This is a genomic window from Cupriavidus sp. CuC1 (genome assembly GCF_044627735.1).
Lineage (GTDB): Bacteria > Pseudomonadota > Gammaproteobacteria > Burkholderiales > Burkholderiaceae > Cupriavidus > Cupriavidus ulmosensis.
Genome location: NZ_JBIUHC010000013.1, coordinates 55,182 through 111,285 on the forward strand (window position 1 = coordinate 55,182; position 56,104 = coordinate 111,285).

The window sequence follows — 56,104 nt, forward strand, 5'->3', positions numbered from 1 at the left end:
TCCGGGAAGATGTCGGCGTGATCGTATTCCAGGTTGTTCAGGATGGCGGTGCGCGGACGGTAATGGACAAACTTGCTGCGCTTGTCGAAGAACGCCGTATCGTACTCATCGGCCTCGATCACGAAGAAGTCGGACTCGGTCACCCGGGCCGACACGCCGAAGTTCTGGGGCACGCCGCCCACCAGGAAGCCCGGCTGGTAGCCGGCATCTTCCAGGATCCAGGCCAGCATGGAGGTGGTCGTGGTCTTGCCGTGCGTGCCCGCCACCGCCAGCGTCCATTTGCCGCGCAGCACATGCTCGCCGAGCCACTGCGGGCCGGAGACATAAGGCAGGTTGCGGTTCAGAATGGCCTCCATCAGCGGATTGCCGCGCGAGACCACATTGCCGATGACGAACAGATCCGGCTCCAGCGCCAGCTGGCCGGGATCGAAGCCCTCGATCAGTTCAATGCCCTGCGCCTCGAGTTGCGTGCTCATCGGCGGGTAGACATTGGCATCGCATCCGGTGACGCGGTGGCCAGCCTGCTTGGCAAGCACGGCCAGGCCGCCCATGAATGTGCCGCAGATACCGAGGATGTGAATATGCATGGGATTTGGGATTAGGCGGGCCAGGGCGGCCGGGCCGGGTTGCTTCTGGATGGAAAGAATTGTACCTGAGGGGGTGACGGCGAAGCCGTGCGGGAGGCGCCGGCGCCGGCGCCGGGCACGGCAGATTTCCAGGCCGCAGCCTTCTTCCCAAGGAATCTCCCCGTCACCAACCACTCTAAAATGCAAAACCCCGCCCCAGCGCAGGCCGCGATCCCTCCGGTATCATCCCCCCATGCCCCGCCGCCCCAGCCTCGACCCCATCCGCCTGCGCGAGGAAATCGCCCAGGCCGCCGCCCGCATGATCGCGGAAGACGGCACCGACTACGCTACGGCCAAGCGCAAGGCCGCGCGGCAGCTGCTGGGCGACGTGCGCGTGGCGGGCGAGTGGCTCCCCGACAATGAGGCCGTGGAGGCGGAGGTCCGTCTCTATCAGGCGCTTTTCCACTCGGAGAGCCAGCCCCGCGTCCTGGCGCTGCTGCGCCGGCTGGCCGTGCTTGCCATGCGCGACCTCGCCGCGTTCCGCCCGTACTTGGCCGGGGCCGTGCTCAACGGCACCGCCACCGAGCATTCCGACATCTATCTACAGTGCTTCTGCGATAGCCCCAAGGATCTCACCCTGCACCTGCTCAACGCTGGCGTGGACTTCGACACCAGCGAGACCCGGCATTTTGCCGGCCGCGGCGAGGTCGAGACCCTGAGTTTCCTCTGGAAGGGACAGTGGCCGGCCGTGCGCGACGCGCGCCTGCTGGCAGGAGAGATCCGTGCGGAACTTGGCCAGCCAGTTGGCATTCATATTGCGCTGTATGATGCGGATGACGAACGCGGCGCAGTCCGGGCCGCGGCCAGCGGCCGGGTTGCCCGTGCCGATGTGGACGCGGTGCAAGCGCTGCTGGCGGCCGCCGAAGCGGCAGCCCGCGAGGTGCCCGACGCGCCCGCGGCGGCCTGAGCGCCACCTCTGACCGGGAGCGCAGGCGAGGCCGGACATAGGCCATGCGCGCTTTCCCCATGGAGCCCTCCAGGTTCTTATCTCTTCCATCAGCCGCTATCTTTCTTGCTGCCATGACATCTTCCACCAGCACTCCTGTCCGCCGCAGCCGCCTCTGGGTCTGGCTTGCCGTTGCCGTGGTGGCCGCCGCCGCCGGCGCGCTGGCCGGGCACTATGTGTTTTCGCCCAAGCCGGCATCCGATGAGGCCGTCGAGACGTTCCTGCGCACGCAACTGCCGGATCCGGACGGCACCCAGATCAACTTCGCGCAACTTCGTGGAAAAACGGTGGTTGTGAACTTCTGGGCACCTTGGTGCGGCCCCTGCGTGGAAGAAATGCCCGACCTGACCGCTTTGCATAAGGAATACGCGGGACGGAAAGTGGAATTTGTCGGCATCGGCATCGATTCCGCCAGCAACATCCAGCAGTTCATCAAGAAAGTCCCCGTCTCGTACCCGCTCGCCGTGGCCGGTTTTGCCGGCACGGAACTGTCGCGCAATTTCGGCAACGCGGCCGGCGGCCTGCCCTATACAGTGATCATTGCGCCAGATGGCACGGTCAGCTACCGCAAAATGGGCAGGGTTTCCCCTGACGAGCTGCGCGCGGCGTTGCCTCGCAGCTAGGCATAAGATTCTTGATTTGGGGCGATTTTCTCCTAACCTTGTTCGATCATCACGCAATTTGATCGAAACGCGATTCCGCACGCAAAAAGGGCGGGGTCGGGTCTGAAAACTCGCCGACTTCGAAGCTGCCTATGTCTACGCTGCTAGACAAATCACTCTAAGCTACGGTAATCTCCGCGCAATTTCGTTGAATTGGTCGAGCCGCCGTGATCGATACACCTCCCGAACGCCGCTCCGCCCGCTACCGCAAGGTGCTGGTCCTGCACGGACCGAACCTGAATTTGCTGGGCACGCGGGAGCCGGAGACTTATGGGTACACGAAACTAGCCGATATCGACCTGGCCCTCGCGCAGCGCGCCCGCCAGACCGGCATCGCCCTGGCTACGTTTCAGTCCAACCATGAGGGCGCGCTGGTGGATCGTATCCATGCCGCGCGCGACGAGGGCGTGGATTTCATCATCATCAACCCGGCCGCCTATACGCATACCAGCGTGGCGCTGCGCGATGCGCTGGCCGGGGTGGCGATTCCGTTTGTGGAAGTCCACTTGTCGAACGTGCATCGGCGCGAGAACTTCCGTCATCACTCCTACTTCTCCGATGTGGCGATCGGGGTGATCTGCGGACTTGGCTGGCAAGGGTATCTGCTGGCGCTGGACTATGCCCTCGAGCAGGAGCTGGAGCAGGCGCTTCCCAAAGCCTGATCCGCCCATTGATTTCTTAAACCATTACCGCGCCCCCGGCGCCTGCCCTGCCGCTGTTTTTCGCGGCGGACCGAGGCAGCCCGCCGGAGGCGTCAGTTTTTTCCCGGACGCAGCCACCAGAGCGGTGGCCGCCGGACAACCCGATTCAGGAGGATAGAAGATGGACCTGCGCAAGCTGAAGACGCTGATCGACCTGGTGGCCGAGTCCGGCATCTCCGAGCTGGAAGTCACCGAAGGCGAAGGCAAGGTGCGGATCGTCAAGGCGCCGCCGCAGGTCATCGCCGCGCCGATGGCCATGCAACCGATGCAGGCACTGCCCCCGGCCGCCGCGCCCGCCGCGATGCCCGCCGTCGGCGCCGAGCCGGCCGCCCCGCAGCTGCCGGTTGGCCATGTCGTGACCTCGCCGATGGTCGGCACCTTCTATCGCGCACCGTCACCGGGCGCCGCGTCGTTCGTCAATGTGGGCGATACCGTCAAGGAAGGCCAGACGGTCTGCATCATCGAAGCCATGAAGCTGCTCAACGAGATCGAGTCGGACAAGGCTGGCGTGATCAAGGAAATCCTGGTCGAGAATGGCCAGGCGGTGGAATACGGCCAGCCGCTGTTCATCATCGGCTGAAACTGACCGGCATGCCGCGCCGCCCGCAGCCTGCGCCGGAGAGTGCTCCGGCCAGCCACGGCGGCGACGGCCATCGGGCGTTCCTCGTCCCGGTGCCAGCACCCCCGCCCGCACTCCGGCTGCCCTCGCCGGGGGCGCCAGGATCTGCCGCGGTGGGACCGCCTTTCTCCTCGCAGAGAGTGACTATGTTTGAAAAAATTCTGATCGCGAATCGCGGTGAAATCGCCCTTCGCATCCAGCGCGCCTGCCGCGAACTCGGCATCAAGACTGTGGTGGTGTATTCGGAGGCCGACAAGGAAGCCAAATACGTCAAGCTGGCCGACGAAGCCGTGTGTATCGGCCCGGCGCCCTCGCCGCTGTCGTACCTCAACATGCCGGCGATCATCTCGGCCGCCGAGGTGACCGACGCGCAAGCCATCCATCCGGGCTATGGCTTCCTGTCGGAAAACGCCGACTTCGCCGAACGCGTTGAAAAGTCCGGTTTCGTCTTCATCGGCCCGACCTCGGAGAGCATTCGCCTGATGGGCGACAAGGTCTCGGCCAAGCAGGCCATGATCAAGTCCGGCGTGCCGTGCGTGCCGGGCTCCGAGGGCGCCCTGCCCGACGACCCCAAGGAAATCCTGGCCACGGCGCGTGCCGTGGGCTATCCGGTCATCATCAAGGCAGCCGGCGGCGGCGGTGGCCGCGGCATGCGCGTGGTGCACACCGAGGCAGCCCTGGTCAATGCGGTCAACATGACGCGCGAGGAAGCCGGCCGCGCCTTCGGCAACCCGGAGGTCTACATGGAGAAATTCCTGGAGAACCCCCGGCACGTCGAGATCCAGATTCTGGCCGACCAGCATCGCCAGGCCATCTGGCTGGGCGAGCGCGACTGCTCGATGCAGCGCCGCCACCAGAAGGTCATCGAAGAAGCACCTGCGCCGCACATCCCGCGCCGCCTGATCGAGCGCATCGGCGATCGCTGTGCCGAGGCTTGCAAGAAGATCGGCTACCGCGGTGCCGGCACCTTCGAGTTCCTGTACGAGAACAACGAGTTCTACTTCATCGAGATGAACACGCGCGTACAGGTGGAGCACCCGGTCACCGAGATGATCACCGGCATCGACATTGTGCAGGAGCAGATCCGCATCGCCTTTGGCGAGAAGCTGCGCTGGCGCCAGAAGGACGTGCAGCTGCGCGGGCACTCGATCGAATGCCGCATCAACGCCGAGGACCCGTTCAAGTTCACGCCGTCCCCCGGCCGGATCACTGCGTGGCACATGCCCGGCGGTCCCGGCGTGCGGGTCGACTCGCACGCGTATGATGGCTACTTCGTGCCGCCCAACTACGATTCGATGATCGGCAAGATCATCACTTACGGCGCCACCCGCGAGCAGGCCATCGCCCGCATGCGGATCGCGCTGTCGGAAATGGTGGTGGACGGCATCCAGACCAACGTACCGCTGCACCGTGAGCTGATGCTCGATGCCAACTTCGTCGAAGGCGGCACCAGCATTCACTATCTCGAGCACCGCCTGGCCCAGAAGAACGTGGCCAAGGGCGGCAAGATCTGAAGCCCCGGCGCGGCCAGTCATAACTGATCGACAAGGATCGCCTGTGGCATTTCAGGAATGTGTGATCGAAATCGCACAAGACCAGGCCGAAGCCTGGTCTGACGCGCTGTTCGACCTCGGCGCGCTGTCGGTCTCGGTGGAAGACGCCGATGCCGATACGCCCGACGAGCAGCCGCTGTTCGGCGAGCCCGGCATGGAGCCGACCCGCCTGGCATGGAACCGCTCGCGCGTGGTGGCACTGTTTGACGACAGCGCCGACCCCGTGCTGGTGGTGGCCGCCGCCGCCAATGCACTGGGTATCGACCCGGTGCCGGCGTACCAGTTGCGCCCGGTGGAAGACCAGGACTGGGTGCGCCTGACGCAATCCCAGTTCGCGCCGATCCGCATCGGCGAGCGCATCTGGGTGGTGCCGTCCTGGCACGATGCGCCGGAACCCGACGCGGTGGTGCTGGAGCTGGACCCGGGCCTCGCCTTCGGTACCGGCAGCCATCCCACCACGCGGTTGTGCATGCAGTGGCTGGAACAGAACATCAAGGCCGGCGAAACGGTGCTCGACTACGGCTGTGGCTCGGGCATCCTCGCCATCGTGGCGCGCAAGCTGGGTGCCGGCGACACGCTCGGCATCGATATCGACCCCAACGCGGTGGAAGCCTCGCGCTATAACGCCGAGCGCAATCGCGTGGAGGCCACCTTCGCGCTGCCGGAAACCGTCTCCGAGGCCAGCTACGACCTCGTCGTCGCCAATATCCTGTCCAACCCGCTGAAGCTGATGGCGGCCATGCTGAGCGCACGGGTTCGCCCCGGCGGCCGGCTGGTGCTGTCGGGCGTGCTGGAGCGGCAGGCCGACGAAGTCGCCGCGGCCTACGCGCCCTGGCTGCCCATGTCGGTCTGGCGCAGCGAGGAAGGCTGGGTCTGCCTGCACGGCACCCGCGGTGAAGGCCCCGGCACCCAAAGCTGAGCCCAGCCCATGGCCGCAGCCAAGCTCGTCACGCGTTGCCCGGCCTGTCGCACTGCCTTCCGGCTGGTGGCGGACCAGTTGCGGCTGCGCCAGGGGCTGGTCCGCTGCGGCCAGTGCGATACCGTCTTCGATGCGCGCGAGCACCTGATCGAGCTGCCGGCGCCCGAGCCGGCAGGCAGCCCTGAGACCGCCGCGCAGTCGGCGGGAAGCACTACCGCCCCTGCCCCTGCCGAGTCCCCGGCACATGAGGCGCCCGTCGAGCACGCGCACGACGAAGCGCAACACGAAGAAGCCCACGAAGAATCACACAAGGCCGCCCGCGCGCCGCGCGCCCCGCGCAAGCGCTCTCATGCCGACGCGCACCCGGACACGCAAGCGCACGCCGTCGAAGCTGCTGCTGTACCGCACGAGGCAGCACACTTCGACACGCGCCCCTCCGACGACGACGACGCCGACGAGAGCCGCCCCGCCGCTGCGCCCTTTGACCCCGGCTACGACCCTGGCTATGACGTGCCGGCGCTCGACGCGCCCACCGTCATGCTGTACCAGACGCAGGCGGAAGCAGACGAGGCCGTGCAGGCCAGCAACCGTCAGGCGGAGCCGGAAGCCGGCACTGCGGACTCAGACACCGGTGAGGACGAGGACGAGCCCTCCGCGGTATTCGTGCCCGGCATCGTCGAGGGCGAGGAAGTCGGCCTTGCCGCCGACGCCGAGGGAGCCGAGGCAGACACGCCGCGGGCAAGCGAAGCACCCGCCCCCGCGCCGGAAGCAGCACCCTGGCCGCAACTCGACCCCAGCACGCTAGGCGACGACGATGCCACGCACACCGCGGACATCGCCGATACGGAAAGTGCTGCCGACACAGCAAAAGCGGCGAACGAAGCATCCGCCACCAGCCGTGCCGCCACGAGCACTGCCCCCAACGCCGCCAACGCTGACACTGCGGCCGTCCCGAGCGCAAGCGGTTACCTGCGCGCCGAAGCGCAGGACGACCTCCCCGAGATTCCCGCAGCCATCGCACGCGAGCAGGCCGAGCGGCCGTGGATGCGCAGCGACACGCCTGCCACCCCGTCCTTCGCGCCCGACTTCCTGCGCCACGCGCGCGAGCGCGATCCTGGCCCGGCCAGGCGCAAGCGCGTGCTGCAAAGGCTGGCAATCGGGTTCCTGGTGATCGCGGGACTGCTACAAGGCACCTACCTGGCGCGCAGCCAGTTGTCCGGCCGCTTCCCCGTATTGCGCCCCGCCTTCGAGGCGGCCTGCGCGCCGCTGGGTTGCGAGGTGGCACCATGGCGCGACATCGACGCCTTGCGCATCGAGAGCTCGCTGCTGCAAAAGCAGGATGAAGAATCCGACGCCTACCTGCTCGCCGTCACGCTGCGCAACCAAGGCCGCGCCACCGTGGCGCTGCCCGCCATCGAGCTGGTCATGACGGACCTCCAGGACCAGCTCCTGCTACGCCGTGTGCTGCAACCCGCCGACTATCTCGAAACCGGGCAGCAGGCCTTTGCCACACATGGCCTGCGGGCAGGCACGGAGCTGCCGGTTCGGGTACGATTCCGGTCGCAGCAGGCGGCGGCAAACTACCGCGTGCTGATCTTCTATCCCTGAATTCCACCCGGGCTCGCCGCTCATTCCGGGCGCCCCCATTCGCGAGCCCGCATTTCACACAGGAGCACATATGAGCAACGTCACCCTCGGCGGCAACGCCATCGAAGTCGGCGGCAAGTTTCCGCAAGCCGGCGACAAGGCCCCCGCATTCTCGCTGGTCGGCAAGGACCTGAAGGACGTCACGCTGGCCGACTTTGCCGGCAAGCGCAAGGTGCTCAATATCGTCCCCAGCCTGGACACCCCGGTGTGCCAGGCTTCGGCCCGCAAGTTCAATGAAGCCGCCAGCGGCCTGGCCAACACCGTCGTGCTGACCATCTCGGCCGACCTGCCGTTCGCCATGGGCCGCTTCTGCACCGCTGAAGGCCTGGCCAACGTGGTGCCGCTGTCGCTGATGCGCGGTGCCGACTTCAAGGGCAACTACGGCGTGGATGTCAAGACCGGCCCGCTGGCCGGCGTGACCGCGCGCGCCGTGGTGGTGCTCGATGAGAACGACACCGTGAAGTACAGCGAACTGGTCTCGGAAATCAAGAACGAGCCGAACTACGACGCCGCACTGGCCGCACTGAAGTAAGCGCGCCACCTGCCAGGCGCGGCCACCCGGCAAAACGGGTGGCCGTTTTTGCATTCAGGGGCACCGGCCTGACCCGGTGGCCCCGTCAGTCCGCATTACGAGAATTGGAGAGAGCATGTCCAGCCTGATCTGTGGCTCCGTTGCCTACGACACCATCATGACGTTCGAGGGGCATTTCCGCGAACATATCCTGCCCGACCAGATCCACATGCTGAACGTGTCCTTCCTGGTCCCGTCCATGCGCCGCGAGTTCGGCGGCTGTGCCGGCAATATCGCCTACTCGCTCAAGCTGCTTGGCGGCGATCCGGTGATCATGGCCACCGTCGGCGTCGACGCCGAGCCCTACCTGCAACACCTGCGCGCGCTCGATATCGGCACCGAGCACATCCGCACCCTGCCCGACACCTTCACCGCGCAGGCAATGATCACGACCGACCTGGAGAACAACCAGATCACGGCGTTCCACCCTGGCGCGATGAACCAGTCGCAGCTCTCGCAGGTGCAGGACGCGCTCGGCGGCAGCAATGCGCCCGGCCTGGGCATCGTCGCCCCCGACAGCCGCGAAGGCATGCTGCACCACGCGCGCCAGTTCGCCGCCGCCGGCGTGCCGTTCATCTTTGACCTGGGCCAGGCCATGCCGCTGTTCAACGGCGATGATCTGCGCCAGTTCGTTGAACTTGCCAGCTACGTGACGGTCAATGACTACGAAGCCCAGGTTCTGTTGTCTCGTACCGGCTGGACCAGCGACGAAGTCGCCGCCCAGGTCAAGGCCTTCATCGTGACCCACGGCGAGAAGGGCGCCACCGTCTTCGCCGACAAGCAGAAGTACAATATCGCCTCCGTGAAAGCGGATCGTGTCGTCGATCCGACGGGCTGCGGCGATGCCTTCCGCGGCGGCCTGCTCTACGGCATCGAACGGGGCTTCGACTGGGAAACTACGGGCCGGCTTGCCAGCCTGATGGGCTCCATCAAGATCGCGCACCAGGGTCCGCAGAACCATAAGCCGTCGCGCGACGAAATCGGTGAACGCTTCCAGTCCGCTTTTGGCTATCGCTACGAGTAACACCTTTTTCGGGATTGATCCTATGCACACCCTGATCCGCACCAGCGCCATCGCGCTCGCCGCCGCCGCCACCCTGGTGGCTGGCTGCGCTTCGCAGTCGAACTCCGCCAGCATCTACACCCCGGGCCAGGCGCAGCGCGAGCAGACCTTGCGCTACGGCGTGGTCGAGACGGTTCGCGAGGTGCTGATCCAGGGCGACCAGACCGGCGCCGGCACCATCGCCGGTGGCGCCATCGGCGGCATCGCCGCGGGCAGCACCATCGGCCGCGGCGGCGGCTCGGTGGCGGCCGGCGTGCTGGGCGCCGTGCTCGGCGGCATCACCGGCAGCATGGCCGAGAACAAGATCAGCCAGCGCCGCGGCCTGGAAATCACCGTGCGCCTGGACAACGGCGACATGCGCGCCATCGTCCAGGACGCCGACGAAGCCTTCCGTCCGGGCGAGCGCGTGCGCTTGCTGTCGTCGGGCGGCACGACCCGCGTCACGCACTAAGCGCAGGACGCAGGACGGCATTTGGGCGGCCCTGGATGGCCGCGCAGCGGCAGGCGCAACCCAAGGGTGCCGCCCTGCCGCGCAACGGCTCCTGGCACGCTCTGAAGCGGTCTGCTGGGCCGCGGCAGACGCCGCAACGCAACCCTGGCAAAGCGCTGACTCCTTCACCGGAGCAGCGCTTTTTCTTTGCTGCGATCCCGGCCCGGGCTCCGGCGTCCCGCTTCCCGCTTTCCGATCGCCCATGAAAAAACCCGCCGGGCTTGCACCATCGGCGGGTTGGCAAGACTCGCGTCTTGCGGACCGGATACGCGGTATCCGGTCAGTGCGGCACGCCCTGCGTGCCTTGGCAATTCCCAGCGGTAGCCGTTACCAGCACGCTTACGGACGGGTGCCCGTGGGGAAAGGCCATGCCGCAGCCGGGTTCAGCGCGGTCTTGGCAGCTGCAGCGGGTGCAACAGCAGGTGCAGCGGCAGGCTTGGCAGGCGCGGCCTTCTTGGCAGCAGCCTTCTTGGCCGGTGCCTTCTTGGCAGCAGGCGCCTTCTTGACCGGCGCAGCCTTCTTGGCAGCAGCAGCCTTCTTGGCAGGCGCGGCCTTCTTTGCCGGAGCAGCCTTCTTGGCCGGTGCGGCCTTCTTGGCGGCGACCTTCTTGGCCGGTGCGGCCTTCTTCGCTACAACCTTCTTGGCGGCAGCTTTCTTGGCCGGTGCGGCCTTCTTGGCTACGACCTTCTTGGCTGCGGCCTTCTTGGCCGGTGCGGCTGCCTTCTTGGCCGGCGCTGCCTTCTTCGCTACGACCTTCTTGGCGGCGACCTTCTTCACTGCAGCCTTCTTGGCCGGTGCGGCCTTCTTGGCGGCGACCTTCTTCACTGCGGCTTTCTTGGCCGGGGCGGCTGCCTTCTTGGCGGCCGGCTTGGCGGCGGCCTTCTTAGCCGCCGGTTTCTTCTTTGCAGTCGTTGCCATGGATAACTCCTTCACTTGAGAGTGAATATCGAATGACCTAAGTTGGCGACCCGACCGACCCGAGGCGCGATACAGCGGTGCGACCCCAATCGAGCGAGCGATTCATCGGCGCACGGCAACGTTGTGGCCGCACGCTAATGAATTCGGTGGCAGGGGCACCGCGGCGCGCGGTGCGAATGTGGCCAAGCGGAGCCCGCAGCCGGGCTTCTGACGCTTGCCGCGCCCTGGAATATTCGATCTGCCCGCGCCATCCGCCGGATCGGCGCGCGACATGAAAAGAAGAGATATCGGCCGGCATTTCCGCGATGCGGGCTAGGCCACGCACACCACGTACGGCATTTTTTCGGGGGTAGTTCGCCCATCCCGTTGCTGGGCCAAAGGAGACTGCACGCGTTTTAGAAAACCAGTACGGCTTGGTCTGCGTCAAAGTTCTAGTGCTCCTGAGCTACCTGTTTCATTGCATCGAAGTGGGTGGCGCTCATCGTTGCGCATCACGTCCAACCTCATCGTTGCATCTTGCTGTCTTGCTTGCCTCGCAAGCCATGCAATGAAGTGAGACTCTTGTCAAGGCGAATCATAATTCGTTTGTTGGGCGATGTTAAGAAAAAAGTGCAAAAAAACTTGCGCGCGAGCATGACAACTTCATCGTCTTCGTCGTTGCGCTGCGCGGACCTCGTCTTTGCTTGCGCGCGCTGCGCTCTCACCGCGTCTCTCGTCCCCTCTCGACGCTCTCTCGCGAGCATGCTCGACGCAGCTTCGACACAGCGTCGCGCGAGCGTTACGACGTTGCCGGCACGCTCCCCTTTTTCATCGCGCGCATCGCTGCCTGCGCGCCTTCGAGGCGCTTGAACGACACGCTTGCCGACCATTCCGGAAAACCGGAAACCCGCATGCGCAAAGGCTTTTCGGGAAACTAAAAACTTCCGCGAGACAACCGCGCGCACGCCTCGCGCCGTCGTTGCCACGCGTGCTGCCCGGATGCGAGCGAGCACGGCGAGCGCATCGACAGCGCCACCGCGAAGACTCGCATCGGCAACGCGGCGCGCAGCGCGGACGCTGCGCGTCTGCGTATCCCGGCACGCGCGCTCACGCGCAGCGCGAGCAGTGATGCGCCGACGCAACGGTTTGAGAATCGTCACCGCGACACGCGCGCTCCAACGATGCGCGAACGATGCTCGGACGATGTCGAACGCCATCTCGCACTCGCATCGCGCAGGCGTCGTCGACGCGTGAGATGCCATCGCGAGCCGCGCATTGCCGGTGGTGTCGCCGGTGGTCTCACGGTGGTGTCGGCATGCGTCCGGCAGTGGATGACTCAGCGCGTCGACCAGGACGACAGATCGCCTGGCGAGGCATCGGCTTGCGCACCATCCGAATGGACTACTGCCAACGGATCAGGTCGCCGATGCGCGCAAGCAACGAGAGAGGGGATGGCCGCACGCGCCGGCGCGTCCTGCGGCAGCAAGCGCGGCATGTTGCCCCACTTGAAACGCACGGCTAGAGGATTGCTTCGAGTGGCGGCCAGGGGACAATTTGCTGCATGACAGAATCGGCCTGTTGCCAGCCGCCAGGCCGGTCTGCGGCAGGTGCCGGGGCGGCTTTGGTGCGTACGCAAAGGCGGGCTGGCGATTGCAGCGCGAGCCCATGGCCAGTAGATTGGCGTACGCGCGCCGCCGGGCTGGTCCTGCGCCGGTATCATGGCGCGCGCCAACTCGAAGAGGAGATCCCAATGCACTTTACTGCCCCCCGCTCCGTCGCACGCGCCGCCGCCGTCGCGGCTCGCACCGCCGTGCTCGCAGGTGCGCTGCTGGGTAGCGCCGTTGCGCTGGCCCAGGCCACCCCGACCGGCTCATGGAAGACCATCGACGACGCCACCGGAAAGCCGCGCGGCCTGGTGGAGATCAGCGAACAGAACGGTGTCTACAGCGGCAAGCTCGTCAAGAGCTTCGTCGAGAGCGACGGCAAGCCCAAGGTGTGCGACAAGTGCACCGACGCGCGCCGCGACCAGCCCATCATGGGGATGACCATCATCACCGGCCTGCGCAAGACCGGCGACAACGAGTGGAGCGGCGGCGAGATCCTCGACCCCGAAAGCGGCAAGCTCTACAAGACCAAGATGTCGCTGGCGGACGATGGCAAGAAGCTCAACGTGCGCGGCTTCATCGGCATCAGCCTGCTGGGCCGCACCCAGACCTGGGAGCGCGAACGCTAGCCTGCCACGACGGGCGGTGCCGGTGCCACCGACGGCACCGGCCACACTGCCTGGTTGCCTTCGCGCATCACCGCCGCGCCACCTCCGCCACACCCCCTTCCCCGCCCATCCCGCCCTTCCCACTCTTCCCGCCACTACCGCCCGCGCCCCCTTGCGCGGCATGCGGCCCGTTGCCTGCCATGCGCTGCCCGCATGACGACATGCGCAGAATTCGTTTTCGGCCCGACCTCGCTCCTCCTACCATCGGGTTACCTGCCGTGCGCCGCTTTATCCCCGACCGCACCGGGCGGCGCTGCCACGCCGGCCCGGCATCGACACGGTCCGCGCGCCGGGCCCGCCAACCCAGGAGGATGTCATGCACGCAAGCGCCCACCCAGAAGCGCCATCGAAGCCACCAAGCGTCAGCGGCGCGCAACGCCGCCGCGCCATCGTCGCCACCGTGATCGGCAACGGTCTCGAGTGGTTCGATTTCACCGTCTACAGCTTCTTCGCCGTCATCATCGCGAAGCTCTTCTTCCCCACCGGCAACGATCTGTCCTCGCTCCTGCTTGCGGTTGCCACGTTTGGCGTGGGATTCTTCATGCGGCCGGTCGGCGGCATCGTCCTCGGGGTATACGCCGACCGCGTGGGCCGCAAGGCGGCGCTGTCGCTGACCATCCTGCTGATGGCGCTGGGCACCACCATGATCGGCCTGGCGCCCACCTATGATCAGATCGGCCTGTTCGCGCCGCTGCTGATCGTGGTGGCACGGCTGCTGCAGGGCTTCTCGGCCGGTGGCGAGATGGGCGGCGCCACCGCCTTCCTGACCGAGTACGCACCGGTGGAGCGCCGCGCCTACTACTCCAGCTGGATCCAGGCGAGCATCGGCGTGGCCGTGCTGCTGGGCGCCGCGGTCGGTACCTTCGTCACCTCCGCGCTGAGCACCGAGGCGCTCAATGGCTGGGGCTGGCGCCTGCCCTTCCTGCTCGGCATCGTGATCGGGCCGGTGGGCTACTACATCCGCCATCACCTCGACGAGACGCCGGCCTTCCGCGATGCCACCGACAAGTCGGATTCGCCGCTGGCCGAAGTGCTGCGCGACTACCCGCGCCAGACCGCGGCGAGCTTTTCGATGGTGATCCTGTGGACGGTCTGCACCTATGTGCTGCTGTTCTATATGCCGACGTACTCGGTCAAAGTGCTCCATGTGTCGCAGTCGACCGGCTTTATCGCCGGCATGGTGGGCGGCCTGGCGATCATGGTGTGTTCGCCGCTGGTGGGGCTGCTGGCCGATCGCATCGGGCGCCGCGTGCTGCTGTCGAGTTCCGCGCTGCTGATCCTGGTGCTGGCTTACCCGATGTTCGTCTACATCAACCAGGCCCCGGGGCTGGCTTCGCTGGTGGTCTTCCAGCTGGTGTTCGGCGTGCTGATCGCCACCTACACCGGCCCGATCCTGGCGGCGTTCTCCGAGCTGTTCCCGGCCAAGGTGCTGTCGACCGGATTGTCGGTAGCCTACAACCTGGCGGTCACCATCTTCGGCGGCTTCGCGTCGTTCATCATCACCTGGCTGATCGCCAGCACGGGCAGCACCATGGCGCCGGCGTTCTACGTGATGTTCGCCGCCGCCATCAGCCTGGCCGGCACGCGCCTGGTGCGCGAGCCCGCCTACCTGCGCCCGGCGCAGGCTACCCGAGCCGCTCAACCCGCCTAATGACTGTCCCGCGCATGAAACAGATCCTGCTTAAGGGCGGCAACGTCCTCGACCCTGCCCACGGCAGCCTCCTGCAACGCCACGATGTGCTGATCGAGGGCGAACGCATCGCCGAAGTATCGGCCACGCCGATCCACGCCCCCGCCGCACAGGTGATCGACCTCGCCGGCAAGACCGTGATGCCCGGGCTGATCGACTGCCACGTGCACGTGCTGGCCTCGCTGGCCAACCTCGGCCTGAACGCGGTGCAGCCTAATGTACTGGTGGCGTTTCGCGCCATGCCGATCATGAAGGCCATGCTCGAGCGCGGCTTCACTACCGTGCGCGATGCGGGCGGCGCCGACTGGGGCCTGTCACAGGCAATCGAGGCCGGCCTGGTGCCGGGCCCGCGCATCTTCCCTTCCGGCAAGGCACTGTCGCAGACCGGCGGGCACGGCGACTTCCGCCCGCGCGCCGATGTGCTGGAGCCATGCTCGTGCGCCTTTCGCGCCGGCGCCATCGCCCGTGTGGCCGATGGCGTGGACGCGGTGCGCCTGGCGGTGCGCGAAGAGATCCAGAAGGGCGCCACGCAGATCAAGATCATGGCGTCCGGCGGCGTGGCTTCGCCCACCGACCCGATCGGCAACACGCAATACAGTGAAGACGAGATCCGCGCCATCGTGGCGGAGGCCGAGGCAGCCCAGACGTATGTGATGGCGCACGCCTACACCGGCCGCGCCATCGCGCGCGCGGTGCGCTGCGGCGTGCGCACCATCGAGCACGGCAACCTGGTCGACCGCGCAGCCGCGCGCGTGATGCGCGAGCATGGCGCGTTCGTGGTACCCACCCTGGTCACCTACGAAGCGCTCGCGCGCGACGGCGCACGCCTTGGCTTGCCGGCGGCATCGGTGGCCAAGATCGAAACCGTGCGCCAGGCCGGCCGCGATTCACTCGGCATCTACGCGCAAGCCGGCGTGCCGATGGGCTTTGGCTCCGACCTGTTGGGCGAGATGCACCAGGACCAGTCGGATGAGTTCCGCATCCGCGCGGAGCTGCTCGGCAACCTGGAAGCGATCCGCAGCGCCACCTCGATCGCCGCCGCGATCCTGCAGCGCGAAGGGGAGCTCGGCACCGTGCGGGCCGGCGCGCTGGCGGACCTGCTCGCGGTCGATGGCAACCCGCTGGCGGACATCAGTGTGCTGTGCGGCCAGGGCGAGCACCTGGCGTTGGTGATGCAGGCAGGACGGCTGCATCGCCAGCCCGCCTGAACGAAGCCAGCAGCGGGGCCAAAGCCCCGTGCTACGACGACGGCTGTCTCTCCCTCTCCCCTCACGGGGAGAGGGTTGGGGAGAGGGGCGGTTTGGCTAGGAGCCACTTGAAGCGAAGCCCAGTGTTTTCCAGCACGCAGGCGTAACGATCGCCCGCCCTCTCCCCCAGGCCCTCTCCCACAAGTGGGAGAGGGGAGCAAACCAGCGGCAAGATAAACCAATTGTGGTAGCCGTGATTCTCGCCCCACGGGCGGGAATCACTCAAGCGCGATGCGAAGCGAGCCGTCAAGGTTTGAATCTCCCGTTATGCGGCGCCTCGTCGGCAAGCCAAAAGAGCGGAAAAGAGGGACCCATGTCTGAGCATCGCCCTAAGGCGATGTGAGTTTGGGTCCCGGCCGCTCTTTTGGCTTGCCGACGAGGAGGCTTTCGCCGCATCCGGGTCGCCTTCTTTGCCTACTTTCTTGGCGAGACAAGAAAGTAGGTCGCCTCCCCGCAGGGGAGGTGAAACTGCCTTTGACTTTAAGCCGTTGAGCTTTTGAGCAGCAGCACGCATGGTGAACAAGTAGGCATCCGAGAGCCAACGCCACATCCAACACCCGCCCTCTCCCCCGCCCCCACTCGACACGGCTGCTCTCCCACAATTGGGAGAGGGGAGCAAACCTGGCGCTGGCGACCAGCCTCTCGCCATCACCCCGGACTATCATGGCGGATAAACCGTTGCACTCGCCGCCATGCGTATCTCCCCCCTTCCGCCCCTGCCCTGCCTGGTCGCCTTCGAGTCGGCCATGCGGCATGGCAGCTTCACCCGCGCCGCGAGCGAACTTCACCTGACGCAAAGCGCCATCAGCCGCCAGGTGGCGCAGCTCGAACACTTCCTTGGCAAGAAGCTCTTCATCCGCGAGCCGCGCGCACTGCGCCTGACCGTGAGCGGCCAGGCTTATGCCGAAGAGGTGCAGCGCCTGCTGTCGGCCTGCGCCGAAGCCACCGAGGACGTGATGAAGCGCAAGGGCCATGGCGAGCTGACCGTGGCCTGCTCCAGCGGCGTAGCCGTGCTCTGGCTCACGCCCAGGCTGGGAGCCTTCCGCGCCGCGTATCCCGACATCCACCTGCGCCTGCTCGTCAACGACAGCCTGGCCTCGCTCTCTCCCGCCGAGTTCGACGTGGGCATGTATTACCTGCGCGAGGGCCCGCCGCCGGGACTGGCATCACGCCGCCTGTACGACGAAGACGTGTTTCCCGTCTGCGCGCCGCACTACCTGGACGGCCGTCGGCTGGAGCCTACCGACCTCCCCGGCGAGACCTTGCTGATGCTGGAAGACGGGCAGCGCCAATGGATGTCGTGGCAGACCTGGCTGGCCCACAACGGGCTGGCGGACGCGCGGCCGCCGCACAAGCTGGTGGCCAACCAGTATCCGATCCTGCTGCAGCTCGCGATGGAAGGCCAGGGCATCGCCCTGGGGTGGCGCCACATGATCGACCGCTGCCTGCAGGAGGGACTGCTGGTGCGCGCCTGCGAGGCGAGCGCGAGCCTGGGGGGTGGCTACTACGCGGTGTGGCCGCAAGACCGCGCGGAGGCCGCGGCAGCGCGGACGTTCCGCAACTGGCTGGCGCAGCAGAGCGCGGAAAGCCAGTAACGGGGGAGCGAATGCGGGTTCAGCGAATTGACAGGTTCGCTGGTTATCATCCGTTGCTTGCACCCAAAACAGCCAATGGAGACAACCATGCGTATTCCCGCCACCAGCCGCGCGCTGGCCCTCGCCGTTCCCGCCCTGTTCGCCGCTGCCGGCTTCGCCATGCCCGCGCAGGCCGCCGATGCCTGGCCGACCCACGTGATCAAGTTCGTCGTGCCGTTCACCGCTGGTGGCGCCAATGACCTGGTGGCGCGCGCGGCCGCCGACGCGGTTGGCAAGCGGCTCGGCCAGACAGTGATGATCGAGAATCGCCCGGGCGCTGGCGGCGTGGTGGGCGCGGACTACGTGGCCAAGGCCAAGCCGGATGGCTACACCTTCCTGATCGGCGCCGTTGGCACTGTCACCAACAGCCTGATCCGCGCCAAGATGCCCTACGCGGCCGACGACCTGGTGCCGGTCTCCCTGGTCGCGGTGAGCCCGTCCGTGATCGTGGTCTCGCCGTCCCTGCCGGTGAACAACCTGAAGGAGCTGGTCGAGTACTCCAAGAAGCAGCCTTCGGGCGCCAACTTCGCCACCGCCGGCAGTGGCAGCACGCCGCACTTTGTCGAGGAGATGCTCAAGGAAAAAGGCGCGGTGCTGACCGTGGTGCCCTACAAGAGCGGCTCTGAGAGCATTACCGCGGTGATCGGCAACCAGGTCACGGCGACTTCCGAGGCCAGCGTGGTGGTGCTGCCCAACATCAAGGCCGGCAAGCTCAAGGCACTGGGCGCGACCTGGGACAAGCGCATGAGCGCGGCGCCGAACATCGCGACCACTGCCGAGCAAGGCATGCCGGACGTGCGCATCGGCCACTGGGCCGGCGTGTTCGCGCCCAAGGGCACGGACCCCGCCATCCTCAAGAAGATGAACGCCGAAATGAGCGCCGCCATGCAGACGCAGGAGACGCGCGACCGGTTGGTTCCCAACGGCATCGAACCCGCCGGCGGCACGCAGGAGAGCTTCATCGCCTTCATCAAGTCGGAGCGCGAACGCCTTGGCCGTATCGCAAAGAACGCCAACATGACAGCGGAATAAGAAATATTTTCGACCGTCCCCATGACTGGGACGGTGAATGTCTGTATCGGGCCCGTCATGTACGGGCTCGTTTCATTTCTGAAATGTGCTTTATGCGTATTTTTGCATAACCCATGTGCACAATTGGCTTCATTGGCGCCAAATAATGTTTTTAACCCAGGACATTAGAAGCGGTTCTGCATTGTCTGTGATGAAAAGACAACGCGAATTGCAACGCAAATCATTCGCATTTATATTCCGGCTCGCCCAACCATAACTGCCTCCCGCCGTTGGCCGAACCGATCCAGACGCGCACCTTCTCGCCGCTTCCGGCCGGCTCGTGCCCACGGCCGCACCGGAACCGAGATACGACATGAATCGCCGCACGCCGATCGCAACTGCCCTGCTCGCGCTGTTCGCCACGCCCGTTGTCACCCTGGCCCAGACGGTCGCCACTGCCCCCGCCAGGCAGCCCGCGACAACGCTGCAGGAAGTGGTGGTGCAAGGCGGCCGTGCCAACGACGACTACAACGCGGTGAAGAATTCAGTCAGCAAGCTGCCCGAGGAACTGCGCGACATCCCGCAATCGGTGACGGTGGTCAACAAAGCGCTGATCGACGCGCAGGGCGGCACCTCGCTGGCGGATGCGCTGCGTAATGTGCCGGGCATCACCATCGGCGCAGCCGAGGGCGGCCAGATCGGCAACAACATCAACCTCAACGGGTTCTCCGCGCGCACCGACATCTATCTGGATGGGTTCCGCGACCGCGGCCAGTACTATCGCGACGTCTTCGCGCTGGAATCGGTGGAAGTGCTGATGGGGCCCTCGTCGATGCTGTTCGGGCGTGGATCCACCGGCGGCGTGATCAACCAGGTCACCAAGAAGCCGTCGCTGAAGGCCGCCACGGAAGTCACCGGCTCGGTAACCACCAACGGCCTGGTGCGCGCCACCGCCGACTACAACACGCCTACGGGTGAGACCTCGGCCTTCCGCATCGCGGCGATGGCGCAGGACGGCAAGGCAAGCACGCGCGACCAGACGACGGTGAAGGATTTCGGCCTTGCGCCGTCCTGGCGCCTGGGCATCGGCACCCCCACCGAGATCACGCTGTCGGCGCTGGTGCAGCATAACGAAGACATGGCCGACTATGGCTTCCCGGCGATCAACGGGCATCCGGTCAACGTCGACCGCAAGACGGCCTACGGCTTCAATGACGACCGCACCATCCAGGATGTCGCCGCGCTCAACGCCACCGTCGACCACAAGTTCTCGCCCAACCTGCGGCTGCGCAACCAGACCCAGTTCAACTACGTCAACACCAATGCGCGCGAGACCGCGCCGAACGCCGTCGGCACGGTCGGCGCCAAGGGCTTCACCGCCCTCACCACCACCAGCCTGCCGCTGGATGCGCTGTCGGTACGCCTGCAAAGCCACGACCGGCATATCCGCGACTACTCGATCTTCAACCAGACCGAGCTGGCCGCCAAGTTCGACACCGGCCCGGTCAAGCACACCGTGCTGGTTGGCGCCGAGATTGGCCACGATGGCTATGACAACCAGAACTACTACCGCAACGGCGCTTGCAACGGCGTGGCGCTGAACGCCGCCGCGACCGCCACCGCGGCAGCCGGCACCAGCGGCTACGCAGCCTGCGAGCCGCTCGTGAACCCGACCTATGGCAACTCGCCGGCAAACGCGCCGAGCGCGGTCGGCAACCGGCAGGGCGCCTCGGCCAATACGCTGGCGGCCTACATCAATGACTCGGTCGAGTTCAGCAAGCAGTGGAAGATGGTGGCCGGCCTGCGTTACGACCGGTACCTCGCCAGCATCTCCAATTCGGTCAACTCGACCAACACGCGGGGCAGCACCGTGCTGTCCAGCGCCGACCAGACCGTCAACTTCACCAGCGTGCGGCTGGGTGGCATCTGGCAGCCGACCGAGGCCCAGTCCTACTACGTGTCGTATGGCACATCGTTCAATCCGTCACTGGAGCAGTTGGTGGGCACCGTGGGCCAGCAGAACCTGGACCCGGAGAAGAACAAGTCCTATGAAGTGGGCGGCAAATGGGACCTGATGGGCGGTGACCTGTCGCTGACCTCGGCCGCGTTCCAGATCACCAAGGACAACGCGCGCAGCCAGATCGACGCCACCACCTATTCGCTGGCCGGCAAGATCCGCGTGCGCGGATTCCGTGCCGGCGCCACCGGGCGCATCACCAGCAAGTGGCAAGTGTTCGCCGGCTACACCTTCCTGGACGCCGACATCGTCAACGGTATTGCCGCCGGCACCCAGGGCATGACGCCGGCCAACACGCCCAAGCACACCGCGACGGCATGGACCAGCTACGCCGTGCTGCCGAACTGGGAAGTGGGCGGTGGCGCCTTCTATATGTCGCAGCGCTACGCCAACAACACGGACACCGTGCAGGTGGGCGGCTACGTGCGCTGGGACGGCATGATCGCCTACCACCAGCCCAAGTACGATGTGCGCCTGAACCTGTTCAATGTGTTCGACAAGAAGTATTTCGATGCACTGATCCCGTCGGACGGCGGCCGCTCGGTGCCGGGTACCGGCCGCACCGCGATGCTGTCCGTCGTCTACCGCATGTAAGCTGAGGTAAAGTGGCGTGACGCCATATCACCCCATGTCACGCCACATCACGCCACGCGGCGACCCGGGAGCCCCCCCCGGCGCCGCCCGTCGAACCCTGCCGAGATCGCCATGCTTGTCTGCATTCCCAAGGTCCTCAACGCGGAGCAGCTCGCCGCCGTGCGCCAGCAGCTCGACCAGGCTGGCGAGGCCTGGGTGAATGGCCGCGTATCGGCCGGCTACTCCGGCGCGCCGGTCAAGTTCAACCAGCAGATCGATGAGCGCTCTGACGTGGCGCTACAGTGCCAGCAGCTGATCGTGAGCGTGCTCGAGCGCAATCCGCTGTTCATCAGCGCGGCGCTGCCCAATATCGTCTACCCGCCGATGTTCAACCGCTACAGCGAGGGCATGACCTTCGGCGCGCATGTGGATGGCAGCGTGCGCATTCATCCGCACAATGGCCGCAAGCTGCGCACCGATATCTCGGCCACGCTGTTCCTCAGCGACCCCGCCAGCTACGACGGCGGCGAGCTGCAGGTGGAAGACACCTACGGCACCCACAGCGTCAAGCTCGAAGCCGGCGACATGGTGATCTACCCCGCCACCAGCCTGCACCAGGTCACGCCGATCACGCGCGGCACCCGCGTGGCCAGCTTCTTCTGGATCCAGAGCCTGGTGCGCGACGACGCGCAGCGCGCGCTGCTGTTCGACCTCGACAACGCCATCCAGAAGCTCAACCAGACCGGCGCCGACGATGGTGCGCGGCGCTCGCTGGTAGGTTGCTACCACAACCTGCTGCGGCAGTGGACCGAGACCTGAAAGGGGACGAATAAATCTACTGCGCGGCCCATGGCGAGTCCTGTGGTGCTCGCCGTACCCATGTACGGCTGCGCTCCTCGGACCCGCCATGGACCGCTCGCTACGATTTCTTCGCCCCTTTCGGCACGCCTTGTCTTTAATGCTGACGGCCGTGGTCGGAGGAAACTGGTGCCGCCCGGCTAAGCAAACTGCTCCGCCAGCGCCGCCCTGACCTTCCCGACCAGCGCGGCCTCCCCGGCCCGGGCAGGCAGCAGGAAGAATTCCGCAGTGGGCAAGGCAGGCAGCTTGAGCCTGGCCAGCGTAGCCGCATCGATGCGCGTTACCCCCGGCCCGATCGCCGACTCGTTCAGGCACGAGATGCCAAGCCCGGCAGCCAGCGCCAGATGCAGGCCAGCCACGCCCGAGGCGGAATGCGCAATCACGTGGTCCAGGCGCCGGCGCCGCAGCATCTGCACCACGAACTGATGCAGCGAGCAGGTATCGGGCAGCAGCACCAGTGGCAGCGGGCCGCTCACGCGCTCCGCCTCGCCTTGCGCCGCGACCCACGCCAGCGCCTCGCGGCGCAGCACGGTGCCACGCGCGCCTTTGGCGCCAGCTTGCTGGCCTGCCCCCTTGCCCGGCAAGCGCATCGACAAGCCGATATCGAAATCATCGGTGTGCATCCCCGCATCGATGACGCTGCTTTTCGTCACCTGTACGTGCAGCCGGAGGTAGGGATAGCTCTCGCGCAGCCCGCGCAGCATGCCGGCAATCTCGCCCGGCCGGAAGTAATCCGTCACCGCGAGCCGCAGCTCGCCATCCAGCGTGTGGCCGCGCAGGTCTTGCAGCGCCAGCTCGGACAGCGCCAGGATGCGCCTCGCATGCTCGAGCAAGCGTACGCCTGCCGGTGTCGGCGCCGCGCCCTGCTTGCCGCGCGTGAGCAGCGGCACGCCGGCGCGCTCCTCCAGCTTGCGCAGTTGCTCGCTCACCGAGGACTGCGACAGGTACAAGCGGGGCGCCGCGGCGGACAGGCTGCCGGCGTCCGCCACGGTCACGAAGGTGCGTAGCTGATCGAGCTCAAGTGCGCGCATGGCGGGCTCCCATCATGGTTCGGCTTGCTTCGGCTTATTTCGGTATAAACGATGGATAGTATCGCAAATTCCCGTTTTTCCGATAGCAGACAAAAGCCTAGACTGGCATCACTAACCCGCTGGATCAAACCCGGCGAACCAAGTGAAACCGCAAAGACCAAGGAGCCCGTCATGCCCCACATCAACCTGCAGATCTCCGGCAAGCCCAACGCATCGCTGACCCGCCGCAGCGCCGCCGCCGTGGCCGAGCTGACCCAGCGCGTGCTCGGCAAGAAGCCGGAGGTCATCGCCGTCTGCGTGCAGTACATCGACCACGACGCCTGGATCATCGGCGGCGAGCCACTCTCGGAGCAGGGCCGCAATGCGTTCCACCTCGACATCAGCGTGACGGACGAAACCAACACCAAGGCCGAGAAGGCGCAGTACCTGAAGGCCGTGTTCGAAGCCTTGTCGGAGCTGATCGGCAACGTCCATCCGGTCTCGTACATCCACGTGGTGGATGCGCGTGCGGCCACCTACGGCTACGGCGGCTTGACACAGGAGTACCGCTACCACCACGGTTGAGCCCGCGCCAGGCCGGGACAACGACCAGCCTTTGAGGCAGGACATTGTCGCAGCGCAGCAAGCTGTGGCAAAGTCGGCACCTGATCTGCCGCGCGGTGCCACAAGCGCCGCGCGCGCGGAAGAACCACAAGGAGAACCGATGTCCTTCCTGATCGTCCTGGCCGCCCTGGCCTTCCTGATGTTCGCGGCCTACCGTGGCTACAGCGTCATCCTGTTCGCCCCGGTGGCCGCGCTCGGCGCCGTCCTGCTGACCGAGCCCGCCGCCGTGGCGCCGGTCTTCTCCGGCATCTTCATGGAGAAGATGGTCGGCTTCGTCAAACTGTATTTCCCGGTCTTCCTGCTGGGCGCCGTGTTCGGCAAGGTGATCGAGCTGTCGGGCTTCTCGGAGTCCATCGTGGCCGCCGCCATCCGCTATATCGGCCGCTCGCGGGCCAATGCGGTGATCGTCACCGTCTGCGCGCTGCTGACCTATGGCGGCGTCTCGCTGTTCGTGGTGGTGTTCGCCGTCTATCCTTTCGCGGCGGAGCTTTACCGGCAGAGCAACATCCCCAAGCGGCTCATGCCGGGCGCCATTGCGCTGGGCGCGTTCTCGTTCACCATGGATTCGCTGCCGGGCACGCCGCAGATCCAGAACATCATCCCCACCACCTTCTTCAAGACCACGACCTGGGCCGCGCCGGTGCTGGGCCTGCTCGGCTCGTTGTTCATCATCGGGGTGGGCCTGTCCTACCTGGAGTGGCGCCGCCGCGCGGCAATGGCGCGTGGCGAGGGCTACGGCACTGCGTTGCGCAACGAGCCGGAGCGCAGCCAGACCGGCCACCTGCCGCATCCGGCGCTGGCGCTGCTGCCGCTGGTGGTGGTGGGCGTGGCCAACTTCGTCTTTACGCGCATGATCCCGCAGTGGTACGGCAGCAGCTACAGCGTGTCGCTGCCCGGGCTGGCCAAGCCCGTGCAGACGCAGATCGCCACCGTGACCGCGATCTGGGCGGTGGAGGCGGCGCTGTTGCTGGGCATCGTGGTGGTGCTGGCGACCGCGTTCGGCGCGGTGCGCGAGCGCTTTGCCGAGGGCAGCAAGAGCGCCATCGGCGGCGCGCTGCTGGCCGCCATGAATACCGCCTCGGAGTATGGCTTCGGTGGCGTGATCGCCGCCCTGCCCGGCTTCCTGGTCGTCAGCGACGCGCTCAAGAGCATCCCCAACCCGCTGGTCAATGCCGCCGTCTCGGTCAGCACGCTGGCCGGCATCACGGGTTCGGCCTCGGGCGGCATGAGCATTGCGCTGGCCGCCATGTCGGACACCTTCATCCACGGCGCGCAGGCCGCCGGCATCCCACTCGACGTGCTGCACCGCGTGGTGTCGATGGCCAGCGGCGGCATGGATACGCTGCCGCACAACGGCGCCGTGATCACCTTGCTGGCGGTGACGGGCCTCACGCACCAGGAGTCCTACCGCGACATTTTCGCGGTGACCGCCATCAAGACGCTGGCCGTGTTCTTCGTGATCACGGTCTACTACGTGACCGGCCTGGTCTGAACACGGCGGCGCGCGCCGCACCTTGTGGATCGCGCCGTCCTTACCTAGTGTGAGTGGGTAGCCGGTGGTGCGCATGTGTTTTATGCGCCATATGCCGGCTGCCCCACCCTGCACTTCCCACCGGAACACCGCATGAAAACCGTGAGTTTGCCCGGCGGCGAAAGCGTTGCCGCGCTCGGCATGGGCACCTGGAACATGGGCGATCAGCCCGCCGCGCGCGCGGAAGAGCTCGCCACGCTACGCCTCGGGCTGGATCTTGGCCTGACCCTGATCGACACCGCCGAGATGTATGGCGATGGCCGCTCCGAGGAACTGGTGGGCGAAGCCATCGCCGGGCGGCGCGACGAGGTCTTCCTGGTCAGCAAGGTGTACCCGCACAACGCCGGGCGCACCAGCGCGGTGGCCGCCTGCGAGCGCAGCCTGCGCCGCCTGGGCACCGACCGCCTCGACCTGTACCTGTTGCACTGGCGCGGCGGCGTGCCGCTGGCAGAGACCATGGAAGCCTTCATGGCGCTGCGCAAGGCGGGCAAGATCCGGCACTTCGGCGTCAGCAACCTCGACCTGGACGATATGCGCGCGCTGTGGCGCGTGCCCGGCGGCAAAGAGGTGGCGGCCAACCAGTTGCTCTACAACCTCACGCGGCGCGGCATCGAGTGGGACTTGCTGCCCTGGCTGCGTGAGCATGGCGTTCCCCTGATGGCTTATTCGCCGATCGAGCAGGCCACGCTGCTGCGCAATCCCCGGCTTGCGCGCTTTGCCGAGAAGCATGGCATCAGCCCGGTGCAGGCGGTGCTGGCCTGGCTGCTGGCGCAGCAGAGCGTCATCGCGATTCCCAAGACCAGCCATCGCGAGCGCCTGCGCGAGAACCACGGCGCGCTCGCGCTGCAACTCTGCGCGCAGCAACTGGCCGAGCTGGACGCTGCCTTCCCGCCACCGGACGGCCCGCGCCCGCTGGCAATGCTGTGATGTTGTGAGCAGCCGGCGCGCAGCCGGCACCGCCCCGTTGCGTCCATGCCAGCCCAGGAGCCGCCGCCATGACCATCGACTACGACGCCATCATCATCGGCACCGGCCAGGCCGGCCCCCCGCTGGCGGCGCGCCTGAGCGCGGCCGGCCAGAAGGTGGCCGTGATCGAGCGCCAGTCGTTCGGCGGGACCTGCGTCAACACCGGCTGCATCCCCACCAAGACCATGGTGGCAAGCGCCTACGCGGCTCAGCTGGCCCGGCGTGGCGCCGACTATGGCGTGGTGCCCACCGGGCCGGTGACGGTGGATATGGCGCGCGTCAAGGCGCGCAAGGACGGCGTGGTTGGCAAGTCCACGCACGGCGTGGAAACGTGGGTGCGCACGCTGGAACATGGCACCGTCTATCTCGGCCACGCGTGCTTCGAGGGCCCGGACACCGTGCGCGTGAACGACACCCTGCTGCGGGCCGGCAAGATCTTCATCAACGTCGGCGGGCGCGCCGCCGCCCCGCCGATGCCCGGGCTGGAACAGGTCGACTACCTGACCAACGCCGGCATGATGCGCGTGGACACGCTGCCGCGGCACCTGCTGGTGGTGGGCGGCAGCTATATCGGGCTGGAGTTCGGCCAGATGTTTCGCCGCTTCGGCAGCGAGGTCACCATCGTGCAACGCGGCCCGCGCCTGATCGAGCGAGAGGATCCCGATGTGTCCAATGCCGTTCGCGACATCCTCGCCGCCGAGGGCATCGAGCTGCGCCTGGACGCCGAGTGCATCGCGCTGGAGCAGCGCGGCGGGGAGGTCGTGGTGAAGATGGATTGCGCGCGAGGCGCGCCTGAGATCGTCGGCTCGCACGTGCTGCTGGCGGTGGGCCGGCGGCCCAATACCGACGACCTTGGCCTGGACCGCGCCGGCGTCGCCGTGGATGCGCGTGGCTATATCCAGGTGGACGAGCAGTTGCGCACCAATGTGCCCGGCATCTGGGCCATGGGCGACTGCAACGGGCGCGGCGCCTTTACCCATACCGCCTACAACGACTTCGAGATCGTCGCAGCCAACCTGCTGGACGCGGCGTCCGGCGAGCCGCCCCGCACGCTCGGCGACCGCATCCCCGCCTATGCGCTCTACACCGATCCGCCACTAGGGCGCGTCGGCATGAACGAGGCCGAGGCGCGGCGGTCCGGGCGCAATGTGCTGGTGGGCATGCGGCCAATGACGCGGGTTGGCCGCGCGGTGGAAAAAGGCGAAACGCAAGGATTCATGAAGATCCTGGTCGATGCCGACAGCCGCGAGATCCTCGGCGCGGCGGTGCTGGGCGTGGGCGGCGACGAGGTGATCCATTGCATCCTCGACGCGATGTATGCGTGCGCGCCATACACCATGGTCCAGCGCGCCATGCATATCCACCCCACGGTGTCCGAGCTGATCCCGACCATGCTGGGCGAGCTGCATCCGCTGGAGCCGGCCAGGCCGGCGGCGGCGTGAGCGGCCCGCACAGCCAGCGCTGAACATGTCCACCACGCCGCTGGCCCAGGGCCCGTGCGACGACGCAATGCTGCGGGCCGGCCCCGGCGGGCCACCCTGCGCCCGGGCCGACGAGCCGTGGGTGCTGGCTGCCACCATCCTGGCGTCCAGCATGGCCTTTATCGATGGCACCGTGGTCAACGTGGCCCTGCCCGCGCTGCAAAAGGACTTCGACGCCAGCCTGAGCGGCATGCAGTGGGCGGTGGAAGCCTATGCCTTGCTACTGGCGGCGTTGCTGCTGGTGGGCGGCGCCTCCGGGGACCGCTTTGGCCGCCGCCGCGTCTTTGCGCTGGGTGTGGCGATCTTCGCGGCCAGCTCGGCTTGGTGCGGCCTGGTCGGCAACATCGGCCACCTGGTCGCAGCGCGGGCGGTGCAGGGCGTGGGCGCTGCGCTGCTGGTGCCAGGCAGCCTGGCGCTGCTGTCGGCCTCGTTCGATGCGAGCCGGCGCGGCAAGGCCATCGGCACCTGGTCCGGCGCCACCGCCATGACCACCGCACTCGGGCCCGTGTTGGGCGGCTGGCTGATCGAGCATCTGTCGTGGCGCGCGGCCTTCCTGGTCAACCTGCCGCTGGCGGTGGCGGTGCTGGCCATCGTCTTCTGGCGCGTGCCGGAAAGCCGCGCACCGCAGCAAGCCGGGGGACTCGACTGGCCTGGCAGCCTGCTCGCCGCGCTGGGGCTGGGCAGCCTGGTCTACGGCCTGATCGAGTCGCCGGCGCTGGGCTGGGGCCACCCAGCCGTATGGATGCCGCTTGCCGCCGGCCTCGTTGCGCTCGGCCTGTTCGTGCTGGTGGAGGCGCGCGTGGCCAACCCGGTCATGCCGCCCGCGCTGTTCCGCTCGCCCGCTTTCCTGGGCGCCAACCTGCTCACCTTGCTGCTTTACGCAGCACTTGGGGGCGGCCTGTTTTTCTTCCCGCTCAATCTGATCCAGGTGCAGGGCTATTCGTCGACGGAGGCCGGCGCCGCCCTGCTGCCGTTCATCCTGCTGATGTTCCTGCTGTCCGGCTGGGCCGGCGGGCTGGTGGACCGGCATGGTGCGCGCAAGCCGCTGATCGTGGGCCCGCTGGTTGCGGCAGCGGGTTTCGCGCTGTTTGCATTGCCCACGGCCGGCGCCAGCGGCGGCAGCTACTGGCTGACCTTCTTTCCCGCGGTGCTGGTGCTCGGCGCGGGCATGACGATCAGCGTGGCGCCACTGACCACCACGGTCATGAACGCGGTGCCGCCGGGCTCGGCCGGCACGGCGTCCGGCATCAACAACGCGGCGGCACGCGTGGCCACGCTGCTGGCGATTGCCGTGCTGGGGATCGTGATGGTGCGCGTGTTCGACTACCGGCTGGACCGCTCGCTTGGCCAGTCGGTGGCGAGCGGAGCGGTGTCGGCGCAGGTGGCGCGGGCCGTGCAGGCGCAACGCGCGAAGCTCGCCGCCATCGCGCTGCCGGCGGCCACGGACCCGCAGGCGAAAGCGGCCGTCCGGCAAGCGGTGGACGGCGCCTTCGTGGCAGGCTTTCGCTGGGTCATGCTGCTGTCGGCGCTGCTGGCTGCTAGCGGGGCGGCATGCGCCTGGGTTTTCCTGAGCCCGGCGCGCGGCAAGACCGGCACCGGGAATGCTGGCAGCTAGCGCATCTAGCGCCGTGGCGCCGGCGCCGCGCGCTCGCCCAGGTACACCAGCAGCAACTCCTCGACAGTGAGGCGCCGGAGCCTGGCTTCGCGGCCAATCGCGCGCTCCAGCTCCGAGAGCTGGAAGGCTTCCACGCTCATGCCGACAGCGCGCGCGTGGCGCGGGGTGATGACCTTGAGCAGCGCCACCACTTCGGGGTTGTCGGCGAGAAAACGCTCATGGGCCAGTTGCAAGCGTTCGGGGGAGAGAGTCATCAGCAGGGGACCGCAATATTGTGGGTGCAAGGTGGGTGGGGCGCGACAGGTCTGGTGAGCAGGTCCGAGGCAGGAATGCGCACCGGCGCCCGCCCATTACACCACAGCCGTGCCGGAGCCCCAAACCGGAGCCCCCACGCAGGCCTCACTGCGTTATTGCAGCTTGGCGGTATAGCGCTCCCGCTCGACATAGCGGATCAGATAGCTGCGGGTCTTGGCTTCGGTATCCTGGCTCACGCGATCGGCGGCCTGGCGCGCGCCATCGCGGCCATGCGAGGACACCATCTGTGCGTCCAGGTAATCGCGAAACGCCGCGCGCATGGCGTCGAGCCGGGGCCGGCACGCCTTGAGCGCCGCATTGGTGAGATCCTGCGCAGAGGCGCTGCCGGCCATGCCGGCATCGGCCTGGTCCTTGGCGCACGTGGTGTAGGCAGCGCGTAGCGATTGCCACTGCTCGGTGGCTTCACTGACGGCTTGCGGATCGGCGGGCGCGCGCGAGGCGCAGGCTGCTGCCAGCAGCGTGACGGGGATGAGAGCGAGGACGGATTTCATGTTGCATGGACCAGCGACATGCGGCGGGGTTCCTGCGCTGTTGGATACGCACGCCAAGCCCGCGGCCGCCATGTAGGACAGCCACGCTCAAAAATGCAGTCTCCGTCCTACAGCTTTCCCCGGACATGCTTTGTATATTTTACAGAAACGGGGGGAGGCCCAACGGCATTCGGGGAAACCCATGACCCGGTTAGCTGCATTCACAGTTTCTACAAGTGCCGATTACGCCTATCCTTGAGCACAGGGGGTGTTAATGGCTCCGGGGTAACGGTGCAGTGTGAGGTAAAACAATCAGGAGAGTGAGCATGGAACGCAGATCGTTTTTGACGGTAGGAGCTGGACTGGTGCTGGCAAGCGCAGGCCTGGGGCTGGGTGCCTGTACCACCACGCCCGACACGCCGACGGACAAGTCGGCCAAGCGTCGGGAAATCGACGGCGGCGTCGACGGCGCCCTCAACAAGCTGTATGCCACGGCAAGCGGCTCGCGCGAACTGGCTAACCGGGCGCGCGGCATCCTGGTCTTCCCCAACACACTCTCGGCGGGCTTCGTTGTTGGCGGCGAGTATGGCGACGGCGCGCTGCGCGCCGGCGGCGCCAACCGCGGCTACTACCGCATCATCTCGGGCTCGGTCGGCTGGCAGATCGGCGCGCAGTCCAAGGCCATCATCCTGATGTTCATGACCCAGGACGCGCTCGACAAGTTCGTCGCCAGCCAGGGCTGGACCGCCGGCGTGGACGCCACCGTGGCGCTGGCCAAGATCGGCGCGAACGGCGTGCTGGACACCAATACCGTCCAGCAACCGATCGTCGGCTTCGTGGTGACCAACGCAGGCTTGATGGCCGGCCTGTCGCTGGAAGGCTCGAAGATCACCAGGCTCGACATGTAAAGCCGCGCAAGGCGCCTGCAGGCTCGCACAGGGGCTGGGTTGCGAAAGCAGCCCGGCCCCTGTCGTTTCCCATTGTCCACACCCACTCACGCATTGTTACCGCATGCGCCACGCTAACCGGCTAGAATCCGTCCCTTTGGCCGAATTCACATGTGGTTCAAGAATCTCCAGCTGCACCGTCTGTCCGCACCGTGGTCCCTCGCCGCCGAAGAGGTCGAGGAATGCCTGGCGCGCCACGCATTTTTCCCTGGCACCAGCCTGGAGATGCAAACCCAGGGCTGGGCCTCGCCGCGTGACAACGGCGCGCTCGTCCACCAGGTCGGCAAGCAGTTGCTGCTGACCATGCGCACCGAAAAGAAGCTGCTGCCGTCCACGGTGGTCAACCAGGTCACCAAGGCGCGCGCCGTGGAGCTGGAAGAGCAGCAAGGCTTCAAGCCGGGCCGCAAGCAGATGCGCGAGCTCAAGGAGCAGATCACCGAAGAACTGCTGCCGCGCGCATTCAGCATCCGCCGCGACACTCGCGTGTGGATCGACCCGGTCAACGGCTGGCTCGCCATCGACGCGGCCGCCCCGGCCAAGGCCGATGAAGTGCGCGGCCTGCTGTTCAAGGCCATCGACCCGCTGCCGCTGGACAACCTGCATGTGAACCAGTCGCCGGTCACCGCCATGACCGACTGGCTGGCCACCGACACGGCCCCGGCCGGCTTCACCCTGGACCAGGAAATGGAGCTGCAATCCAGCGCCGAGAGCAAGGCGACGGTGCGCTATGTGCGGCATCCGCTGGATGCCGAGGACCTGCGCCGCCACATTGCCGCCGGCAAGCGCTGCACGCGCCTGGCGATGACCTGGAACGACCGCGTGTCCTTCGTGCTCACCGAATCGCTGACCATCAAGCGCGTGGCCCCGCTGGACGTGATCAAGGAACAGGCCGACCCCAGCGCCCGCGACGACGAAGAACGCTTTGACGGCGACTTCACCATGATGGCCGGCGAACTGGCCAACCTGCTGTCGGACCTGACGGCCGCGCTCGGCGGCGAACGCAAGCTGTGAGCTAGCGGACCGGCCAGAGCTGCCCGGCCTGCCTTCAAACGGCGCCGCCGCCCGGCGGCGGCGCCGCGCCGTAGCCCAGCAATCCGCTGGCGACCTGCGCCTCATGGCGCACGGCCACGGCGATCGGCCCATCCATCGACGCATCGAAGCCGCCGGTGGCGCCCAGCGCGGTGAGCACCGCGCAGATGCGGCCCGTGTAGTCATACAGCGGCGCCGCCACGGCGCTGATGCCCTTCAGGTTGGTATCGCGCACCACCGCGCACCCGGCGGCCTGCACTTCGCGCCGCAGTGCGCCGATGGGGTCATCGCGATCCAGTTGCGCGCGCAGGTCCGCCGGCGCCGCCGCGAGTTCTTCTTCCGCCATTGCGCGCACGCGCGGCTCGTCCAGCAAGCCCAGCAGGGCGCGGCCCGTGGCCGACCACAGCATCGGCATCACCGACCCTACCCGCACATTGACCGTCACGGGCAGCCCCGGCTCCTCGAAACGCACGATGGTCGGGCCCTTGTTGCCCATCACCGCCACAAAGCAGGTCACGTCCAGGCTTTCGCGCAGGCGGATCAGCGACGGCTCGGCGATCCGGATCGGATCGACCTGCCGCATCGCCGCCAGGCCGATCAGCATGGCCTCCACGCCCAGGAAATACTGCTGCGACACCGACTCCTGCGCCACCAGCCCCTCATCGATCAGGCTGGCCAGGTAGCGGTGCACCTTGGCCGGGCTCTCGCCGATATGCGCGGCCAGCGCGGTCAGGCTGGCACGCCCGCCCAGGTTGGCCAGCCCCTTGAGCACCGTCATGCCGGTCTGCGCCGATTGCACGCGCTGGCGGCGCTCGCGCGCCGGCGGCTCGGCGGGTGTTGCGGTATCGGCTGAGTCACTTGAGGCGCTTGAGGCGCTTGGGTCGATTCGTGTCTTCATGGGCGGAGATTCTAGTGCCGTGCAAGGCGCGACGGCATCAAATCCACGTTAACCCGCATCGCCATATTACGCAATGCGTATATCATTTACGCATAACGACACCGGAGGGCGCCACGCCTCTACCGGCAACGAAACGGGAACAGGAGACAAGATGATGATCACCATCCGCAAATGCATCGCCGCAGGCCTGGGCCTGGCCGCCCTCCCCATGCTGGCGGCAACCGCTGCCGCCGAACCCGCCTTCCCCACCAAGCCGGTGCGCTGGATCGTGCCCTACGCCGCCGGCGGGGGCTCGGATTTCCTCGCGCGCTCCATCGGCCAAGCCCTCTCGACCCGGCTGGGCCAGCCCGTGCTGGTGGACAACAAGCCGGGTGGCAACACCGCGATCGGCGCCGCGGAAACCGCGCGCGCGCCGGCGGACGGCTACACGGTGCTGTCGGCGGACAACGGCACGCTGGTGTTCAACCCCGCGCTGTACAAAACCCTTTCCTACAACCCGGTCAAGGACCTGGCGCCGGTCACCTTGCTGGGCCGCTTCCCGATGATCCTGGTGGTGGGCCCGGGCATGAACGTCAACACCGTGCAAGAGTTCGTCGCCCGCGCCAGGTCCAAACCGGGCGGCATCGACTACGCCTCGGCCGGCGCCGGCAGCCCGCATCATCTCGCGATGGAACTGCTCAAGGTGGAAGCCGGGCTGAACATGGTCCACGCGCCCTATCGCGGCGCGGCGCCCGCACTCGCCGACGTGGCCGGCGGCCAGGTCCCGGCCATGATGGTCGACCTGGCCGCGGGCGCGGGCTTCATCAAGGGGGGCAAGGTCAAGGCGCTGGCCGTGGCCAACGCGACCCGCCTGCCCCAGTTGCCGGACGTGCCGACCTTTGCCGAGGCGGGCTACAAGAACGTGGATGCCGCCGCGCTGGTGGGCATGGTGGTGCCGGCCGCCACAAAGCCGGAGATCGTCGCCACGCTGAACAAGCAGGTGGTGGCCGCCATCAATGACCCGGCCGTCAACAAGCGGCTGGTGGACTTCGGCGTGGAACCGGTCGGCAACACGCCCGCGCAATACGCCGAACTGCTGCGCAGCGAGACCACGCGCTGGCACAAGCTGATCCGCGACCTGAAAATCACGCTGGAGTAACGGCAGCGGCGTCGCGAACCAGGATCCCCGCAAACGAATACATGGAGCAACAAGCATGGCCAACGCCACCCCCAATCCACACGCCTCGGGATGTCCCGTTGACCATAGCTTGCTGGCGGCGCAGCGCTCGCCCACCGGCTGCCCGGTCAGCCCGGGCGCCGCCGGCTTCGATCCCTTCGAGGATGGCTACCAGCAGGACCCGCCCGAGTACGTGCGCTGGGCGCGCGAGCAGGAGCCGGTCTTCTACAGCCCCAAGCTGGGCTACTGGGTGGTGACGCGCTACGAGGACATCAAGGCGATCTTCCGCGACAACCTCACCTTCAGCCCGTCCATTGCGCTGGAGAAGATCACGCCGACGGGGCCGCAGGCCAACGCCGTGCTGGCGTCCTACGGCTACGCGATGAACCGCACGCTGGTCAACGAAGACGAGCCCGCTCACATGCCGCGCCGCCGCGTGCTGATGGCGCCGTTCACGCCCGCGGAACTCAAGCATCACGAGCCCATGGTGCGCAAGCTCGCGCGCGACTACGTCGACCGCTTTGTCGACGACGGCCGCGCCGACCTGGTCGACCAGATGCTGTGGGAAGTACCGCTGACCGTGGCGCTGCATTTTCTCGGCGTGCCCGAGGAAGACATGGACCTGCTGCGCAAATACTCCATCGCGCATACGGTCAACACCTGGGGACGGCCGAAGCCGCAAGAGCAGGTAGAAGTCGCGCACGCCGTGGGCAACTTCTGGCAGCTGGCCGGCAAGATCCTCGACAAGATGCGGCAGGACCCGTCCGGCCCGGGCTGGATGCGCTACGGCATCCGCAAGCAGGTGGAGTATCCGCAGATCGTCACCGACTCCTACCTGCACTCGATGATGATGGCCGGCATCGTCGCCGCGCATGAAACCACCGCCAACGCCACGGCCAATGCCATGAAGCTGCTGCTGCAGCATCCGCGCGCATGGCAGGAGATCTGCGAGGACCCCGCCCTGATCCCCAACGCGGTGGAGGAATGCCTGCGGCACAACGGCTCGGTGGCCGCGTGGCGGCGCCTGGCCACGCGCGACGTGCAGGTTGGCGGCGTGGACATTCCCGCCGGCTCCAAGCTGCTGATCGTGACGTCCTCGGCCAATCACGACGAGCGGCACTTCGCCGATGCGGACCTCTTCGACATCCGCCGCGAGAACGCCAGCGACCAGCTCACCTTCGGCTACGGCGCTCACCAGTGCATGGGCAAGAACCTGGCGCGCATGGAGATGCAGGTCTTCCTGGAGGAACTCACGCGGCGCCTGCCCCATATGCGCCTGGCCGAGCAGCAATTCACCTACGTGCCGAACACCTCGTTCCGCGGGCCCGAGCACGTGTGGGTGGAATGGGACCCGAAGCAAAACCCCGAGCGCGCCAACCCCGCGCTGCTGGATGTACAGGTGCCGGTGCGCATCGGCGAGCCTTTGGGGCATGCAATCAGCCGGCCGGTGGTGGTGGCCAGCGCGACGCAAGCGGCCGAGGGCATCGTGCGGCTGCGGCTGGTGTCGCCCGATGGCCAGCCGATGCCGCGCTGGGCGCCGGGCTCGCATATCGACGTGGAATGCGGCGACACCGGTCTGTCGCGGCAATACTCGCTATGCGGCGACCCGGACGACAGCGGCGCGCTGGAGATCGCCGTGCTGCGGGAGGCGCATGGCCGCGGCGGCTCCGCGTGGGTGCATAACGGCGTCAAGGCCGGCGACCGGCTCAAGATCCGCGGCCCGCGCAATCACTTCCGGCTGGATGAGGCCGCGGGCAAGCTGATCCTGATCGCCGGGGGCATCGGCATCACGCCCGTCAGCGCCATGGCCCGCCGCGCGAAGGCGCTCGGCATGGACTACGCCTTGCACTACAGCGGGCGCTCGCGCGCGTCCATGGCGCTGCTCGACGAGCTCATCGCGCTGCATGGCGATCGCCTGCAGGTCTACGCCAAGGATGAAGGACGGCGCAACGATTTCGCCAGCCTGCTCGGGCAGCCCGAAGCGGATACGCAGATCTACGCCTGCGGCCCCGCGCGCATGCTCGCAGCGCTGCAGGTGCATTGCGCCGGCTGGCCCGGCGATGCGCTGCGCATCGAGCATTTCGAGTCCGCGCTGGCCACGCTGGATCCCGGCCAGGAGCAAGCATTCGAAGCCGAGCTGAAGGACTCCGGCATCGTCGTCACGGTCGCCCCGGGCCAGACGCTGCTGGCCGCGCTGCGCGCCGCCAACATCGACATGCAGAGCGATTGCGAGGAAGGCCTGTGCGGCTCGTGCGAGGTGCGCGTGCTGGCCGGCGAAATCGACCACCGCGACGTGGTGCTCACGCGCGCGGAGCGGCAGGCCAACAGCAAGATGATGAGCTGCTGCTCGCGCGCGAAATGCCAGCGGATCGTGCTGGAGCTATGAGCGTGGCTGGCGCTCAGCCGCCCTGCCCGGCTTGCTCTGCTGCCAGCTTGGCATCGATGGCACGCGCCCGCGCCACCGCCGGGCGCGCGTTGATGCGGTCGATATAGGCCTGCACCACCGGCGTCGCCTCGACCAGCTTGAACATGGTGGTCCAGGTCAGCGCGGTGCCCCACAGCACGTCGGCCGCGGTGAAGGTGTCGCCCAGCAGGTAGGGGCCTTTTTCCAGCTGGCCCAGCAGCGTGCCGATGGTGGTGTTGTAATCGCCGTAGGGACACATCGCGCGCGGCGTTTCGCGCTGCTGCGAGCGGTCCACCAGTGCCGGCTCGAAACAGGAACCGTAGAACGCCATCCAGCGCAGGTAAGGCCCGCGCAGCGGATCGGTCAGCGCGGGCGCCAGCCTGGCCTGCGGGAACAGATCGGCCAGGAAGATGAACACCGCCGCCTGCTCCGTCACCAGCGCATCGCCATAGCGGATGGCCGGCACCTTGCCCATCGGATTGATGGCCAGGTAAGCCGGCTCGCGCTGCTCGCCGGCCTTCATGTTGAGCGGGTGGAGACGATACGGCACGCCGAGTTCCTCAAGCAGGGTCAGCGCGCCGGTGGAACGCGTATTGGGCGAATGGAACAGGGTGAGTTCAGGCTGGAACATTGCATTGGCTCCGGGGGGATAGGGAGGGATAGGGAATTACGCGCTGGCGCCGTCGACCTTCTTCGGATGCAACTGCGCCAGGTCGACGCCATCGAGGCAGCGGACATTGATGGCCGCCACGCGCGAGCCGTCGGGCATGCTGCCCAGCGCATAGGCCTCCACGCCGCAGGTCTCGCAGAAGCGATGATCGATCACATGCTTGTTGAACTTGTACGTGCGCGTAGCCTGCGCGCCCTCGGTCAAGGTGAACTTATCGGCCGGCGTGAACGACCAGATAAATCCTCGCTTGCTGCACAGCGAGCAGTTGCACTCGATGGCGCCGGCAAGATCGGCATCCACTTCATAGCGTACGGCGCCGCAATGGCAGCCGCCGGTGTAATGGGCTCGTGGCATGGTTGTCTCCGATAGAATCGAATCGAATCGTTGTTCATTGTTCGTTGCCGAAGCCATCAGTTTTACACCGTTCCCCATGACCCGATTGGACAAACGCGACACGCATGCGCCCGTCACCGCCGAACCCAAGGGCATCGTCGACCCGCTCGGCACGCAACGGCGCATCCGGCTCGGCCGCTATCTGCCGTCGGCTGCGCTGGCGCCCTTTGTCGAGCACTACTGGATCGTCGAATGGGACCTGGCGGGCCAGCCGCCGCAGGTACAGCGCGTATTGCCCTACCCCAACGCCAACCTGGTCTTCGACCGCGGCCAGACGGCCATTTTCGGCGTGGTGCGCGGGGTCTTCGATCGCAAGCTGGAAGGCACGGGCCATGTGCTCGGCGTGCGCTATCGCGTGGGCGGCCTGCGCCCTTTGCTGGATGAGCCGATCTGCGCGCTGACCGATGGCACGCGGCCGGCACGCGCTTTGCTGCGGTGCGACGAACCGCGCGCGGAAACGTTGGTGCTCGATGCCGGCAGCGACAAGGCCATGGTCAGCGCCGCGGAATCCCTGCTGTCCGGCGCGCTGCCTGCGCCCGACCCCACGGTGGATATGCTGCAACGCGTGATGGCACACGCCGCCAGCGCTGAAGGGCCGGCCAGCGTGGAAGCCTTGGCGCGGTACACGGGCATGGGCGTGCGGGCGCTGCAGCGGATGTTCCAGGAGTACGTAGGCGTGTCGCCCAAATGGGTGCTGCGCCGCTACCGTCTGCAAGAGGCCGCATGGCGGCTGGCGCGCGGCGAGGCGGTCGGGCTGGCGCAACTCGCCGCCGAGCTGGGCTATTTCGACCAGGCCCACCTGACGCGCGATTTTACGCGCCTGGTAGGCGTATCGCCGGGCGACTACCAGCGCTCGCAACAGGCGCCGGGCCGCCAGCGCTGAACGGATGTCAACCCGGGCCGGCGGCGTCGCCGATATGCTTGGCCAGGTAATCGATCAGCGCCCGCACCTTCGGCGGCAGGAAGCGGTTGGGCGGATACAGCAGCCAGACCGAGCCCACATAAGCCCGCACCTGCAACTCCCAGTCGGCCAGCACCTGCACCAGTTCGCCACTGTGCAGCGCGTCGGCCGCGGTGAACTCCGGCAGGTTGGCGATGCCGAAGTCCTGCTGCGCCGCTTCGCGCCGTGCCCCGGCGTGGTTCGCGATATAGCGCCCCCTCACCTCCACCGTCTGCGTCTGGCATCCCGTTGAAAGCGCCAGCGGTTGTCGTCAGTGGTCTCGCCCAGGTACAGGCAATCGTGCTGCGCGAGATCGCGCGGATGCCCCGGCGTGCCGCGCGCGCGCAGGTACGCCGGCGATGCGCACAGCAGCCAGCGTACCGCGCCGAGCCGCCGGCCGGCCAGCCCAGGCGGCGGGTGCCCGGTCAGCCGGATCACCAGGTCGAGGTCGTCATCGAGAGGATCGACTTCGTGGTCCGTGAACAGTAGTTGCAGATCGACCTCGGGGTAGGCGCGCAGAAAGCCCGGCACGAGCGGATGGATCACCGTCTTCGCAAACGCGGTCGGCGCGCTCACGCTCACCCGCCCCTGCGGCCGGCCCGCAAGATGGCCCGCCGCATCGATCGCGCCCGATGCGGCACTCACCATGTCGCGGCAGTACCGGTACACCTGCGCACCCGACTCCGTCACACGCACCTTGCGGGTCGAGCGCTCCAGCAGCCGCGTGGCCAGGGCTTGCTCCAGCCGCTTGATCTGCCGGCTGACCGTGGACGGCGTGCTGCCAAGCTGACGCGCGGCCACGGAGAAGTTGCCCGCATCGACCACGCGCGCGAACACGGCCATGTCGGGCAGCAAGTCGAAGAGTTCGGTGGGATTCATCTGGGCGGTGGCGTCTGCGGCACTGGATTAATGCGTTTGCGACATAAAGGCTTTGCATCTCAACCCGATTATCACCGCCAACGCAAAGCTGCACAATGCATGGCCCATCCCCTGAAGGTCTGCCATGCCCGCTCAAAAACGCCTCCTTTTGCTGTCCGACCTGATGCTGCTCGCGGTCGCCGTGGTCTGGGGGAGCAGCTACGGCGTCGTCAAAGGCGCGCTGGTGTTCTATCCTGTGCTGGGCCTGCTGGCGCTGCGCTTCGGCATCACGTTCGTGGTGCTGTCGCCCATGCTGCCCAGCCTGCGCCAGGCCGACCGCGCCACGCTGCGCGGCATGCTCGGCACCGGCGTATTGCTGCTGGGCATCTTCCTGTGCGAAACCTTTGGCGTGCTGCTCACGCGCGCCGCCAACGCAGCCTTCCTCATCAGCCTGTGCGTGGTGCTGACGCCGCTGGCGGAATGGCTGCTGCTCAAGCGCAAGCCCAGCCGCATCGAATGGGCGGCGGTGGTGCTCTCGCTGCTCGGGGCCTGGTTGCTGGCGGGCAACGGCGAATTCGTCCTCAACCCCGGCGACGGACTGATACTCGCCGCCGCGGTACTCCGCGCGCTGATGGTGTGCTTCACAAAGCGGGTAATGCGAGGCGCCTCGATTCCGGCGCTGACGGTGACGGCGGTGCAATCCGGCGTGGTGGCATTCGGCAGCGCGGCGGTGGCGCTGGTCCTGATGCCCGCGCAGTGGCAGCCCCTGCCGTCATTCTCCGGTCACGGGGCCTTCTGGGGATACGTGCTCTACCTGGTGATCGCCTGCACGCTCTTTGCATTCTTCGCGCAGAACTACGCCATCAAGCGCAGCAGCCCCACCCGCGTGGCCCTGCTGATGGGGAGCGAGCCCGCGTTTGGCGCGTTGTTCGCCAGCCTGTGGCTGGGGGAAAGGATCACGGCCACCGCCTGGACCGGCGGCGGCCTGATTGTCGCGGCATCGCTGCTGGCCACGGTGCGCTGGCGCAAGCCCGCGGCCGTCGAGGTACCGCAGGGCACGCAGGCATCGAAGGCCTGAAACCCGCCGCGCTCAGCCGCGCCAGTCATTGTTCGCGGCATCCGTAGTCATACAATCCGTGAATGCCCATTTGGACAGGCGAGAGGATTCCCTATGACGATGACCGATGTGTACGCAGCAAGCGAGCCGGCCCGAGCCGAAATCGACGCCATGAAGGGGCCGGCCGTGATCGAGTTCGGCGCGCCCTGGTGCGGCTACTGCATGCGGGCCCAGCCCCACCTGGCCAGCGCCATGGCCAGCCATCCGGAGGCCGCCCACATCAAGGTCGAGGACGGCAGCGGCAAGCCGCTCGGCCGTTCGTTCCGGATCAAGCTATGGCCCACGCTGGTGTTCATGCGCGATGGCGTGGAGGTGGCGCGGCTGGTGCGGCCGAGTGACACGCGGGCGATTGAGGAGGCGTTGAGGCGGATTGCGGGCTGATGCTGGCCGGCACCATCGAGAGACGCAAAGATAAAAAGCGCTCGATGGATCGTGCAGCGACGGGGCGAAACGCTGATGGCGGATGGAAGCGAGGCTTTGGCGCAAAGCAACCGCCCGGCACAAGCACAAGCACAAGCACAAGCAGCGTGACTGGCCCGCGATCCGCCTGCAGCGGCCATCCCAGCGCGCGTCGCGGCCAATGGCTGCACATCACTGGATCCGTGCTGGCTGCCTTCCACGCCACCCCAGACTCGCGGCATTTGCGCCCCAGGGCGCGACACACAATTTGTTACGCTTGCGCGCTTTCAATGACACCGTTCGGACATGGACGGTTGATAGCGTCTCCCAACTGCCCTGTGGCAGTCACCGAGGAGATATCATGCGCGTACCAAAAAGGCTTACCATTGCCGTGGCGTTGTCGCTGGCGTGCGGACTGACAGCGTTCGCACATGCGGACGACGACGCCCGTCAGCCGAGTGCCAAGCATGTCCTGCTGGTTTCTGTCGATGGCCTGCACCAGGCCGACCTGGACTGGTTCGTCAACGCCAATCCGAATTCCACCCTTGCGCTACTGGTCCGTCATGGCGTTGCCTACACGAATGCGCAAACGCCTTTCCCCTCGGACTCGTTCCCCGGGATGGTCGGTCAGGTCACGGGCGGCAACCCCAAGACCACGGGCATCTATTACGATGACGCCTACAGCCGCAGCCTGCTGCCGAAGGGCACCACTGCGGCCAACTGCCACAGCACCAAGCCAGGCGCTGAAGTGTTTTACGCCGAAGTGATCGCCAAGGATCTGAACCGGCTGGACAGCGGACAAAACATTCCCGGCCTGTACGCCGACTTCTCCAGGATTTCCCAATTGACCGGGCACCCGCAAGACCTGATCGACCCGGCCTTCCTGCCGGTGTCTCCGGTGACCTGCCAGCCGGTTTACCCGCACCAGTACCTCAAGGTGAACACGATCTTCGAGGTCGCGAAAAAGCACGGGCTGCGCACCGCCTGGTCGGACAAGCACGTCGCCTACGAGATTCTCAATGGGCCGTCCGGTCAGAGCATCGACGATCTGTTTGCCCCCGAGATCAACAGCTCGGTAACCGACCCGTCGCTGCCTGCCGGCCCGGGCGACGACTGGACCAAGGACAACACCAACACACAACGCTACGATAGCTTCAAGGTAAAGGCCGTCCTTAACTGGATCAAGGGCCTCGACCATGCCGGCAACGGCACGCCGGGGACCCCGGCCATATTCGGCATGAACTTCCAGTCCGTGTCGACCGCGCAAAAGCTCAACAAATCGAACTACTACCCGAATCCGAGCAACACCGCCGCCAAGGTGTCCGGCGGCCTGGGCGGCTACACCGCCAACGGGACTACGCCCGGCGTGGTGCTGCAAAGCGCGCTGAACTTCGTCAACAACCAGCTTGCCACGATGGTGAGCGCGCTTGACACGACCAATACCGTCGTCATCCTGTCGGCGAAACACGGCCAGTCGCCGCAGAACCGCGCCGATCTCACCATCATCAACGATGGTGACATGATCGATGCACTGAACTGCGCCTGGGAAAAATTCGCCGCCACGTGCAAGGACCCGTCCAAATCGCATCTCGTAGCCCACGCGATCGACGATGACGGCATCCTGATGTGGTTCAACGACCGCTCCCCCGCCGCCCTGCGCTTTGCCAAGAATTTCCTGCTTGGTTATTCCGGCAACGGCCTGGGCTCCGACGCAACCGGCACCGCGGTCACAAAGGCTTTCAGCCAGGCTGGAGCGAGGAAGATCTATGTTGGCGAAGAAGCCGCTGACCTGTTCGGCGTCGGGAGCAACGACGATCGCGTGCCGGACCTCGTCGGCATCGCGCAGCAGAGTACTGTCTATGCCGGTGGAAAACTGTCGAAGATCGCCGAGCACGGCGGCGGCGCCAAGCAGGACCGTCACGTGCCCATCGTTGTGTGGGGTGCTGGCATCGGCCAGAATATCGTCGACGACCCTGTCCAGACCAACCAGATAGCGCCTACCATCCTGGCGTTGCTTGGACTCAAGCCGCACGAGCTGCAAGCGGTGCAGGCCGAGCACACCAAGGTACTGCCGCATCTGCGTTGAGCGCAGCCGGGACAGCGGGAAGGACCGCATGTCCCGGTACGAAAAAAACAGCCCCGTGGAGGTTCAGTCCACGGGGCTGTTTTGCATTCCGGGTGGGAGCCTGGGAGGCCGCGATCCGCCCCCCGGTTTGGAGCCACAGGAAGTTGCGGCGGCCAACAAACTCAATCCCAGGACAACGCCCCACCCGTCTGATACTCGATCACACGCGTCTCGAAGAAGTTACGTTCCTTCTTCAGGTCGATCATCTCGCTCATCCACGGGAACGGGTTTTCCTCGTTCGGGAACAACTGCTCCAGGCCGATCTGCTGGCAGCGGCGGTTGCAGATGAAGCGCAGGTAGCCCTTGAACATCGGTGCGTTCAGGCCCAGCACGCCGCGCGGCATGGTGTCCTCGGCGTAGCGGTATTCGAGGTCCACGGCCTTCTTGAACAGCGCCGTGATCTCTTCCTTGAATTCGGCGGTCCACAGGTGCGGGTTCTCGAGCTTGATCTGGTTGATCAGGTCGATGCCGAAATTGCAGTGCAGGGACTCGTCGCGCAGGATGTACTGGTACTGCTCGGCGGCGCCGGTCATCTTGTTCTGGCGGCCCATGGCCAGGATCTGCGTGAAGCCGACGTAGAAGAACAGGCCTTCCATGATGCAGGCGAACACGATCAGCGACTTGAGCAGCTTCTGGTCATTCTCCGGCGTGCCGGTCTTGAAGGCCGGGTCGGTCAGCGTGTCGATGAACGGGATCAGGAACTCGTCCTTGTCACGGATCGACTGCACTTCGTGATACGCGTTGAAGATCTCGGCTTCATTGAGGCCGAGCGACTCCACGATGTACTGGTAGGCGTGCGTGTGGATCGCTTCTTCGAAGGCCTGGCGCAGCAGGTACTGGCGGCATTCCGGCGCGGTGATCTGGCGGTAGGTGCCCAGCACGATGTTGTTGGCGGCCAGCGAGTCGGCGGTGACGAAGAAGCCGAGGTTGCGCTTGATCACGCGGCGCTCGTCTTCGGTCAGGCCGTTCGGGTCCTTCCACAGCGCGATGTCGCGCGACATGTTGATTTCCTGCGGCATCCAGTGGTTGGCGCAGCCGGCCAGGTATTTTTCCCAGGCCCATTTGTACTTGAACGGCACCAGCTGGTTGACGTCGGTCGAGCCATTGATGACGCGCTTGTCGGCGGCGTTCACGCGGCGGTCCGTCGGCGCGTCGGACGCCGGCAGGTTGCCGAGGATACCCGTGCCGGCCGGTTGCGTGGCGGCCGGCGGCAGCACGCCGTGCTGGTCGACAGAGCGTGCGGCAGCAGGCGTGGCGGTGGGATTCGGCGCGGGCTGCGGGGCAGCCTGCGGGGTGGCTTGAACGTCGTCGTCCCAGCTCAGCATGGTGTGGTTCTCCGTGGAATGCTTTGGTTTGCCGCGGTCCTCGCCGCGCGCAGGCGGCGCGGCGAGGATGGCGGCAGGTAATGGCTTACTGGCAGCGAGTTACTGGCAGGCTTCGCACTCGTCGAAACCGGCGTCGCCGGGGCGCATCGTGCAGACCGCGCCTTCGGCTTCCGGCATGGCCGGTGCGGAGGCGGCGGCCTGGTCGATGCCGGCGGCGCTGATGCCGCCGTCGCTACCCGACGACACGGCGTTGAGCGAGCCGCGCGACACGGTGGACTTCTCCACGTGGGTGGCTGCCATCGTGCGCAGGTAGTACGTGGTCTTCAGGCCGCGCAGCCAGGCCAGCTTGTAGGTGTCGTCCAGCTTCTTGCCCGAGGCGCCGGCCATGTAAATGTTCAGCGACTGAGCCTGGTCGATCCACTTCTGGCGGCGGCTGGCAGCTTCCACCAGCCAGCTCGGCTCGACTTCGAAGGCCGTTGCGTAGATGTCACGCAGGTCTTGCGGGATGCGGTCGATGCGGGCCAGCTTGCCGTCGAAATACTTCAGGTCGGCGACCATCACTTCGTCCCACAGGCCGCGTGCCTTCAGGTCGCGCACCAGGTAGTCGTTGACCACCGTGAACTCGCCCGACAGGTTGGACTTGACGTACAGGTTCTGAAAGGTCGGTTCAATGCAGGCCGACACGCCGATGATGTTCGAGATCGTTGCCGTGGGCGCGATCGCGATGCAGTTCGAGTTGCGCATGCCGTGCTGCTTGATGCGCGCGCGCAGGCTGTCCCAGTCCATGGTCGAGGAGTGATCCACTTCGAGGTAGCCGCCGCGTTCTTCGGCCAGCAGCTTGAGCGAGTCCTGCGGCAGGATGCCGCGATCCCACAGCGAGCCTTCATAGGTGCTGTAGCGGCCGCGTTCTTCTGCCAGCTCGCTGGAGGCGCGGTAGGCGTAGTAGCACACCGCTTCCATCGAGGTGTCGGCGAACTGCACGGCGGCGTCGCTGGCGTACGGCAGGCGCAGCATGTGCAGGCAGTCCTGGAAGCCCATGATGCCCATGCCGACCGGACGATGGCGCAGGTTGGAGTTGCGTGCCTTCTCGACCGCGTAGTAGTTGATGTCGATCACGTTGTCGAGCATGCGCATCGCGGTGCGGATGGTCTTCTCGAGCTTGGCGTGGTCGAGCACCTGGGTGCCGTCGGCCAGTTGCTTCAGGTGGGCCACCAGGTTCACCGAACCCAGGTTGCAAACGGCGATCTCGCTCTCGTTGGTGTTGAGCGTGATTTCCGTGCACAGGTTGGAGCTGTGCACCACGCCCACGTGCTGCTGCGGGCTGCGGATGTTGCACGGATCCTTGAAGGTGATCCAGGGATGGCCGGTCTCGAACAGCATGCCCAGCATCTTGCGCCACAGCTGCATGGCGGGGATCTTCTTGAACAGCTTCAGCTCGCCGCGGGCGGCCTTGGCTTCGTAGCCCAGGTAGGCCTCTTCGAAAGCCTTGCCGACCAGGTCGTGCAGGTCCGGGCAGGTGGCGGGCGAGAACAGGGTCCACTCGCCGGCTTCCATCACGCGCTTCATGAACAGGTCGGGAATCCAGTTCGCCGTGTTCATGTCGTGGGTGCGGCGGCGGTCGTCGCCAGTGTTCTTGCGCAGCTCGAGGAATTCCTCGATGTCCAGGTGCCAGGTTTCCAGGTAGGCGCAGACCGCGCCCTTGCGCTTGCCGCCCTGGTTGACCGCCACGGCGGTATCGTTCACCACCTTCAGGAACGGCACCACGCCTTGCGACTTGCCGTTGGTGCCCTTGATGTGCGAGCCGAGGGCGCGCACATTGGTCCAGTCGTTGCCCAGGCCGCCGGCGAACTTCGACAGCAGCGCGTTTTCCTTGAGCGCTTCGTAGATGCCTTCCAGATCGTCCGAGACGGTGGTCAGGTAGCACGACGACAGCTGCGAGCGGCGGGTGCCCGAGTTGAACAGGGTCGGCGTGGACGACATGAAGTCGAACGACGACAGCAGCTGGTAGAACTCGATGGCACGGGCTTCGCGGTCCTTCTCGCCCAGCGCCAGGCCCATGGCCACGCGCATGAAGAAGGCCTGCGGCATTTCGATGCGGACTTCGTCGATATGCAGGAAGTAGCGGTCGTACAGGGTCTGCAGGCCCAGGTAGTTGAACTGGAAGTCGCGCTGGGCGTCCAGTGCCGCGCCCAGGCGGGCCAGGTCATAGGTGGCCAGCTTCTCGTCCAGCAGCTCGGCTTCGATGCCGCGCGCGATGAACTTGGGGAAGTAGTCGGCGTAGCGCGACACCATCTGGGTCTGGGTCACTTCGGCGCCCAGGATTTCCTTGCGGATGGTGTGCAGCAGGATACGCGCGGTGACCTGGCTGTAGGCCGGGTCCTTCTCGATCAGGGTACGCGCGGCCAGGATGGCGGAGTCGTAGACCTGGGTCATCGGCACGCCGTCGTACAGGTTCTTCAGCGTTTCCTTGAGGATCGGCTCGGCGCTGACGGCGTCGCCCAGGCCCGAGCAGGCGTTGTCGATCAGGCCATGCAGCGCGCCCAGGTCCAGCACGCGGGCAACGCCGGCGTCGGTCACGTTGAACGTGGCGCCGCCTTCCTGCACGCGGGCCACCGCCTGGGCGTTGGCCTGGGCGCGTTCCTGGGTGCGCTTCTCGCGGTACAGCACGTAGGCGCGGGCCACTTCATGCTCGCCCGAGCGCATCAGCGCCAGCTCGACGTGATCCTGCACGTCTTCGATATGGAAGGTGCCGCCATTGGGGCGGCTGCGCAGCAGCGCGCGGACCACGTTCTGGGTCACTTGCTCGACCACTTCGCGCACACGCGCCGAAGCGGCGCCCTGCCCGCCGTTGACGGCGAGGAAGGCCTTGGTCACCGCTACCGAGATCTTGCTCGGCTCGAACGCCACGACGGCGCCGTTACGGCGGATGATCTTGTAGTCCTGGTAGCTGCCAGCGGCGGCAGTAGCGGGGTTCGACTGCGCGTTCGCTGCTGCACCGGCGGCGGTTGCGCCGGTGGAAAGTTCGTTCTGGGCTGTCTGCATGAGGAACTCCTGTTCTGACCCGTGTTTTATGAGTGACAAAGAGTCCCGGGCAAAATGCGCAAAAAGGCTCAGACACGCCGGCCGGTCTTACCCGGAAGGGCGCGCTGCTATTGCTGGATTCTGCTGGGACTCTTGTGATGCGCCGGCCCTTCGGCGGACCGCAGCCAATGCTGCGGCGGTAACTGCACACCTAGGCCGGCTCCCCGAAAGCACCACTAGATCTAGTGGTCGATGCGAAAAACTGGACTAAGTATAGTGAAACCCGGCGGATTCACCAGTCTTGACAAGTGCTTTTTTGGCGCGAATTCCAGTGCCGGCGCGGCATGCGGCGCTGCGCCATACCCGCCAGCCCAAGAGACGCAAGGGAATCCGCCCGACGGTTCGTTACCGCACCGTGACGAGAAATTTTTTTGATTGACCTGCCTGGTTCGATAGGCGCGGACTTTATCAGGGTTTTCCCCAAATCGCGGCTATCCCCTAGACCCCGCTTGTTGCCCTTGCCTCAGGGCTGGTCTTTGCGGTAAGGCAGTTGCGCGGGAGCCACGCCGGCGGCAGCGGCGAAGGCCGCCCAGTCGAAATATGGCCCCGGATCGGTCTTGCGCCCGGGCGCGATATCGCTGTGCCCCGCCACGGCCCGCACCGGATAGGTGCAGAGCAGGGCACGCACCAGCGCGGAGGTGGTGTGGTACTGGGCCAACGTGAACGGCTGGTCGTCGCTGCCTTCGACCTCGATGCCGATGGAGAAGTCGTTGCAGCGAGGCCGGCCGAAGAACTCGGACTGGCCCGCGTGCCAGGCCCGGTCCAGGCAGGACACGAACTGGACCAGCTCCCCCTCCCGCGTCACCAGGAAATGCGCCGACACCTGCACCTGATAAATCGTGGCGAAGAAGGGGTGGCGGGACGGGTCGAGACGATTCAGGAAGAAGGCTTCGATATCGCCGCTGCCAAACTGCCCGGGCGGCAGGCTGATGTTGTGGATCACCACCAGGTCCACCGGCATGTGCGCGGGCCGGGCGTCGAAGTTAGGCGACGGCACCTGGCGCGCCGCGGGCACCCAGCCGGCCGCGTCGGGAGTCAACCCCTGCCCGGGCACGGGTGCCGGCGCGAGCTTGCCGTTGTCGCGATCAGGCATCGCGTTCTCCATCCGCCGCCAGCAGCCCGTCGCGCAGCGCTTCGCTGGTTTCGGCCGCGCCATCGGCCGGGTCGTCGCGGCCCTCGCGGATGCCAAGCTGCTGGATGCGGTAGCGCAGCTGGCGAAAGCTCAGGCCCAGCAGCGGCGCGGCTGCGGTACGGTTGAAGCCGGTCTGCTGCAGCGCCTGCAGGATCAGGTCGCGCTCGAGCGCTTCGAGCCGGCCGGGAAGGTCGATCGGGAAGGTGGCACGGCAAGCGTCTGCGGCCACCTCCGCGGCACGTGGCGCCGTGGGTTGCGCAAACGGATCGGGCTGCGCGCCGCCGCGGGATTCGGCCCGCGCATCGTATGCAAGCTCCTGCATGGAATCGGGCCGCAAGCCGGACGACGCCGGCGCGGCGGCCACGGCCGTCGAAGCCAGGTAGGCGTGCGGCGCGGGCGGGCGTGGCATGGCCGAATGGCCCATGCCCGCGTCCATCTGGCCCAGGTCGCCCACCGCGATGGTATTGCCCTCCGCGAAGGCATAAGCGCGCTCGAGCAGGTTTTCCAGCTCGCGCACATTGCCCGGGAACGGGTAATCCGACAGCCGCTGCAGCGCAGCCGTCGCCAGCCGCTTGGGATGGGGATCGCCATAGCGCACCGCCAGGTGCTCCAGGATGGCGCTGGCCAGCACCGGGATATCCTCGCGCCGCTCGCGCAGCGTGGGCATGCGCAGCGCCAGCACGTTGAGGCGGTAGAACAGATCCTGGCGGAACTGGCCGGAGGCGACCATCGCGGCAAGATCCTTGTGGCTGGCGCACAGCACCCGCACGTCCACGCTCTCCTCGCGGCTCGCGCCGATCTTGCGCACGCGCCGCTCCTGCAGCACGCGCAGCAGCTTGACCTGCATCGCTAGCGGCAGGTCGGCCACCTCGTCGAGCAACAGCGTGCCGCCGTTGGCTGCCAGGAAGAAGCCACCGCGCTCGGCGTCGGCCCCGGTGAAGGCGCCCTTCACATGGCCGAAGAACTCCGACTCCATCAGGGTCTCGGGGATGGCGCCGCAATTGACCGCGATAAAAGGATGCGCGGCGCGCGCGCTGACCGCGTGGATGGCACGCGCCGCGCGCTCCTTGCCGCTGCCGGACTCGCCGCTGATGACGATCGGCGCCATGCTGCGCGCCAGCCGCGAGAGCGAGCGGCGCACCTCATGCATGGCGGGCGAATGGCCGGGAAGCAGGTTGACGGCGCGGTCCACGGTTTCCTGCGCCCCGCTGCCACCCTCGCCACCCTCGCCGCCCTCTCCACTCTCGGCGCCGTCACGCTGCTGGCGCCCCAGAGCATTCAGGATCAGGCTGCGCAGCTGGTCCAGCGAGACCGGCTTGGCGATGTAGTCGAAGGCGCCAGCCTTGAGCGCCTCCACGGCGTTGTCGGCGCTGCCGTAGGCGGTGATCACGGCCACCGGCACCCGCTCCGGCGCGCTCGAGAGCTGGCGCACGATGTCGATGCCAAGCCCGTCGCCCAGCCGCATGTCAGTCAGCACCAAGCTATAGCGGCGCGCGGCGAGCTGCTGGCGCGCCTCGGCCAGCGAGCCGGCCAGCACCACATCGTGGCCCATGCGGCGGATCGAGATATCGAGCAGTTCTCGCAGGTCGGCCTCGTCGTCGATAACGAGAATCGGGTCGGGGCCTGGCATCTTGAGGGGCATGGGTCTGCGTCTGGCGATCTGGCGAAGTGGAATCGGGGCGGCTCAACGAGAGACGGATCGGGTGGCCGGGCATGCCGGCGCGGTTCAGCCACCCGCGCTGTCCGGCGCTTCGATGCGCATGGTCAGGACAAAAGCCTTGGCCGGCAGTGTATCGCGTGCGGCGGGCGCCAGCATGCCGGTCTGCGCCAGCAGCGCGTCGATCGAAATCGTGCCGTAGCGCACCTGGGCGTCGTTGGCGCCGCATAACTCGCGCGCCATGAACAGCCCGAGGCCGGTGCCCTGGGCGTTGCTGGTAAAGAAGGGCTCGAACAAGGTGCGCTGGTGCTCGCGCGAGACCTCCACGCCATCGTTCCACACGATCAGCTCGGCATGGTGCTGGTCCAGCGCATGAGCCAGCAGGCGGATCGCCCCGGGCAGGCGGCTGCAATAGCGCCAGGCGTTGTCGAGCAGGTTGCCAAGCACTTGCTGCAACTGGGAGGCATCGAAGATGACCGGGCGCGCCACGTCCACCGTGAGCCGGATGGCATTGGCGTTGATCTCGGCCGGACGCGGCATGCGCCGCGCGCCAACCGGGTCGTGGTCCGCAGAGCGGGCGCGCATCTCCAACCGCCAGCGGCCGACGATATCCGGCAGCGCCTGGTTCAGGTCCACCGTGGTGCGCTCGGTGCGCGGGCGGCGCGACATCTGCAGCACGTCCGACACCACCTGGTCGAGCCGGCGCACATTGTCGTGGATGATGCGCAGCAGCCGCGCATCCACGTCGCCCTCCGCGCGTCCCGCCTCGCCCGGGCGCGCGGCCCGTCGGCTGGTTTCGGCCAGCAGCTCGCTGGCCTGGCTGATGGCCGCCAGCGGATTGCGGATCTGGTGCGCCACGCTGGCCACCAGGCGCCCCATGGCGGCCAGCTTTTCCTGTTGCACCTGCTCGGCGATGCGCTCCCAGCTTTCGATATGGACCAGCACCGTGTCGCGCATCTCGCTGCGCAGCAAGGCCTCGTCCTCCGGGCGCCAGGCCATGGCCTCGCGCTGGGCGATGGCCAGGCGCAGCCGGGCCGCCGCCTCGGGCGACAGCTCGTTCCAGGTGCCGGTGTTCATGGCGTTCTGCGCACTGAGCGAGACCGACATCGAGGACGCGAAAGTGGATCGCAGGCTGGCCAGCCCCGGCAGCAGGAAGCGCAGCCGCAGCCGCGTATGCAGGATGGGGCCGCGCCCCGAGGATGGCCGCGACGGCAGCGGCAGCAATTGCAGGATGCGCGGCGCATCGTCCTTGCTGCGCACCCAGTCGCGCAGCATTTCCATCAGCGGCTGCAGGCGGGGAATCTGGCGCAGGTCGAACAGCGCGTCGCGCCCGAAGGCGGGGGCGTCCGTGTGCTTGCCCCGTTCGGCGGGCTGCACGCCGAGCAGCACCACCGCGGCCGGGTTGGCCGCCACCACCACGCCGTTGGCACGCAGCAACATCACGCCGTCCTGCATGTCGTTGACCATCAGCCGGTTGACCAGCTGCTGCAGGCGCAGCGCCTGCTCGCGCGCCAGCGCCAGCCGCTCCTGCGCGAGCTGGCGGTTGGCCAGCAGGTACATCAGCGAGGCCGCGATCATGAAGACCAGCCCGTACAGCCCCGAGCCCAGCAAACCCGCGTCGGCCTGGCGCAACAGCAAGGTCTGCGCGAAGGGGGCGCTCATCACCACCAGCGCCGAAGCTGCCGCCGCGAACAGCGCGAACAGCAGGCTGGTGAGCGCACCGGCCTGCAGCGCGGGCAGCAGGAAGATCATGGCGAGCCCCTCGCCGCGTTGGCCCTGCGCTTGAAAGATCAGGCCCAGCAGGGCGAGATCCGCCAGCACCTGGAAGCGCACCCGCAGGTGAAAGCCGCGCCGCCACCAGAGTGTCGCGACCACCATGACCAGCGCCACCACGGCATAGGGCACGGCCAGCGGCAGCGCACCCGGCCCGATGCCGAACCCGCTACTCAGTGTCTGCGCGGCGCGCTGCGCCGGCAGCCAGGCATAGCCCAGCAGCAGCGCGGCCACCGCCAGCCGGGTCCAGCAGAAATAGCGCAGCAGGCGCCAGTGGAATTCAGGAGGCTCGGGCTGGCGCCACATCGCGGCGAGGGCACGCCAGGCATTCAGGCGGGACCAGAACGAGGCAGGCCCGTTCATGCGGCAGGGCTGTCCGGATCGCTATCGGCCGGCAGGTGGGCGCGCCGGCAGTAATGCAGGCCGCGGTAGGCGATGGCTTCGCCCTGCGGCAGGTGCACGCCGCAGCGCGCGCATTGGACCATGGCTTGCTGCGCGGGCGCAGGCTGGTCGCGGACCGGCGAGCCGTGCGCGGGACCGTGCCGGGCGGCGCGCTCCTCCCGAAGGCGCGCTTGCGCGCGCTGGCGAAGCCACCAGAAACAGCCCAGCAGGACAGCCAGGACAAGGAAGATGCGTGCCATGCCGGCCTCAGATTCGGTGCAGTATGACTTCGATGACGAAGCGGCTGCCAACATAAGCCAGCAGCAGGATGCCGAAGGACGCAATCACCCAGCGCAGCGCGGTGCGCCCGCGCCAGCCGTAGAAGGTGCGCCCGGCCAGGATGCCCGCGAACATCACCCACGACAGCAGCGCGAACACCGTCTTGTGGTCGAGCCGGAAGGCCCGGCCGAACAGTTGCTCGGAGAACAGCAGGCCTGACAGGATCGTCAGCGTCAGCAACACGAAGCCGGCGCCGATCAGGCGGAAAAGCAGCTTCTCCAGCGTCAGCAGCGGCGGCAGCAGGTCGAGCCAGCGGCCCACCCACTGGGCCGGCTCGCTGGCGCTGCCGGCCTGGGGCGAGCGGTTGAAGCCATGCAGGCGGCGTTCCGCCAGCAACATCAGGAAGGCATGGAAGGCGGCCAGCGTGAACAGGCCATAGGCCACGTTGGCAATGATGAAGTGCAGCTTGAACAGCGGCCGCGCCGCGTAGCCCAGGATCTGCGCGCCGGGAAACGCCAGCGGCATCAGGCTGGCGAGCATGGCCACCGGGACCACGATCAGCCCGAGGCCGGCCAGCGAGAAGAAGAAGCTCTCGATCCAGTAGATGCCCACGCCCAGCCACAGCATGGCCGACAGCGCAAAGGCAAAGCCAAACACCATGCGGTCGGCCGGGAAGATGGTCTCGTGCAGCAGCAGGCCGTGGCTGGCCACCGCGGCCAGCATCAGCGCGTGCCACCAGGCCGGACGGCCCTCGCCGCGCCCGCCAGTCCCCCCGCCGCCGTGCAGCAGCACGGTGGTCGCCGCGCCCCCAATGGCACCGCCGGTGCCGGCAGCCGATAGCTGCGGGTTACGCGTTGCCCAGCCGTGATAGGCCAGGCCGCAATAGAGAAGTGCCGTCAAGGCATACAGTACAATGGCCATTTGCACAGTTTACCTTAGCGCCCCGTCCCGGTGGCGCCCCGCTTGAGCCGGGCCAAGAGCCAGCCTCAAGCCTCGATCAAGCTCTATCCCCCGGACTTCTGCCATGCTGGACAATCTCACTCAACGCCTGGCGCGGGTCGTCAAGACCATGCGCGGCGAGGCTCGCCTGACCGAAGCCAATACCGCCGAAATGCTGCGCGAAGTGCGCCTGGCCATGCTGGAGGCCGACGTCGCGTTGCCGGTCGTGCGGGAATTCATCGCCCGCGTGAAGGAAAAGGCACTGGGCGAGGACGTGGTGTCCAGCCTGACGCCGGGCCAGGCGCTGGTGGGCGTGGTGCAGCGCGAGCTGACCGCCGTCATCGGCGGCGAGGAAAGCCTGTCCGCCGACAACAAGAGCGGCGAGCTGAACCTGGCGGTGCAGCCGCCCGCGATCATCCTGATGGCCGGCCTGCAAGGCGCCGGCAAGACCACCACCGTCGGCAAGCTGGCCAAGTGGCTGAAGGAAAACAAGAAGAAGAAGGTGCTGACGGTATCGTGCGACGTCTACCGCCCCGCCGCTATCGCCCAGCTCAAGACCGTGTCCGAGCAGGTTGGCGCCGACTTCTTCCCGTCCCAGCCCGACCAGAACCCGGTGGACATCGCGCGCGCCGCGGTGGACTGGGCGCGCAAGCACTACCACGACGTGCTGATCGTCGACACTGCGGGCCGCCTGGGCATCGACGAAGCGATGATGAAGGAAATCGCCGCGCTGCATGCCGAGATCAAGCCGGTCGAAACCCTGTTCGTGGTCGACGCCATGCTGGGCCAGGACGCGGTCAACACCGCGCGCGCCTTCAATGACGCCCTGCCCCTGACCGGCGTGGTGCTGACCAAGCTGGACGGCGATGCGCGCGGCGGTGCCGCGCTGTCGGTGCGCCACATCACCGGCCGCCCGATCAAGTTCGTCGGCGTTGGCGAAAAGCTGGACGGCCTCGAGCCTTTCTACCCCGACCGCATGGCCCAGCGCATCCTGGGCATGGGCGACATCCTCGCGCTGGTCGAGGAAGCCCAGCGCGGCGTGGACATGGAAGCGGCCGAGAAGCTGGCCAAGAAAATCAAGAAGACCGGCGACTTCGACCTGGAAGACTTCAAGGCACAGATCGGCCAGATGAAGAAGATGGGCGGCCTGGGCAGCCTGGTCGACAAGCTGCCGGCGCAGTTCGCCCAGCAGGCGCAGGGCGCCAATATGGACGTGGCCGAGAAGCAGGTGCGCCGCATGGAAGGCATCATCAACAGCATGACGGCCGCCGAGCGCGCCAAGCCCGACCTGATCAAGGCCAGCCGCAAGCGCCGCATCGCCACCGGCGCCGGCGTGCCGGTGCAGGAAGTCAACCGCCTGCTCAACCAGTTCGACCAGATGCAGAGCATGATGAAGAAGCTCAAGGGCGGCGGCATGATGAAGATGATGCGCCAGATGGGCGCGATGAAGGGCGGCATGAAGGGACTCTTCAACCGCTAAGCCATCCGGCACGGCGGCGCCCGCTCCCGGGCGCCGCGCCACCCGCAAAAGACAGAGACTGAGACAGGATCCACATCATGATGACCGCCGAACAGGCCCGCGAACTGTGGGCCAACTCCGAGGAAATCGTCAGCGCCGAGGCCGTCCAGGCATCGCTGGACCGCATGGCGGGCGAGATCACGGAAAAGATGGGCGATACCTTCCCGCTGGTGCTGTCGGTGATGGGCGGCGCAGTCGTCTTCACCGGCATGCTGCTGCCCAAGCTGGCGTTCCCGCTGGAGTTCGACTACATCCACCTCTCGCGCTACAACAACAAGACGGTCGGCGGCGAGATGCAGTGGCGCGTGGCGCCGCGCGAGTCGGTCAAGGGCCGCACGGTGCTGGTGCTGGACGACATCCTGGACGAAGGCGAAACCATGGCGGCCATCCGCCAGCGCATCATGGACATGGGCGCGACCAATGTCTACGCGGCCGTCCTGTGCGAAAAAGTGCTGCAGAAGGCCAAGCCGATGCACCCGGACTTCTGCGGCTTCACTGTGCCCGAGCGCTATGTCTTCGGCTGCGGCATGGACGCCCACGGCTACTGGCGCAATCTGCCCGCCATCCGGGCCTTGCGCTAAGCCCTCGCGCTCAGGCCTCGCGTTACGGCCTGGCGCTGACGATCGGCCACAGCGAGGCCAGCAGCATCAGCGCCATCGCCACGTTGAACAGGCGCAGCACCCGCGGCTGCGCCAGCCAGCGCCGCATGGCCGAGCCGAACACCGCCCACATCGCCACGCTGGGCAGGTTGATCACGGCGAACAGGCCGGACAGCAGCAACACATTGAGCCAGACATTGCCGTGCAGCACGTAGGTGCTGCACGCGCCCACCGCCATCACCCAAGCCTTGGGATTGACCCACTGGAACGCGGCCGCCGCCAGGAAGCCCATGGGCTTGCCCACCTCCTGGTCCTGGATGCCGCCCGCGGTCGCCAGCTTCCACGCCAGCCAGGCGAGATAGGCCACCGCCACCACGCGCAGCACCTGCCAGGTCCACGGCAACGCGGCGAACAGCGATCCCAGGCCGAGGCCGACCACCGCCACCATCAGGCCGAAGCCGATGCTGATGCCCAG

General features: G+C 66.8%; 49 protein-coding genes and 1 pseudogene (2 of these 50 only partly in view). 32 read left to right on the forward strand and 18 right to left on the reverse strand.

Features of this window, described 5'->3' with window-relative positions; genetic code table 11:
* On the reverse strand, positions 1–587 hold the start of the coding sequence (gene mpl, locus ACGLHR_RS08225) for a UDP-N-acetylmuramate:L-alanyl-gamma-D-glutamyl-meso-diaminopimelate ligase (protein WP_400093137.1). 817 nt of this gene lie to the left of the window's left edge; the window shows 587 of its 1,404 coding nt (coding positions 1–587); the start codon lies at positions 585–587; its stop codon lies beyond the left edge, outside the window.
* 232 nt (positions 588–819) lie between these two features.
* On the opposite strand from mpl, the gene ACGLHR_RS08230 reads away from it, so the two are divergent.
* From ACGLHR_RS08230 to ACGLHR_RS08275, 10 genes are all read left to right on the forward strand, one after another.
* Positions 820–1,533, forward strand: coding sequence for a UDP-N-acetylmuramate--alanine ligase (locus ACGLHR_RS08230; RefSeq protein WP_267604430.1), 714 nt, complete (start codon positions 820–822; stop codon positions 1,531–1,533).
* Between the two features lie 113 nt (positions 1,534–1,646).
* On the forward strand, positions 1,647–2,195 hold the full coding sequence (locus tag ACGLHR_RS08235) for a TlpA family protein disulfide reductase (protein WP_400093202.1): 549 nt from the start codon (positions 1,647–1,649) through the stop codon (positions 2,193–2,195).
* Between the two features lie 206 nt (positions 2,196–2,401).
* Positions 2,402–2,896: a type II 3-dehydroquinate dehydratase gene (gene aroQ, locus ACGLHR_RS08240; protein WP_400093139.1), complete on the forward strand. Its 495-nt coding sequence runs from the start codon at positions 2,402–2,404 to the stop codon at positions 2,894–2,896.
* A 160-nt stretch (positions 2,897–3,056) separates the two neighbouring features.
* Positions 3,057–3,515, forward strand: a complete 459-nt coding sequence (gene accB, locus ACGLHR_RS08245; RefSeq protein ID WP_267604434.1) for an acetyl-CoA carboxylase biotin carboxyl carrier protein — start codon at positions 3,057–3,059, stop codon at positions 3,513–3,515.
* A gap of 185 nt (positions 3,516–3,700) precedes the next feature.
* Positions 3,701–5,068, forward strand: a complete 1,368-nt coding sequence (gene accC / locus ACGLHR_RS08250) for an acetyl-CoA carboxylase biotin carboxylase subunit (protein ID WP_043349611.1) — start codon at positions 3,701–3,703, stop codon at positions 5,066–5,068.
* 43 nt (positions 5,069–5,111) lie between these two features.
* Positions 5,112–6,026, forward strand: coding sequence for a 50S ribosomal protein L11 methyltransferase (prmA, locus tag ACGLHR_RS08255; protein ID WP_267604436.1), 915 nt, complete (start codon positions 5,112–5,114; stop codon positions 6,024–6,026).
* A 9-nt stretch (positions 6,027–6,035) separates the two neighbouring features.
* Complete coding sequence (locus ACGLHR_RS08260; RefSeq protein WP_400093140.1) at positions 6,036–7,634, forward strand: DUF3426 domain-containing protein; 1,599 nt, start codon at positions 6,036–6,038, stop codon at positions 7,632–7,634.
* A gap of 70 nt (positions 7,635–7,704) precedes the next feature.
* On the forward strand, positions 7,705–8,205 hold the full coding sequence (gene tpx / locus ACGLHR_RS08265; RefSeq protein ID WP_006162466.1) for a thiol peroxidase: 501 nt from the start codon (positions 7,705–7,707) through the stop codon (positions 8,203–8,205).
* Positions 8,206–8,320: 115 nt separating this feature from the next.
* The gene (locus ACGLHR_RS08270) at positions 8,321–9,268 is read left to right on the forward strand and encodes a carbohydrate kinase family protein (RefSeq protein ID WP_400093142.1); all 948 of its coding nucleotides are present in this window, start codon (positions 8,321–8,323) and stop codon (positions 9,266–9,268) included.
* A 22-nt stretch (positions 9,269–9,290) separates the two neighbouring features.
* A complete protein-coding gene (locus tag ACGLHR_RS08275; protein WP_400093144.1) occupies positions 9,291–9,758 on the forward strand; it encodes a hypothetical protein in 468 nt (155 codons plus the stop codon).
* Between the two features lie 378 nt (positions 9,759–10,136).
* Here the strand turns inward: ACGLHR_RS08275 and ACGLHR_RS08280 are convergent, their stop codons facing one another.
* Positions 10,137–10,715, reverse strand: coding sequence for a histone H1-like DNA-binding protein (locus ACGLHR_RS08280; protein ID WP_400093146.1), 579 nt, complete (start codon positions 10,713–10,715; stop codon positions 10,137–10,139).
* Between the two features lie 503 nt (positions 10,716–11,218).
* Positions 11,219–11,911, reverse strand: coding sequence for a hypothetical protein (locus ACGLHR_RS08285; RefSeq protein ID WP_400093148.1), 693 nt, complete (start codon positions 11,909–11,911; stop codon positions 11,219–11,221).
* Between the two features lie 533 nt (positions 11,912–12,444).
* On the opposite strand from ACGLHR_RS08285, the gene ACGLHR_RS08290 reads away from it, so the two are divergent.
* From ACGLHR_RS08290 to ACGLHR_RS08320, 7 genes are all read left to right on the forward strand, one after another.
* Positions 12,445–12,927, forward strand: a complete 483-nt coding sequence (locus ACGLHR_RS08290) for a DUF2147 domain-containing protein (RefSeq protein ID WP_400093149.1) — start codon at positions 12,445–12,447, stop codon at positions 12,925–12,927.
* Positions 12,928–13,282: 355 nt separating this feature from the next.
* Positions 13,283–14,617: an MFS transporter gene (locus tag ACGLHR_RS08295; protein ID WP_400093151.1), complete on the forward strand. Its 1,335-nt coding sequence runs from the start codon at positions 13,283–13,285 to the stop codon at positions 14,615–14,617.
* Between the two features lie 14 nt (positions 14,618–14,631).
* On the forward strand, positions 14,632–15,864 hold the full coding sequence (locus ACGLHR_RS08300) for an amidohydrolase family protein (RefSeq protein WP_400093152.1): 1,233 nt from the start codon (positions 14,632–14,634) through the stop codon (positions 15,862–15,864).
* 731 nt (positions 15,865–16,595) lie between these two features.
* A complete protein-coding gene (locus ACGLHR_RS08305; protein ID WP_400093153.1) occupies positions 16,596–17,498 on the forward strand; it encodes a LysR substrate-binding domain-containing protein in 903 nt (300 codons plus the stop codon).
* Between the two features lie 87 nt (positions 17,499–17,585).
* Complete coding sequence (locus ACGLHR_RS08310; protein WP_400093155.1) at positions 17,586–18,569, forward strand: Bug family tripartite tricarboxylate transporter substrate binding protein; 984 nt, start codon at positions 17,586–17,588, stop codon at positions 18,567–18,569.
* Between the two features lie 352 nt (positions 18,570–18,921).
* Positions 18,922–21,159 carry a TonB-dependent receptor gene (locus tag ACGLHR_RS08315; protein ID WP_400093156.1) on the forward strand — a complete coding sequence of 746 codons (2,238 nt, stop codon included), beginning with the start codon at positions 18,922–18,924 and terminating at the stop codon, positions 21,157–21,159.
* Between the two features lie 111 nt (positions 21,160–21,270).
* The gene (locus ACGLHR_RS08320; RefSeq protein ID WP_267604446.1) at positions 21,271–21,957 is read left to right on the forward strand and encodes a Fe2+-dependent dioxygenase; all 687 of its coding nucleotides are present in this window, start codon (positions 21,271–21,273) and stop codon (positions 21,955–21,957) included.
* Positions 21,958–22,136: 179 nt separating this feature from the next.
* On the opposite strand, the gene ACGLHR_RS08325 is transcribed toward ACGLHR_RS08320, so the two are convergent.
* A complete protein-coding gene (locus ACGLHR_RS08325) occupies positions 22,137–23,027 on the reverse strand; it encodes a LysR family transcriptional regulator (RefSeq protein ID WP_400093158.1) in 891 nt (296 codons plus the stop codon).
* 171 nt (positions 23,028–23,198) lie between these two features.
* Between ACGLHR_RS08325 and ACGLHR_RS08330 the strand changes: the two genes are divergently transcribed.
* From ACGLHR_RS08330 to ACGLHR_RS08350, 5 genes are all read left to right on the forward strand, one after another.
* On the forward strand, positions 23,199–23,591 hold the full coding sequence (locus tag ACGLHR_RS08330; protein WP_267604449.1) for a 4-oxalocrotonate tautomerase family protein: 393 nt from the start codon (positions 23,199–23,201) through the stop codon (positions 23,589–23,591).
* A 139-nt stretch (positions 23,592–23,730) separates the two neighbouring features.
* Positions 23,731–25,122, forward strand: coding sequence for a GntP family permease (locus tag ACGLHR_RS08335; RefSeq protein WP_400093160.1), 1,392 nt, complete (start codon positions 23,731–23,733; stop codon positions 25,120–25,122).
* A 132-nt stretch (positions 25,123–25,254) separates the two neighbouring features.
* A complete protein-coding gene (locus ACGLHR_RS08340) occupies positions 25,255–26,088 on the forward strand; it encodes an aldo/keto reductase (RefSeq protein ID WP_400093161.1) in 834 nt (277 codons plus the stop codon).
* 68 nt (positions 26,089–26,156) lie between these two features.
* Positions 26,157–27,569 carry an FAD-containing oxidoreductase gene (locus tag ACGLHR_RS08345; protein ID WP_400093163.1) on the forward strand — a complete coding sequence of 471 codons (1,413 nt, stop codon included), beginning with the start codon at positions 26,157–26,159 and terminating at the stop codon, positions 27,567–27,569.
* Positions 27,570–27,594: 25 nt separating this feature from the next.
* The gene (locus ACGLHR_RS08350; RefSeq protein WP_400093165.1) at positions 27,595–29,223 is read left to right on the forward strand and encodes an MFS transporter; all 1,629 of its coding nucleotides are present in this window, start codon (positions 27,595–27,597) and stop codon (positions 29,221–29,223) included.
* 5 nt (positions 29,224–29,228) lie between these two features.
* Here ACGLHR_RS08350 and ACGLHR_RS08355 read toward each other — a convergent pair whose 3' ends face one another.
* Together ACGLHR_RS08355 and ACGLHR_RS08360 are read right to left on the reverse strand one after the other, a co-directional pair.
* A complete protein-coding gene (locus ACGLHR_RS08355) occupies positions 29,229–29,477 on the reverse strand; it encodes a DUF6388 family protein (protein ID WP_144409844.1) in 249 nt (82 codons plus the stop codon).
* 153 nt (positions 29,478–29,630) lie between these two features.
* Complete coding sequence (locus tag ACGLHR_RS08360) at positions 29,631–30,029, reverse strand: hypothetical protein (protein WP_400093167.1); 399 nt, start codon at positions 30,027–30,029, stop codon at positions 29,631–29,633.
* A 305-nt stretch (positions 30,030–30,334) separates the two neighbouring features.
* Here ACGLHR_RS08360 and ACGLHR_RS08365 point away from each other — a divergent pair, with 305 nt between their 5' ends.
* The gene (locus ACGLHR_RS08365) at positions 30,335–30,916 is read left to right on the forward strand and encodes a YSC84-related protein (RefSeq protein WP_400093169.1); all 582 of its coding nucleotides are present in this window, start codon (positions 30,335–30,337) and stop codon (positions 30,914–30,916) included.
* Positions 30,917–31,066: 150 nt separating this feature from the next.
* Positions 31,067–31,966 carry a recombination-associated protein RdgC gene (locus ACGLHR_RS08370; RefSeq protein ID WP_318230829.1) on the forward strand — a complete coding sequence of 300 codons (900 nt, stop codon included), beginning with the start codon at positions 31,067–31,069 and terminating at the stop codon, positions 31,964–31,966.
* 34 nt (positions 31,967–32,000) lie between these two features.
* Here the strand turns inward: ACGLHR_RS08370 and ACGLHR_RS08375 are convergent, their stop codons facing one another.
* A complete protein-coding gene (locus ACGLHR_RS08375; protein WP_400093170.1) occupies positions 32,001–32,882 on the reverse strand; it encodes an IclR family transcriptional regulator in 882 nt (293 codons plus the stop codon).
* A 151-nt stretch (positions 32,883–33,033) separates the two neighbouring features.
* Here ACGLHR_RS08375 and ACGLHR_RS08380 point away from each other — a divergent pair, with 151 nt between their 5' ends.
* Positions 33,034–34,020, forward strand: coding sequence for a Bug family tripartite tricarboxylate transporter substrate binding protein (locus tag ACGLHR_RS08380; protein ID WP_400093171.1), 987 nt, complete (start codon positions 33,034–33,036; stop codon positions 34,018–34,020).
* A gap of 55 nt (positions 34,021–34,075) precedes the next feature.
* Positions 34,076–36,424, forward strand: coding sequence for a cytochrome P450/oxidoreductase (locus tag ACGLHR_RS08385; protein ID WP_400093173.1), 2,349 nt, complete (start codon positions 34,076–34,078; stop codon positions 36,422–36,424).
* A gap of 13 nt (positions 36,425–36,437) precedes the next feature.
* Here ACGLHR_RS08385 and ACGLHR_RS08390 read toward each other — a convergent pair whose 3' ends face one another.
* Positions 36,438–37,073 carry a glutathione S-transferase family protein gene (locus ACGLHR_RS08390; RefSeq protein ID WP_400093174.1) on the reverse strand — a complete coding sequence of 212 codons (636 nt, stop codon included), beginning with the start codon at positions 37,071–37,073 and terminating at the stop codon, positions 36,438–36,440.
* 36 nt (positions 37,074–37,109) lie between these two features.
* Positions 37,110–37,466 carry a GFA family protein gene (locus ACGLHR_RS08395; RefSeq protein WP_400093175.1) on the reverse strand — a complete coding sequence of 119 codons (357 nt, stop codon included), beginning with the start codon at positions 37,464–37,466 and terminating at the stop codon, positions 37,110–37,112.
* A gap of 76 nt (positions 37,467–37,542) precedes the next feature.
* Between ACGLHR_RS08395 and ACGLHR_RS08400 the strand changes: the two genes are divergently transcribed.
* The gene (locus tag ACGLHR_RS08400; protein ID WP_400093177.1) at positions 37,543–38,388 is read left to right on the forward strand and encodes a DUF6597 domain-containing transcriptional factor; all 846 of its coding nucleotides are present in this window, start codon (positions 37,543–37,545) and stop codon (positions 38,386–38,388) included.
* Between the two features lie 7 nt (positions 38,389–38,395).
* On the opposite strand, the pseudogene ACGLHR_RS08405 reads toward ACGLHR_RS08400, so the two are convergent.
* Positions 38,396–39,324 (reverse strand): annotated as a pseudogene (locus ACGLHR_RS08405) (LysR substrate-binding domain-containing protein).
* 124 nt (positions 39,325–39,448) lie between these two features.
* Between ACGLHR_RS08405 and ACGLHR_RS08410 the strand changes: the two are divergent.
* The 3 genes from ACGLHR_RS08410 (at position 39,449) to ACGLHR_RS08420 (ending at position 42,905) form a co-directional block, all read left to right on the forward strand.
* On the forward strand, positions 39,449–40,381 hold the full coding sequence (locus ACGLHR_RS08410) for a DMT family transporter (RefSeq protein WP_400093179.1): 933 nt from the start codon (positions 39,449–39,451) through the stop codon (positions 40,379–40,381).
* 93 nt (positions 40,382–40,474) lie between these two features.
* Positions 40,475–40,801, forward strand: a complete 327-nt coding sequence (locus ACGLHR_RS08415; RefSeq protein ID WP_400093181.1) for a thioredoxin family protein — start codon at positions 40,475–40,477, stop codon at positions 40,799–40,801.
* A 379-nt stretch (positions 40,802–41,180) separates the two neighbouring features.
* Positions 41,181–42,905 carry an alkaline phosphatase family protein gene (locus ACGLHR_RS08420; protein ID WP_400093204.1) on the forward strand — a complete coding sequence of 575 codons (1,725 nt, stop codon included), beginning with the start codon at positions 41,181–41,183 and terminating at the stop codon, positions 42,903–42,905.
* A 161-nt stretch (positions 42,906–43,066) separates the two neighbouring features.
* Here the strand turns inward: ACGLHR_RS08420 and ACGLHR_RS08425 are convergent, their stop codons facing one another.
* The 7 genes from ACGLHR_RS08425 to ACGLHR_RS08455 all read right to left on the reverse strand — a co-directional run bounded on the left by ACGLHR_RS08425 (position 43,067) and on the right by ACGLHR_RS08455 (position 53,493).
* Positions 43,067–44,269, reverse strand: a complete 1,203-nt coding sequence (locus tag ACGLHR_RS08425) for a ribonucleotide-diphosphate reductase subunit beta (RefSeq protein ID WP_150986839.1) — start codon at positions 44,267–44,269, stop codon at positions 43,067–43,069.
* A 99-nt stretch (positions 44,270–44,368) separates the two neighbouring features.
* Positions 44,369–47,311 carry a ribonucleoside-diphosphate reductase subunit alpha gene (locus tag ACGLHR_RS08430; RefSeq protein WP_400093182.1) on the reverse strand — a complete coding sequence of 981 codons (2,943 nt, stop codon included), beginning with the start codon at positions 47,309–47,311 and terminating at the stop codon, positions 44,369–44,371.
* Between the two features lie 502 nt (positions 47,312–47,813).
* Positions 47,814–48,443 (reverse strand): 1,6-anhydro-N-acetylmuramyl-L-alanine amidase AmpD, encoded by a 630-nt coding sequence (ampD, locus tag ACGLHR_RS08435; protein ID WP_400093184.1) that lies wholly within the window; start codon positions 48,441–48,443, stop codon positions 47,814–47,816.
* Complete coding sequence (locus ACGLHR_RS08440; protein ID WP_400093185.1) at positions 48,436–50,124, reverse strand: sigma-54-dependent transcriptional regulator; 1,689 nt, start codon at positions 50,122–50,124, stop codon at positions 48,436–48,438. The genes ampD and ACGLHR_RS08440 overlap by 8 nt, the downstream gene beginning before the upstream one ends.
* Positions 50,125–50,208: 84 nt before the next feature.
* Positions 50,209–52,275 (reverse strand): sensor histidine kinase, encoded by a 2,067-nt coding sequence (locus ACGLHR_RS08445; RefSeq protein WP_400093187.1) that lies wholly within the window; start codon positions 52,273–52,275, stop codon positions 50,209–50,211.
* Entirely contained in the window at positions 52,272–52,553 is a 282-nt protein-coding gene (locus ACGLHR_RS08450; protein WP_400093188.1) for a PP0621 family protein, read from the reverse strand. Before ACGLHR_RS08450 ends, ACGLHR_RS08445 begins: the two co-directional genes overlap by 4 nt.
* A 7-nt stretch (positions 52,554–52,560) precedes the next feature.
* Entirely contained in the window at positions 52,561–53,493 is a 933-nt protein-coding gene (locus tag ACGLHR_RS08455; RefSeq protein WP_400093190.1) for an inner membrane protein YpjD, read from the reverse strand.
* Between the two features lie 103 nt (positions 53,494–53,596).
* Between ACGLHR_RS08455 and ffh the strand changes: the two genes are divergently transcribed.
* Both ffh and ACGLHR_RS08465 read left to right on the forward strand, forming a co-directional pair.
* Complete coding sequence (gene ffh, locus ACGLHR_RS08460; protein ID WP_267604490.1) at positions 53,597–54,991, forward strand: signal recognition particle protein; 1,395 nt, start codon at positions 53,597–53,599, stop codon at positions 54,989–54,991.
* Between the two features lie 77 nt (positions 54,992–55,068).
* Positions 55,069–55,611, forward strand: a complete 543-nt coding sequence (locus tag ACGLHR_RS08465; protein ID WP_017224402.1) for a hypoxanthine-guanine phosphoribosyltransferase — start codon at positions 55,069–55,071, stop codon at positions 55,609–55,611.
* A 22-nt stretch (positions 55,612–55,633) separates the two neighbouring features.
* On the opposite strand, the gene ACGLHR_RS08470 is transcribed toward ACGLHR_RS08465, so the two are convergent.
* A protein-coding gene (locus ACGLHR_RS08470; protein ID WP_400093192.1) for a LysE family translocator crosses the window boundary here: on the reverse strand, positions 55,634–56,104 show its 3' portion. The gene runs 150 nt beyond the window's last position; the window shows 471 of its 621 coding nt (coding positions 151–621); its start codon lies beyond the right edge, outside the window; its stop codon occupies positions 55,634–55,636.

What these genes read in the sequence shown, in the direction of transcription:
- ACGLHR_RS08410 (WP_400093179.1), top strand. Translation starts at nt 39,449, where the DNA reads ATGCCCGCTCAAAAACGCCTCCTTTTGCTGTCCGACCTGATGCTGCTC.
- ACGLHR_RS08375 (WP_400093170.1), bottom strand. Translation starts at nt 32,882, where the DNA reads ATGAAGACACGAATCGACCCAAGCGCCTCAAGCGCCTCAAGTGACTCA.
- ACGLHR_RS08295 (WP_400093151.1), top strand. Translation starts at nt 13,283, where the DNA reads ATGCACGCAAGCGCCCACCCAGAAGCGCCATCGAAGCCACCAAGCGTC.
- ACGLHR_RS08330 (WP_267604449.1), top strand. Translation starts at nt 23,199, where the DNA reads ATGCCCCACATCAACCTGCAGATCTCCGGCAAGCCCAACGCATCGCTG.
- ampD (WP_400093184.1), bottom strand. Translation starts at nt 48,443, where the DNA reads ATGCCTGATCGCGACAACGGCAAGCTCGCGCCGGCACCCGTGCCCGGG.
- ACGLHR_RS08275 (WP_400093144.1), top strand. Translation starts at nt 9,291, where the DNA reads ATGCACACCCTGATCCGCACCAGCGCCATCGCGCTCGCCGCCGCCGCC.
- ACGLHR_RS08345 (WP_400093163.1), top strand. Translation starts at nt 26,157, where the DNA reads ATGACCATCGACTACGACGCCATCATCATCGGCACCGGCCAGGCCGGC.
- ACGLHR_RS08370 (WP_318230829.1), top strand. Translation starts at nt 31,067, where the DNA reads ATGTGGTTCAAGAATCTCCAGCTGCACCGTCTGTCCGCACCGTGGTCC.
- ACGLHR_RS08385 (WP_400093173.1), top strand. Translation starts at nt 34,076, where the DNA reads ATGGCCAACGCCACCCCCAATCCACACGCCTCGGGATGTCCCGTTGAC.
- accC (WP_043349611.1), top strand. Translation starts at nt 3,701, where the DNA reads ATGTTTGAAAAAATTCTGATCGCGAATCGCGGTGAAATCGCCCTTCGC.
- ACGLHR_RS08455 (WP_400093190.1), bottom strand. Translation starts at nt 53,493, where the DNA reads ATGGCCATTGTACTGTATGCCTTGACGGCACTTCTCTATTGCGGCCTG.
- ACGLHR_RS08390 (WP_400093174.1), bottom strand. Translation starts at nt 37,073, where the DNA reads ATGTTCCAGCCTGAACTCACCCTGTTCCATTCGCCCAATACGCGTTCC.
- ACGLHR_RS08355 (WP_144409844.1), bottom strand. Translation starts at nt 29,477, where the DNA reads ATGACTCTCTCCCCCGAACGCTTGCAACTGGCCCATGAGCGTTTTCTC.
- ACGLHR_RS08305 (WP_400093153.1), top strand. Translation starts at nt 16,596, where the DNA reads ATGCGTATCTCCCCCCTTCCGCCCCTGCCCTGCCTGGTCGCCTTCGAG.
- ACGLHR_RS08350 (WP_400093165.1), top strand. Translation starts at nt 27,595, where the DNA reads ATGTCCACCACGCCGCTGGCCCAGGGCCCGTGCGACGACGCAATGCTG.
- ACGLHR_RS08235 (WP_400093202.1), top strand. Translation starts at nt 1,647, where the DNA reads ATGACATCTTCCACCAGCACTCCTGTCCGCCGCAGCCGCCTCTGGGTC.
- ACGLHR_RS08450 (WP_400093188.1), bottom strand. Translation starts at nt 52,553, where the DNA reads ATGGCACGCATCTTCCTTGTCCTGGCTGTCCTGCTGGGCTGTTTCTGG.
- ACGLHR_RS08270 (WP_400093142.1), top strand. Translation starts at nt 8,321, where the DNA reads ATGTCCAGCCTGATCTGTGGCTCCGTTGCCTACGACACCATCATGACG.
- ACGLHR_RS08420 (WP_400093204.1), top strand. Translation starts at nt 41,181, where the DNA reads ATGCGCGTACCAAAAAGGCTTACCATTGCCGTGGCGTTGTCGCTGGCG.
- ACGLHR_RS08320 (WP_267604446.1), top strand. Translation starts at nt 21,271, where the DNA reads ATGCTTGTCTGCATTCCCAAGGTCCTCAACGCGGAGCAGCTCGCCGCC.
- ACGLHR_RS08325 (WP_400093158.1), bottom strand. Translation starts at nt 23,027, where the DNA reads ATGCGCGCACTTGAGCTCGATCAGCTACGCACCTTCGTGACCGTGGCG.
- ACGLHR_RS08430 (WP_400093182.1), bottom strand. Translation starts at nt 47,311, where the DNA reads ATGCAGACAGCCCAGAACGAACTTTCCACCGGCGCAACCGCCGCCGGT.
- ACGLHR_RS08300 (WP_400093152.1), top strand. Translation starts at nt 14,632, where the DNA reads ATGAAACAGATCCTGCTTAAGGGCGGCAACGTCCTCGACCCTGCCCAC.
- ACGLHR_RS08285 (WP_400093148.1), bottom strand. Translation starts at nt 11,911, where the DNA reads ATGGCGTTCGACATCGTCCGAGCATCGTTCGCGCATCGTTGGAGCGCG.
- ACGLHR_RS08445 (WP_400093187.1), bottom strand. Translation starts at nt 52,275, where the DNA reads ATGAACGGGCCTGCCTCGTTCTGGTCCCGCCTGAATGCCTGGCGTGCC.
- ACGLHR_RS08395 (WP_400093175.1), bottom strand. Translation starts at nt 37,466, where the DNA reads ATGCCACGAGCCCATTACACCGGCGGCTGCCATTGCGGCGCCGTACGC.
- ACGLHR_RS08360 (WP_400093167.1), bottom strand. Translation starts at nt 30,029, where the DNA reads ATGAAATCCGTCCTCGCTCTCATCCCCGTCACGCTGCTGGCAGCAGCC.
- ACGLHR_RS08260 (WP_400093140.1), top strand. Translation starts at nt 6,036, where the DNA reads ATGGCCGCAGCCAAGCTCGTCACGCGTTGCCCGGCCTGTCGCACTGCC.
- tpx (WP_006162466.1), top strand. Translation starts at nt 7,705, where the DNA reads ATGAGCAACGTCACCCTCGGCGGCAACGCCATCGAAGTCGGCGGCAAG.
- ACGLHR_RS08425 (WP_150986839.1), bottom strand. Translation starts at nt 44,269, where the DNA reads ATGCTGAGCTGGGACGACGACGTTCAAGCCACCCCGCAGGCTGCCCCG.
- ACGLHR_RS08230 (WP_267604430.1), top strand. Translation starts at nt 820, where the DNA reads ATGCCCCGCCGCCCCAGCCTCGACCCCATCCGCCTGCGCGAGGAAATC.
- ACGLHR_RS08415 (WP_400093181.1), top strand. Translation starts at nt 40,475, where the DNA reads ATGACGATGACCGATGTGTACGCAGCAAGCGAGCCGGCCCGAGCCGAA.
- ACGLHR_RS08335 (WP_400093160.1), top strand. Translation starts at nt 23,731, where the DNA reads ATGTCCTTCCTGATCGTCCTGGCCGCCCTGGCCTTCCTGATGTTCGCG.
- ACGLHR_RS08365 (WP_400093169.1), top strand. Translation starts at nt 30,335, where the DNA reads ATGGAACGCAGATCGTTTTTGACGGTAGGAGCTGGACTGGTGCTGGCA.
- ffh (WP_267604490.1), top strand. Translation starts at nt 53,597, where the DNA reads ATGCTGGACAATCTCACTCAACGCCTGGCGCGGGTCGTCAAGACCATG.
- ACGLHR_RS08380 (WP_400093171.1), top strand. Translation starts at nt 33,034, where the DNA reads ATGATGATCACCATCCGCAAATGCATCGCCGCAGGCCTGGGCCTGGCC.
- ACGLHR_RS08290 (WP_400093149.1), top strand. Translation starts at nt 12,445, where the DNA reads ATGCACTTTACTGCCCCCCGCTCCGTCGCACGCGCCGCCGCCGTCGCG.
- ACGLHR_RS08340 (WP_400093161.1), top strand. Translation starts at nt 25,255, where the DNA reads ATGAAAACCGTGAGTTTGCCCGGCGGCGAAAGCGTTGCCGCGCTCGGC.
- ACGLHR_RS08315 (WP_400093156.1), top strand. Translation starts at nt 18,922, where the DNA reads ATGAATCGCCGCACGCCGATCGCAACTGCCCTGCTCGCGCTGTTCGCC.
- ACGLHR_RS08400 (WP_400093177.1), top strand. Translation starts at nt 37,543, where the DNA reads ATGACCCGATTGGACAAACGCGACACGCATGCGCCCGTCACCGCCGAA.
- accB (WP_267604434.1), top strand. Translation starts at nt 3,057, where the DNA reads ATGGACCTGCGCAAGCTGAAGACGCTGATCGACCTGGTGGCCGAGTCC.
- ACGLHR_RS08440 (WP_400093185.1), bottom strand. Translation starts at nt 50,124, where the DNA reads ATGCCCCTCAAGATGCCAGGCCCCGACCCGATTCTCGTTATCGACGAC.
- ACGLHR_RS08310 (WP_400093155.1), top strand. Translation starts at nt 17,586, where the DNA reads ATGCGTATTCCCGCCACCAGCCGCGCGCTGGCCCTCGCCGTTCCCGCC.
- ACGLHR_RS08465 (WP_017224402.1), top strand. Translation starts at nt 55,069, where the DNA reads ATGATGACCGCCGAACAGGCCCGCGAACTGTGGGCCAACTCCGAGGAA.
- ACGLHR_RS08280 (WP_400093146.1), bottom strand. Translation starts at nt 10,715, where the DNA reads ATGGCAACGACTGCAAAGAAGAAACCGGCGGCTAAGAAGGCCGCCGCC.